Annotated in this window: 45 protein-coding genes, 1 tRNA gene and 1 pseudogene (1 of these 47 running past the window's edge); 32 read left to right on the forward strand and 15 right to left on the reverse strand. The window is 67.4% G+C overall.

Annotated features, from left to right (window positions below; all coding sequences use genetic code 11):
• Positions 1 to 96 (reverse strand): annotated as a pseudogene (locus AC1DSO_RS04535) (hypothetical protein); the annotation flags it as partial.
• A gap of 344 nt (positions 97 to 440) precedes the next feature.
• Between AC1DSO_RS04535 and AC1DSO_RS04540 the strand changes: the two are divergent.
• The 13 genes from AC1DSO_RS04540 (at position 441) to AC1DSO_RS04600 (ending at position 13,544) form a co-directional block, all read left to right on the forward strand.
• Positions 441 to 2,423: a methyl-accepting chemotaxis protein gene (locus AC1DSO_RS04540; protein ID WP_477067718.1), complete on the forward strand. Its 1,983-nt coding sequence runs from the start codon at positions 441 to 443 to the stop codon at positions 2,421 to 2,423.
• A complete protein-coding gene (locus AC1DSO_RS04545; protein ID WP_477067719.1) occupies positions 2,424 to 2,711 on the forward strand; it encodes an STAS domain-containing protein in 288 nt (95 codons plus the stop codon).
• A complete protein-coding gene (locus AC1DSO_RS04550; RefSeq protein ID WP_010918320.1) occupies positions 2,708 to 3,073 on the forward strand; it encodes a response regulator in 366 nt (121 codons plus the stop codon). The genes AC1DSO_RS04545 and AC1DSO_RS04550 overlap by 4 nt, the downstream gene beginning before the upstream one ends.
• Before the next feature lie 78 nt (positions 3,074 to 3,151).
• Positions 3,152 to 5,398 (forward strand): chemotaxis protein CheA, encoded by a 2,247-nt coding sequence (locus AC1DSO_RS04555; RefSeq protein WP_477067720.1) that lies wholly within the window; start codon positions 3,152 to 3,154, stop codon positions 5,396 to 5,398.
• Positions 5,399 to 5,401: 3 nt separating this feature from the next.
• A complete protein-coding gene (locus AC1DSO_RS04560) occupies positions 5,402 to 5,869 on the forward strand; it encodes a chemotaxis protein CheW (protein WP_477067721.1) in 468 nt (155 codons plus the stop codon).
• Positions 5,869 to 6,750: a CheR family methyltransferase gene (locus AC1DSO_RS04565; protein ID WP_477067722.1), complete on the forward strand. Its 882-nt coding sequence runs from the start codon at positions 5,869 to 5,871 to the stop codon at positions 6,748 to 6,750. Before AC1DSO_RS04560 ends, AC1DSO_RS04565 begins: the two co-directional genes overlap by 1 nt.
• A complete protein-coding gene (locus AC1DSO_RS04570) occupies positions 6,750 to 7,778 on the forward strand; it encodes a protein-glutamate methylesterase/protein-glutamine glutaminase (RefSeq protein ID WP_477067723.1) in 1,029 nt (342 codons plus the stop codon). The genes AC1DSO_RS04565 and AC1DSO_RS04570 overlap by 1 nt, the downstream gene beginning before the upstream one ends.
• Before the next feature lie 3 nt (positions 7,779 to 7,781).
• Positions 7,782 to 8,171: a response regulator gene (locus tag AC1DSO_RS04575; protein WP_047403396.1), complete on the forward strand. Its 390-nt coding sequence runs from the start codon at positions 7,782 to 7,784 to the stop codon at positions 8,169 to 8,171.
• Positions 8,168 to 8,734, forward strand: coding sequence for a chemotaxis protein CheD (locus AC1DSO_RS04580; RefSeq protein ID WP_047403398.1), 567 nt, complete (start codon positions 8,168 to 8,170; stop codon positions 8,732 to 8,734). The genes AC1DSO_RS04575 and AC1DSO_RS04580 overlap by 4 nt, the downstream gene beginning before the upstream one ends.
• Positions 8,735 to 8,739: 5 nt before the next feature.
• Positions 8,740 to 9,123 carry a chemotaxis protein CheU gene (locus AC1DSO_RS04585; protein ID WP_477067724.1) on the forward strand — a complete coding sequence of 128 codons (384 nt, stop codon included), beginning with the start codon at positions 8,740 to 8,742 and terminating at the stop codon, positions 9,121 to 9,123.
• Between the two features lie 7 nt (positions 9,124 to 9,130).
• On the forward strand, positions 9,131 to 9,733 hold the full coding sequence (locus AC1DSO_RS04590) for a response regulator (protein WP_477067725.1): 603 nt from the start codon (positions 9,131 to 9,133) through the stop codon (positions 9,731 to 9,733).
• Complete coding sequence (locus AC1DSO_RS04595; RefSeq protein WP_477067726.1) at positions 9,730 to 10,200, forward strand: chemotaxis protein CheE; 471 nt, start codon at positions 9,730 to 9,732, stop codon at positions 10,198 to 10,200. The genes AC1DSO_RS04590 and AC1DSO_RS04595 overlap by 4 nt, the downstream gene beginning before the upstream one ends.
• 293 nt (positions 10,201 to 10,493) lie before the next feature.
• Positions 10,494 to 13,544, forward strand: a complete 3,051-nt coding sequence (locus AC1DSO_RS04600) for a TonB-dependent receptor (protein WP_477067727.1) — start codon at positions 10,494 to 10,496, stop codon at positions 13,542 to 13,544.
• An 88-nt stretch (positions 13,545 to 13,632) separates the two neighbouring features.
• Here the strand turns inward: AC1DSO_RS04600 and nagA are convergent, their stop codons facing one another.
• The 3 genes from nagA to AC1DSO_RS04615 are packed head-to-tail and all read right to left on the reverse strand — an operon-like array spanning position 13,633 to position 16,637.
• Positions 13,633 to 14,769: an N-acetylglucosamine-6-phosphate deacetylase gene (gene nagA, locus AC1DSO_RS04605; protein WP_477067728.1), complete on the reverse strand. Its 1,137-nt coding sequence runs from the start codon at positions 14,767 to 14,769 to the stop codon at positions 13,633 to 13,635.
• Positions 14,769 to 15,851: an SIS domain-containing protein gene (locus AC1DSO_RS04610; protein WP_477067729.1), complete on the reverse strand. Its 1,083-nt coding sequence runs from the start codon at positions 15,849 to 15,851 to the stop codon at positions 14,769 to 14,771. Before AC1DSO_RS04610 ends, nagA begins: the two co-directional genes overlap by 1 nt.
• Positions 15,852 to 15,893: 42 nt before the next feature.
• Positions 15,894 to 16,637 carry a GntR family transcriptional regulator gene (locus AC1DSO_RS04615; RefSeq protein WP_477067730.1) on the reverse strand — a complete coding sequence of 248 codons (744 nt, stop codon included), beginning with the start codon at positions 16,635 to 16,637 and terminating at the stop codon, positions 15,894 to 15,896.
• Positions 16,638 to 16,909: 272 nt separating this feature from the next.
• Here AC1DSO_RS04615 and AC1DSO_RS04620 point away from each other — a divergent pair, with 272 nt between their 5' ends.
• From AC1DSO_RS04620 to AC1DSO_RS04655, 8 genes are all read left to right on the forward strand, one after another.
• Positions 16,910 to 19,681: a TonB-dependent receptor gene (locus AC1DSO_RS04620; protein ID WP_477067731.1), complete on the forward strand. Its 2,772-nt coding sequence runs from the start codon at positions 16,910 to 16,912 to the stop codon at positions 19,679 to 19,681.
• Between the two features lie 280 nt (positions 19,682 to 19,961).
• The gene (locus tag AC1DSO_RS04625; protein WP_477067732.1) at positions 19,962 to 22,253 is read left to right on the forward strand and encodes a beta-N-acetylhexosaminidase; all 2,292 of its coding nucleotides are present in this window, start codon (positions 19,962 to 19,964) and stop codon (positions 22,251 to 22,253) included.
• 26 nt (positions 22,254 to 22,279) lie between these two features.
• Positions 22,280 to 24,796 carry a phosphoenolpyruvate--protein phosphotransferase gene (gene ptsP, locus AC1DSO_RS04630; RefSeq protein ID WP_477067733.1) on the forward strand — a complete coding sequence of 839 codons (2,517 nt, stop codon included), beginning with the start codon at positions 22,280 to 22,282 and terminating at the stop codon, positions 24,794 to 24,796.
• A gap of 5 nt (positions 24,797 to 24,801) precedes the next feature.
• Positions 24,802 to 26,562: an N-acetylglucosamine-specific PTS transporter subunit IIBC gene (gene nagE / locus AC1DSO_RS04635; protein WP_477067734.1), complete on the forward strand. Its 1,761-nt coding sequence runs from the start codon at positions 24,802 to 24,804 to the stop codon at positions 26,560 to 26,562.
• A gap of 11 nt (positions 26,563 to 26,573) precedes the next feature.
• Complete coding sequence (locus AC1DSO_RS04640; RefSeq protein ID WP_477067735.1) at positions 26,574 to 28,166, forward strand: tryptophan halogenase family protein; 1,593 nt, start codon at positions 26,574 to 26,576, stop codon at positions 28,164 to 28,166.
• Positions 28,163 to 28,879, forward strand: coding sequence for a DUF6445 family protein (locus tag AC1DSO_RS04645; protein WP_477067736.1), 717 nt, complete (start codon positions 28,163 to 28,165; stop codon positions 28,877 to 28,879). Before AC1DSO_RS04640 ends, AC1DSO_RS04645 begins: the two co-directional genes overlap by 4 nt.
• 147 nt (positions 28,880 to 29,026) lie before the next feature.
• A complete protein-coding gene (locus AC1DSO_RS04650) occupies positions 29,027 to 32,215 on the forward strand; it encodes a PAS domain S-box protein (RefSeq protein WP_477067737.1) in 3,189 nt (1,062 codons plus the stop codon).
• 11 nt (positions 32,216 to 32,226) lie between these two features.
• On the forward strand, positions 32,227 to 32,649 hold the full coding sequence (locus tag AC1DSO_RS04655) for a response regulator transcription factor (RefSeq protein ID WP_477067738.1): 423 nt from the start codon (positions 32,227 to 32,229) through the stop codon (positions 32,647 to 32,649).
• On the opposite strand, the gene AC1DSO_RS04660 is transcribed toward AC1DSO_RS04655, so the two are convergent.
• Positions 32,650 to 33,477 carry a DNA adenine methylase gene (locus tag AC1DSO_RS04660; protein WP_477067739.1) on the reverse strand — a complete coding sequence of 276 codons (828 nt, stop codon included), beginning with the start codon at positions 33,475 to 33,477 and terminating at the stop codon, positions 32,650 to 32,652.
• Positions 33,478 to 33,751: 274 nt separating this feature from the next.
• Here AC1DSO_RS04660 and AC1DSO_RS04665 point away from each other — a divergent pair, with 274 nt between their 5' ends.
• Positions 33,752 to 34,117 (forward strand): hypothetical protein, encoded by a 366-nt coding sequence (locus tag AC1DSO_RS04665; RefSeq protein WP_477067740.1) that lies wholly within the window; start codon positions 33,752 to 33,754, stop codon positions 34,115 to 34,117.
• A 24-nt stretch (positions 34,118 to 34,141) separates the two neighbouring features.
• On the opposite strand, the gene AC1DSO_RS04670 is transcribed toward AC1DSO_RS04665, so the two are convergent.
• Positions 34,142 to 34,753: a hypothetical protein gene (locus AC1DSO_RS04670; protein ID WP_477067741.1), complete on the reverse strand. Its 612-nt coding sequence runs from the start codon at positions 34,751 to 34,753 to the stop codon at positions 34,142 to 34,144.
• A gap of 243 nt (positions 34,754 to 34,996) precedes the next feature.
• Between AC1DSO_RS04670 and AC1DSO_RS04675 the strand changes: the two genes are divergently transcribed.
• Positions 34,997 to 37,906, forward strand: coding sequence for a TonB-dependent receptor (locus tag AC1DSO_RS04675; RefSeq protein WP_477067742.1), 2,910 nt, complete (start codon positions 34,997 to 34,999; stop codon positions 37,904 to 37,906).
• Here the strand turns inward: AC1DSO_RS04675 and AC1DSO_RS04680 are convergent.
• Positions 37,903 to 38,100 carry a hypothetical protein gene (locus AC1DSO_RS04680; protein WP_477067743.1) on the reverse strand — a complete coding sequence of 66 codons (198 nt, stop codon included), beginning with the start codon at positions 38,098 to 38,100 and terminating at the stop codon, positions 37,903 to 37,905. The genes AC1DSO_RS04675 and AC1DSO_RS04680 overlap by 4 nt on opposite strands.
• Here AC1DSO_RS04680 and AC1DSO_RS04685 point away from each other — a divergent pair.
• The 4 genes from AC1DSO_RS04685 to AC1DSO_RS04700 all read left to right on the forward strand — a co-directional run bounded on the left by AC1DSO_RS04685 (position 38,099) and on the right by AC1DSO_RS04700 (position 44,440).
• Positions 38,099 to 39,373 (forward strand): BNR repeat-containing protein, encoded by a 1,275-nt coding sequence (locus AC1DSO_RS04685; RefSeq protein ID WP_477067744.1) that lies wholly within the window; start codon positions 38,099 to 38,101, stop codon positions 39,371 to 39,373. The two genes, AC1DSO_RS04680 and AC1DSO_RS04685, sit on opposite strands and share 2 nt — an antisense overlap.
• A gap of 251 nt (positions 39,374 to 39,624) precedes the next feature.
• Complete coding sequence (locus AC1DSO_RS04690) at positions 39,625 to 40,209, forward strand: RNA polymerase sigma factor (protein WP_477067745.1); 585 nt, start codon at positions 39,625 to 39,627, stop codon at positions 40,207 to 40,209.
• Positions 40,209 to 41,201 (forward strand): FecR family protein, encoded by a 993-nt coding sequence (locus AC1DSO_RS04695; RefSeq protein WP_477067746.1) that lies wholly within the window; start codon positions 40,209 to 40,211, stop codon positions 41,199 to 41,201. Before AC1DSO_RS04690 ends, AC1DSO_RS04695 begins: the two co-directional genes overlap by 1 nt.
• Positions 41,202 to 41,272: 71 nt before the next feature.
• Complete coding sequence (locus tag AC1DSO_RS04700; protein WP_477067747.1) at positions 41,273 to 44,440, forward strand: TonB-dependent receptor; 3,168 nt, start codon at positions 41,273 to 41,275, stop codon at positions 44,438 to 44,440.
• 201 nt (positions 44,441 to 44,641) lie between these two features.
• On the opposite strand, the gene AC1DSO_RS04705 is transcribed toward AC1DSO_RS04700, so the two are convergent.
• From AC1DSO_RS04705 to AC1DSO_RS04725, 5 genes are all read right to left on the reverse strand, one after another.
• A tRNA-Ser gene (locus AC1DSO_RS04705) sits at positions 44,642 to 44,731 on the reverse strand.
• A 116-nt stretch (positions 44,732 to 44,847) separates the two neighbouring features.
• Positions 44,848 to 45,267: a PaaI family thioesterase gene (locus tag AC1DSO_RS04710; RefSeq protein WP_477067748.1), complete on the reverse strand. Its 420-nt coding sequence runs from the start codon at positions 45,265 to 45,267 to the stop codon at positions 44,848 to 44,850.
• 89 nt (positions 45,268 to 45,356) lie between these two features.
• Positions 45,357 to 46,199 carry an MBL fold metallo-hydrolase gene (locus AC1DSO_RS04715; RefSeq protein WP_477067749.1) on the reverse strand — a complete coding sequence of 281 codons (843 nt, stop codon included), beginning with the start codon at positions 46,197 to 46,199 and terminating at the stop codon, positions 45,357 to 45,359.
• Between the two features lie 90 nt (positions 46,200 to 46,289).
• On the reverse strand, positions 46,290 to 46,997 hold the full coding sequence (locus tag AC1DSO_RS04720; protein WP_477067750.1) for a hypothetical protein: 708 nt from the start codon (positions 46,995 to 46,997) through the stop codon (positions 46,290 to 46,292).
• Positions 46,998 to 47,096: 99 nt separating this feature from the next.
• Positions 47,097 to 48,149, reverse strand: coding sequence for an RluA family pseudouridine synthase (locus tag AC1DSO_RS04725; protein WP_477067794.1), 1,053 nt, complete (start codon positions 48,147 to 48,149; stop codon positions 47,097 to 47,099).
• Between the two features lie 105 nt (positions 48,150 to 48,254).
• Between AC1DSO_RS04725 and AC1DSO_RS04730 the strand changes: the two genes are divergently transcribed.
• Together AC1DSO_RS04730 and AC1DSO_RS04735 are read left to right on the forward strand one after the other, a co-directional pair.
• Complete coding sequence (locus tag AC1DSO_RS04730) at positions 48,255 to 50,744, forward strand: TonB-dependent receptor (RefSeq protein WP_477067751.1); 2,490 nt, start codon at positions 48,255 to 48,257, stop codon at positions 50,742 to 50,744.
• A gap of 127 nt (positions 50,745 to 50,871) precedes the next feature.
• Complete coding sequence (locus AC1DSO_RS04735) at positions 50,872 to 52,587, forward strand: alkaline phosphatase D family protein (protein ID WP_477067752.1); 1,716 nt, start codon at positions 50,872 to 50,874, stop codon at positions 52,585 to 52,587.
• A gap of 120 nt (positions 52,588 to 52,707) precedes the next feature.
• Here the strand turns inward: AC1DSO_RS04735 and AC1DSO_RS04740 are convergent, their stop codons facing one another.
• Positions 52,708 to 53,334: a LysE family translocator gene (locus AC1DSO_RS04740; protein WP_477067753.1), complete on the reverse strand. Its 627-nt coding sequence runs from the start codon at positions 53,332 to 53,334 to the stop codon at positions 52,708 to 52,710.
• The gene (gene hisI / locus AC1DSO_RS04745; RefSeq protein WP_477067754.1) at positions 53,321 to 53,740 is read right to left on the reverse strand and encodes a phosphoribosyl-AMP cyclohydrolase; all 420 of its coding nucleotides are present in this window, start codon (positions 53,738 to 53,740) and stop codon (positions 53,321 to 53,323) included. The genes AC1DSO_RS04740 and hisI overlap by 14 nt, the downstream gene beginning before the upstream one ends.
• A 142-nt stretch (positions 53,741 to 53,882) precedes the next feature.
• Between hisI and AC1DSO_RS04750 the strand changes: the two genes are divergently transcribed.
• Positions 53,883 to 54,767 (forward strand): DUF817 domain-containing protein, encoded by an 885-nt coding sequence (locus AC1DSO_RS04750; RefSeq protein WP_477067755.1) that lies wholly within the window; start codon positions 53,883 to 53,885, stop codon positions 54,765 to 54,767.
• Between the two features lie 122 nt (positions 54,768 to 54,889).
• Here the strand turns inward: AC1DSO_RS04750 and folE are convergent, their stop codons facing one another.
• Positions 54,890 to 55,525 (reverse strand): GTP cyclohydrolase I FolE, encoded by a 636-nt coding sequence (gene folE, locus AC1DSO_RS04755; RefSeq protein ID WP_477067756.1) that lies wholly within the window; start codon positions 55,523 to 55,525, stop codon positions 54,890 to 54,892.
• A gap of 197 nt (positions 55,526 to 55,722) precedes the next feature.
• On the opposite strand from folE, the gene cysS reads away from it, so the two are divergent.
• Complete coding sequence (cysS, locus tag AC1DSO_RS04760; protein ID WP_477067757.1) at positions 55,723 to 57,114, forward strand: cysteine--tRNA ligase; 1,392 nt, start codon at positions 55,723 to 55,725, stop codon at positions 57,112 to 57,114.
• Positions 57,115 to 57,319: 205 nt separating this feature from the next.
• Positions 57,320 to 57,671, forward strand: the 5' portion of a protein-coding gene (locus tag AC1DSO_RS04765; protein WP_477067758.1) for an SRPBCC family protein. It continues 110 nt past the right edge of the window; 352 of the gene's 462 nt are visible here — the first part of the coding sequence; it begins with the start codon at positions 57,320 to 57,322; the stop codon falls past the right edge of the window.

Here is a 57,671-nt window from a genome sequence, read left to right on the forward strand (position 1 = left end):
GCCCATTTGGTCTTCGAAACCGCCGGCGGCCGACGCGGCCTGAGCGACGAAAAAGCTGCCAGCGATTCCCGCGGCAATAGCGATCGGATATTTCATCCCGCTGCTCCTAGTAATGAATTCACGTCCTGTGGACGACGCGCCAACCGGACGCAGGAGCAAAATCGCAGGTGTAAGTTAAGATATTCTGAGTCGGGCCAGAATATTCGAGGTTTACTGTCAGGTAACCATGCTCGGCTCTTTCGGAGACTCTCGTTCTCCAGGGGCCTCTCTATAGAATCGGAGGGCGGGAGCCTGCGACCAAATGACCACCTTGGCGCGACCTGGAGATATTATATCGAATTCCCCTTAACCAAGTCAGAGTCTGTTAGGACTCTATCGCGATTATCCCACTTCAGTTTGGCGATCCGTGACTCGGAGCGCTGGTTGGAGGGGACCTCGCGATGAAACGTATTCGTCTCGTCGATTTACCATTGATCATCAAGATCGGCTTCGCGCCGGCTTTCGCGCTGCTCATGCTGGCCGTGATGGCCGGTGGCGCCATCGTCGTTCAGAAGAGCCAGTCGGCCGCTCTGAAGCAGGTGGTCGAAACCGACATGCGCCAGAACATGGAGATCCAGAAGATCTCCAAGCGCATCTCGAACATCAACGGCGAGCTGTTCGTCGTGATGACCCACAAGGCTGGCAACATCGAGGTCGACAAGAACGACGCTCGCATGACCGCCGTCCTGGCCGAGACCGACTCGGTCAAGAAGGAGCTGGCCGCGCTGAAGGGCAAGCTGCCCCCCGCCGAACAGCCCAAGATCGCGGAGCTGATCAAGTCGCTCGAGGAATGCCGTAGCGCCATCGACACGGTCAGCGGCATGATCGGCGTGGACTTCGGCATGGCCGCGGGCTTCATCGCGCCGTTCGAGGAACAGTACGCGAAGATGACCGGCCAGCTCGACCAGGTCGTCGCCGCCGCCAACAAGCGCGTCGAGGCCGAGACCGCCAAGCGTCAGGCCGAGGCCACCGCCGCGATGAGCGTCACGATCGTGATGTCGCTGGTGACCCTGGGCGCCGTCGGCGCCCTGGCGTTCCTGACCGTCATGACCACCCGCAAGTCGATCGGCGACATCGCCGGCGCCACCGAGAAGCTCTCGAAGGGCGACAACGGCATCGACCTCGAAAAGCTGGAACGCGGCGACGAGCTGGGCGCGATCGTCCGCTCGCTCAAGGTCTTCCGGGACAATCAACTTCATCTCGACACCCTGCGCGCGGAGCAGGAAAAGTCGGCCGCCCTCACGGCCGATGAACGCCGCGCCAAGGAAGCCGCCGCCGCAGCGGCCGCCCAGGAAAGCGCCCTCGTGGTCACCAGCCTGGCCGAAGGCCTGGAAAAGCTGGCCTCAGGCGACCTGACCTTCCGTGTCAGCGCCGACTTCCCGGGCGAGTACCGCAAGCTGAAAGACGACTTCAACGGCGCCATGGGCTCGTTGCAGGAGACGATGAAGGTCATCGCCGCCTCGACCGACGGCCTGCGCACCGGCGCCGACGAGATCGCCCACGCCTCGGACGATCTGTCGCGCCGCACCGAGCAGCAAGCCGCCAGCCTGGAAGAAACCGCCGCCGCCCTGGACGAGCTGACCGCCACCGTGCGCCGCACGGCCTCGGGCGCCCGTCAGGCCTCCGACGTGGTTTCGACCACCCGTGGCGAAGCGACGCATTCCGGTCAGGTCGTGCATCAAGCAGTGTCGGCCATGGGCGAGATTGAAAGCTCGTCCAAGCAGATCAGCCAGATCATCGGCGTGATCGACGAAATCGCCTTCCAGACCAACCTTCTGGCCCTGAACGCCGGCGTCGAAGCCGCGCGAGCTGGCGAAGCCGGCCGCGGTTTCGCGGTCGTCGCCCAGGAAGTCCGGGCCCTGGCCCAACGTTCCGCCGAGGCGGCCAAGGAGATCAAGGCTCTGATCTCCTCGTCGACCCAGCAGGTCAGCCAAGGCGTCAGCCTGGTCGGCCAGACGGGCGAGGCCCTGCAGCGGATTGTGGCGAAGGTCGGCGAGATCGACGCGCTGGTCACCGAGATCGCGGCTTCGGCCGCGGAGCAGGCGACCGGTCTGAACGAAGTGAACACCGCCGTGAACCAGATGGAYCAGGTCACGCAGCAGAACGCCGCCATGGTCGAGCAATCGACCGCCGCGACGCACTCGCTGAAGGGCGAAACCGCCGAACTGGTCCGCCTCATGGCCCGCTTCCAAGTCGGCGCTGGGCATGGGGGAATGTCTTCGTCCTACAGCCGGCCGGCCGTCGCCGATCCGGTTCAACACGCCCCGGTGCGCAACCCGGTGGCCGAGCAACAGGCTCGCCTGAACACCTTCGCCCGTCCGGGCCGGAGCGGTTCGGCGGCGGTCGCCCAGGCCCCTGCTACGGATGGTTGGGAGGAATTCTAAATGGCCGCTGCGATCGCGCTGCCCGAGACCCTGGACCTGAAGGCCGCGGCGCCGCTGAAAGCCGCCCTCCTGGAACGTCGCGGTGCGGCGATCACGGTGGAGGCCGACCAGGTGCGCCGCCTCGGCGGGTTGTGCCTGCAGGTCCTGCTGGCGGGCCGCAAGGCCTGGGACCAGGACGGTCAATCCTTTTCCATCAAGGGGCCTTCGGAGGCCTTCGTTGAAACCACCCGTCTTTTCGGCGCCGAAGGGGCGCTCCTCTCGGCGGCTATCCAAGGAGCTGAATCGTGACGCGTACGGTTCTAACGGTCGATGACTCCCGGACGATGCGAGACATGCTGCGCATGGCCCTCGCCGGCGCCGGCTTTAACGTGGTCGAGGCTGTCGACGGCGAGCATGGTCTGGAGGTCCTCTCCGCCCATCGCCCCGATGTCATCATCACGGACATCAACATGCCCAAGCTTGACGGCTTTGGCTTCATCGAGGCGGTGCGGGTCGACGACGACTATCGCGCCATCCCGATCCTGGTCCTGACCACGGAAAGCGACCCGGCCAAGAAGCAGCGGGCCCGCGAGGCCGGCGCGACGGGCTGGATCGTCAAGCCGTTCAACCCGGAAAAGCTGGTCGACGCGATCCGTCGCGTCGCCGCCTGACCCGGACGGCCTGATCCAGGTTCAGTACCGAGTTTCTTTGAGCACCCGTTGCTAGACGCGAATTAGGACGTACGGGATATGGACGAGCTAGAGGCCATCAAGGTCACCTTCTTCCAGGAATGCGAGGAGCTCCTCGCCGACCTCGAGGGCGGTCTCCTGGCCATGGAAGAGGGAGCCGGCGACCTCGAGACGGTCAACGCCGTGTTCCGCGCCGTCCACTCGATCAAGGGCGGCGCCGGCGCCTTCGGCCTCGAGCCGCTGGTGCGCTTCGCCCACGTGTTCGAGACCCTGCTGGACGCCGTGCGCTCGGGCGCCGTGCCCAACACGGTCGAGCTGGCCGCCGTCCTGCTGCGCGCTTCCGACATCCTGGCCGACCACGTCAGCGCCGCTCGCGGCCTCGGCGACGTCGACATGGGGGCCTCGGCCGCCATGGCCGCCGAGCTGGAAACCTGGACCGACCCGAACGCCTCTCCGGCCGCCGCCACGCCAGTCGTGGTCGAGGACGCCGCTCCCGCCCCCGTCGTCGACGCCGACGACGCTATTGACGACGACGGTCTCGGCTTCGTGTTCGTGCCCCAGACCATTTCGGTCGAGGCGCAGGCCGCCGACACCGACCTGATCCCCGCCAACGTCTGGACGGTGTCGATCCGTCCGAAGTCGGACCTGTACCGCAAGGCCAACGAGACGGCGCTGCTGCTGCGCGAGCTCAACCGCCTGGGTCCGATCACCGCGACTCTGGACGACAGCGCCATGCCGCCGTTGGAAGAGCTGGATCCGGAAGCCGCCTACGTCACCTGGAGCGTGCGCCTGGAGACCGAGGAGGACGAGACCGCGATCCGCGAGGTCTTCGAATTCGTCGATGGCGACTGCGAACTGCAAATCACCCGTGGCGAGGCGCCCGTCGAGGCCGTCCTGACCTCGCTTCTGGCCGTGGCCGAAGCGCCCGCGATCGTCGGGCCGTCGGCCGAGCCGGCTCCGGTCGAGATCGCCGCGCTCGCGCCGGTCGCCGAAATCACGCCCGTCGCCTCAACCCCCGCACCGGCCGCCAAACCCGCCGCCCCGGCCGCGCCGACCCCTAAGGCCACCCAGGTCGAAGTCCCGGGTCCAGGCCAGTCGGTCATCCGCGTCGATCCCGAGCGCATCGACCGACTGATCGATCTGGTCGGCGAGCTGGTCATCAACCAAGCCATGCTGGCCCAGCGGGTCGGCGAATACGGCATCGCCCCGTCCTCCAACCTGGCCATGGGTCTCGACGAGCTGGAACAGCTCACCCGCGAGATCCAGGACAGCGTCATGGCCATCCGCGCCCAGCCGGTGAAGTCGGTGTTCCAGCGCATGCCGCGCCTGGTCCGCGAAGTCGCCAACATGACGGGCAAGCAAGCCCGCCTGGTGATGGACGGCGAGAATACCGAAGTCGACAAGACGGTCATCGAGCGTCTGTCCGACCCGATCACCCACATGCTGCGCAACGCCATCGACCACGGGCTGGAAAACCCCGAGGAGCGCAAGGCGGCCGGCAAGAATCCCGAAGGCGTCGTGCGCCTGGCCGCCCTGCACCGCAGCGGCCGGATCGTCATCGAGGTCTCGGACGACGGCAAGGGCATCAACCGCGAGCGGGTCCTCTCGATCGCGGTCAAGAAGGGCCTGATCGCCCCCGACCTGYAGCTGACCGACGAAGAGATCGACAACCTGATCTTCCTCCCGGGCTTCTCGACCGCCGACAAGATCTCGGACGTGTCGGGCCGCGGCGTCGGCATGGACGTGGTCAAGCGCTCGGTCCAGGCCCTGGGCGGCCGGATCTCGATCACCTCGCGTCCGGGCCAAGGCTCGACCTTCACCCTCAGCCTGCCGCTGACCCTGGCCGTCCTGGACGGCATGGTGGTCGACGTCGCTGGCGAGACCCTGGTCGTGCCGCTGGCCGCCATCGTCGAAAGCCTGCGCCCGAAGCCGGAAGAGGTCCGTCCGCTGGGTCCCGTCGGCTCGGTGCTGGCCGTCCGCGACAGCTTCGTGCCGCTGATCGACGTCGGTCGGACCCTGGGCTATCGCGACACCAGCCCGCACCCGTGCGAGGGCGTCGTGCTGCTGGTCGAGGGCGAGGACGGCTCGCGCGCCGCCCTGGTGGCCGACGCCATCCATGGCCAGCGCCAGGTCGTCATCAAGTCGCTGGAACAGAACTACCAGCAGGTCGAGGGCGTCGCCGCCGCGACCATCCTGGGTGACGGCCGCGTGGCCCTGATCCTCGACGTCGACGCCACCATCAATCTTCGTCGCCGCGAAGGCGGCGCGCCTCGCCCCACCGAACCCACCCTCATCGCCGCGGAGTAAGTCATGACCGATCATGCCACCGCCACCGGGATCGACCGTCGAGAGCTGATTTCGTTCCACGTGGGCGATCAGGAATACTGCGTGGACATCATGGCCGTCCGCGAGATTCGCGGCTGGAGCCCGGCGACCGTGCTGCCGCAATCGCCAGGCTTCATGCGCGGCGTCATCAACCTGCGCGGCGCGGTGCTGCCGATCATGGACCTGGCCTGCCGCCTGGGCATGCCGGTGATCGAGCCGACCGTCCGCAGCGTCTTCATCGTGGTCAAGGCGGGCGACCGCACCGTCGGCCTGCTGGTCGACGCGGTGTCGGACATCCTGTCGATCAACGACGACATGATCCAGCCGACCCCCGACGTCGCCTGCGACGCCGTCCGCAACTTCGTGCGCGGCATCGTCTCGATCGAAGGCCGCATGATCAGCGAAATCTCGCTGGATCGCATCCTTCCTGAACGCGAGGCATTGGCCGCCTGATGACGACCGCATTCGCCTCTCCCACGGACCGCCGCGAAGCCCTCGTCGATGGCGAGTTCGCGTTCACGACCCAAGACTTCAAGCGCATCGCCGCGCTGCTGTACGACCTGGCCGGCATCAGCCTGCCCGACAGCAAGGCGACGCTGGTCTATTCCCGCCTGGCCAAGCGCCTGCGCGCCCTGGGCCTGCGCTCGTTCACCGAGTACTGCGCCTTCGTCGCCAGCGACAAGGGCCACGACGAGAGCCAGGAGATGCTCCGGGCGCTGACCACCAACGTCACGCGCTTCTTCCGCGAGCCGCACCACTTCGACGACCTGCGCGCCAACATCCTGGAGCCGGTCGCCGACAAGGTGCGGGCGGGCGGCCGCCTGCGCCTGTGGTCCGCCGCCAGCTCTTCGGGCCAGGAGCCGTACTCGATGGCCTTCACGGTGCTGTCGGTCTGGCCAAACGCCGCGGACCTGGACATCCGGATCCTGGGCACGGACATCGACACCAACGTGCTCGCGACCGGCCGCGCCGCCGTCTACGAGGAAAGCCTGCTGGAAGGCATCCCCGCCGCGGCCCGCAACCAGTACTTCGAACGCGACCCGTCCGACCGCCGCGCCTTCCGCGTCTGCGAAACCGCGCGCAGCCTGGTCGCGTTCCGGGAACTAAATCTCAACGGTCCGTCCTGGCCTATGAAAGGCCCGTTCGACGCCATCTTCTGCCGGAATGTCGTGATCTATTTCGATGAACCCACCCAAGAACGCGTTTGGAGCCGCTTCGCGCCGCTCATCGCGCCCGGCGGCCGCCTGTATGTCGGCCACTCCGAGCGCGTCGGCGCGTCCGTGACCGCGTTCGAGAGCTGCGGCCTGACCGCCTACCGAAAGGCCGGTCGCTAATGCCCAAAATTCGCGTTCTCGTCGTCGACGACTCCGCCACCATGCGGAGCCTGATCACGGCGGCCCTCAATCGTGACCCGGAAATCGAGGTGGTCGGCGGCGCCGGCGACCCGTTCGAGGCGCGGGGCATGATCAAGGCCCTGAACCCCGACGTCGTCACGCTCGACATCGAGATGCCGAACATGAACGGCATTGAGTTCCTCGAGAAGATCATGCGCCTGCGGCCGATGCCGGTGGTCATGGTCTCGACCCTGACCCAGTCCGGCGCTGAGATGACGCTGCGGGCCCTGGAACTGGGCGCGATTGACTGCGTGGGCAAGCCCGCCGACGCCACCGGCACTCAGGAAGCCCTGTCCGAGATTGTCGCCAAGGTGAAGATCGCGGCGCGCGCCTCGGTCCGCACCAAGGCCGATTCCGCGCCGGCCGGCCCGCGCCGCAAGGACTACATGCCCTCGGGCGACATCGTGGCGATCGGCTCGTCGACCGGCGGGGTGGAAGCCCTGCTGTCGATCCTGCAGATGTTCCCCGACACTTGCCCGCCGACCGTCATCACCCAGCACATGCCGGCCACCTTCACCGCCAGCTTCGCCGCGCGCCTGGATCGCGCCAGCGGGGCCAAGGTGCAGGAAGCCACGGACGGCGCCCTGCTGGAGCCGGGCAAGGTCTATGTCGCCCCCGGCGGAGCCACGCACCTGGAGGTCGTCCGCTCGGCCGGCCTGCGTTGCCGCCTGGTGGCCGGCGATCCTGTCAGCGGCCACCGCCCGTCGGTGGACGTCCTGTTCAACTCGGTGGCCAACGCCGTCGGCGACAAGGCGGTCGGGGCGATCCTGACCGGCATGGGCCGCGACGGAGCCCAGGGCCTTCTGGCCATGCGAAAGGCCGGCGGTAAGACGCTGGGCCAGGACGAGGCAAGCTGCGTCGTCTACGGCATGCCTCGGTCCGCTTTTGAAATCGGCGCGGTGGAGAAGCAGGTTTCCCTGTCCTCCATGGGCCAGTCCATTCTCGATCTGGCCTCCGCGAGGCGATGAACCATGCCGCAAGCTAGCACCATTTCCGTTCTCGTCGTCGACGACCAGCTGACCATGCGGGCGCTGATCCGCAATGCGCTCCAGCAGATCGGCTTCAAGGATATCCGTGAGGCGCCCGATGGCGAGGAGGCACTGAAGAACCTCCTGGCCAAGCCGGCCAACCTCGTCATCTCGGACTTCAACATGCCGAAGATGGATGGCCTGGCGCTGCTCCGCGCGGTGCGCTCGCACCCGCCGATCCGCCAGACCGCCTTCGTCATGCTGACGGGCCGCGCCGACCGCGAACTGGTCCAGCGCGCCGTGCAGTTCGGCGTCAACAACTACTGCGTCAAGCCGTTCACGGTTCAGGGCCTGCGGGAGAAGATCGAACAGGTGTTCGGGCAGCTGACATGACGCCATTCTCCCATCAAGACGACCCGGAAAGGGCGATCAAGGTTCACGTGACCCAGGGCGAAAGCCATGTGACGGGCGATCCGCAGGTGGTGATGACCACCGTGCTGGGCTCGTGCATCGCCGCGTGCATCCGCGATCCCCAGGCCGGCGTCGGCGGCATGAACCACTTCCTGCTCCCGGACTCGGGCGACAACCGTCGTGACGGCGACGCCGTCCGCTATGGCGCCTACGCCATGGAACTGCTGATCAACGACCTGCTGAAGAAGGGCGCCCGCCGCGAGCGGCTGGAAGCCAAGATCTTCGGCGGAGCCAAGCTGTTCGACGGCCTTTCGGACGTCGGCGCCAGCAACTCCGCCTTCGCCGAGCGTTTCCTGCGCGACGAAGGCATCCCGATCGTCTCGTCCAGCACCGGCGGGGTCTCGGCCCGTCGCGTCGAGTTCTGGCCGGCCTCGGGCCGCGTGCGCCAGCGCCTGGTCGCCGTGGACAACGCTCCGCAGGACGTCCGTCGTCCTACTCCCGCCCCGATGCCCGCCGCTTCCAACGGCGACGTGGACCTGTTCTGACGCCCATGAACGCTTCGCCGCAGCCATCGACGCCGATCGCCCTGCCGGAGGAACACCTCCTGGTCGGCGAGCTGTCGCGTCGCCTGGCCGCGGAGCTGGCCTCGGCCGCGGCGCTCTGCCAGGACTGCGAACACATCGTCGGCGACCTCGCCCAGGGCGGCGCGGCCCTGGCCAACCTAACCCGGCTGCAGGCCCTGGACGAACTGAGCCAGCGCCTGCACGGCCTGTCGGCGGTGCTGCAGCGGATCAGCCAGCACGCCTCGGGCGAATGGAGCATGTCTATCGAGCCCCTGCTGGAAGGCTTGGGCTTGGCCGACCTGGTCGTGCGATTGCGGGCCGAGGGGACCCCCGGCGTGAAAGCCGAGGCCGGCGAGTTGGATTTCTTCTAGCGGGCCAATGACGGACGCGCTCCTCCCCTCGACGCGGATCAATCTCGAGCGGGCCACGGTGCTGGTCCTGGATGACAACGGACCTTCGCTGGACATTTTGTCGCAGGTGGTCTCGGGCTTCGGGGTCAAGCAACTGCATCGGGCCGAGAGCGTCATGGACGCCCAGGTCCTGGTCAGCACCAAAACCTTCGACCTGATCATCAGCGACGTACAGATGCCCGTCACCGATGGCATCGCGTTCATCGAGTGGCTGCGGCGCGACGGCGGCGAGAACAACCGCTACGTCCCGGTCATCCTGGTCACTGGCCACACCCGCACCTCGCAGATCTTCAAGCTGCGGGACGCCGGATCCAACTATGTGGTGGCCAAGCCGATCACCCCCAAGGTGCTGCTGGAGCGCGTCTTCTGGGTGGCGCGCGAGGAGCGCGTCTTCGTCGAGTGCGACAGCTATGTCGGGCCCGACCGGCGCTTCAAGCACCAAGGCCCCCCGCCGGGGACGGACGGCCGGCGGAGAGACGACCTCCCGGCGGAGGTGGGCGACGCGCACATGCCCAACCTGTCCGACGACGAAATCAGCAACATGATGCGCCCGGCCAAGGTGCAGATATGACCGTCCGCAAGTTCCGCCCTCCCAACCGTCTCGCCAGCATGATCAAGGATCGCGGCGGAGTGCTGGCCAAGGACGCCATCGCCGCCGCCGAGGCGGGCGTCGAAACCCTGCGGGACGCCTCGATGGCGGCCCTGGACGAGGCCCTGGGCGAGATTGCGCGCCGGTTCGGCAGGGACGCGGCGGATCGCGCCTCCCAACCGTATGAAGTCTTGTATTTGCTGGCTTCGAAGGTCATCGACGTCAGCGCCTTCGTGGCGGACACCGGCGTCGACAAGGCGGCGATGTCGTTGTGCGGCCTGGCCGACAGCTGCGCGGAAGCCAAGGCCTGGCGATGGGACGCCGTGGATGTCCACCTCAACGCGCTGAAGTTGCTCCGCGCCATGGGCGCCCAACTGCCGGTCGAGCAGCGTGAGGCGATGCTTCAGGGCCTCTACCGGGTCAGCCACTACCGGCCGGAAGAGGGCTGAGCGGCCCTTCACGACCCCTTCGCGTCATCCCTGTGACAGAACGCCACCATGTGTCGCAAAGGCAACGGCGCTAGGGGTGTCGTGGGTTGTGACCGCTTTGTGGCCTTGTCGGCGCTCGCGGGCTTTGTTAGCACTCTGATACCGGTGTCAAAAACATAGTTTGCTTCTGACACCGGTGGCAAAAATGAAGACTTGAAGGCCGGGGGCGGTTTCGCGGGAAGGACGCGGGATCGATACGAAGGCCAAGGCGGCGGTTACGCCGTCGTCCAATGGTCGATACGGGAGGAGGTTCTATGTCCAAGAATTCGATGGGGCGCGTGCGCGCTCTGCACTACGGCGTGTCCGGTGGCGCCCTGGCCCTGGCGATGGCGTTCGCCGGCGCCGCGTCGGCCCAGACCGCTCCGGCGGCCGCCACCGCTCCGGCCGATGAGGTCGAAGCCGTCGTCGTCACTGGCTTCCGCGCCTCGCTGGCCAACGCCCTGGACGTCAAGCGTCGTGAAAACGACCTCGTCGACGTCATCAAGGCGCAAGACATCGCCGACTTTCCCGACCTGAACCTGGCCGAGTCGCTGCAGCGCGTGCCGGGCGTGTCGATCGACCGTGACGGCGGCGAAGGCCGCACGATCACCGTCCGCGGCCTGAGCGCCGACTTCACCATCGTTCGCCTGAACGGCCTGGAAGCCCTGGCCACCACCGGCGGCAAGGACGGTTCGGGCGGCGCCAACCGCAGCCGCCAGTTCGACTTCTCGATCTTCGCCTCGGAGCTGTTCAACAGCATCACCGTGCGCAAGTCGACCTCGGCCATCAACGAGGAAGGCTCGCTGGGCGCCATCGTCGACATGCAGGCCGCGCGCCCGTTCGACTTCAGCAAGTTCACGATGAGCGCGTCCGGCAAGATCGGCTGGAACGACCTCTCGCGAAAGAGCGACCCGCGCTACACCTTCCTGGTCAGCAACCGCTGGGATACCGGCATCGGCGAAATCGGCGCCTTGGTGTCGGTCGCCTACGCCACCCGCGCCCAGCGCGAGGAAGGCTCCTCGACCGGCCGTTGGGAAAACCCGTCGGTCGCCAGCAACTCGGCGACGGCATTCCCGTGTTTCGGCGCGGCCTACAATCCGTCGAGCCCTGGCGCCGCGCAGGGCGGCGCGACCGCCGCGACCTCGCCAGCTTGTAACACGATCGGCGTCGTCACCGGCGGTACGTCCCCCGTCGCGCCGGGCGCGAATGCCGGCACGGCCAATGCGCTCTGGCACCCGCGGATCCCGCGCTATGGCCGCCTGGACTACGACCAAAAGCGCCTGGGCGTGACCGGTTCGCTGCAATGGCGTCCGACCGACCGTTCGACCCTGACCCTCGACGCGATGCTGGCCAAGTTCACCAACAACCGCGACGAGACCTATCTGGAAATCATCTCGTTCAGCCGCAGCGGCGCGGGCGTGCCCCAGACGGACGTCGTCAACTTCACGGCCGACAGCAAGGGCACCCTGATCAAGGGCTCGTTCGACGACGTCGACGCCCGGGTCGAATATCGCCACGACGACCTGAAGACCGAGTTCAACCAGTTCTCGCTGACCTACGACACCAAGTTCGGTGAAGCCGGTCACCTGAACGTGGTCTACGGCCAGTCGCGCTCGATCCAGGACAACCCGGTCCAGACCACGTTCTCGTTCGATCGCTATGACAGCGACGGCTACAGCTACGACTATTCGCAGAACGACAAGCTGCCGAACTTCAACTACGGCTTCGATCCGACGAATCCGGCCGCCTACCAGTACAGCGCCAGCAACACCTTCGGCGACGCTTCGCTGCTGCGCCTGCGTCCCAGCAAGGCCGTCAACACCTTCAAGACGTTCCGCGCCGACGTCGACTACGAGATCATCGAAGGCTTCAAGCTGCGCTACGGCGGCAACTACAAGAAGTACGGCTTCAATTCGTGGGAACAGCGCCTGAACTCGCGCGTCCTGACGGGCAACTCGGCCACGACCTTCACCAATGAAGCCGGCTTCGGCCTGCCGACGGGCGTTTCGGTCGCCGATGTTTCGCGCGTGATCAGCGGCTTCGGTCGCGGCCTCGACCTGCCCGCGGGCGTGCCGACCTCGTGGCTGGCGCCGGATCTCGAGAAGCTGAAGACCAAGCTCGGCTATGACTGTAACTGCGTCAACGCCAACGGCGACTTCCGCCTGAGCGTCCTGAACCAACTGGGCGCGATGCGGAATATCACCGAGAAGGACACGGCCTTCTACATCCAGGGCGACTTCGACTACGACCTCTTCAACATCCCGGTGCGCGGCAATGTCGGCGTCCGTTATGTGAAGACCGAGCAGGACGCCACGGGCCACTACAGCACCGGCAACACGCCGCAGACCGTCACCACTTTGGGCGGGACCTACGCCGAACGCGTGCCGATCGACGCCTCTCAGACGACGTCGCGGCAGTACCACAACACGCTGCCGTCCTTGAATGTCTCGGCCCAGCCGTTCGACAACTTCTACGTCCGCTTCGCCGCCGCCAAGGCGATGACGCGGCCGCAGCTGCAGAACCTGACCCCGGGCTATACCGCCATCAGCCAGTCCGCCCAGACCGTCACGCGCGGCAATCCCGACCTGAACCCGATGCTGTCCAACAACCTGGACCTCAGCTTCGAGTGGTATCCGGATAAGGAAACCCTGCTCTCGGTCGGCTTCTTCCAGAAGGACATCAAGTCCTACATCCAGACCTCGGCGATCAACATGCCTTGGGCGGAGACGGGGCTGCCCGACAATCTGCTGTCGAACGGCAACACGGCCAATACCGAGTTCACGGTCACGACCCAGATCAACACCCCCGGCGGCAAGCTGAAGGGCTACGAGATCTCGCTGCAGCGTCCGTTCTCGTTCCTGCCGTCGCCGTTCGACGGCTTCGGCGGCATTGTGAACTACACGCACGTCGAGAGCGACATCCAGTACGTGATCAGGAACCCCACGTACAACGCGGCGCACGTCCAGACGGCTCCGGCCGTGCTGCTGACCCAGCCGTTGGTGAACCTGTCGCCCGAGGCCTACAACGCGACGCTCTACTACGAAAAGGGTCCGTTCAAGGCCCGCGTCTCGGCCTCGTACCGCGACCCGTACCTGATCCAGGTGGCCCCGTCGGCGACCAACAACAACGATGTTCGGATCAAGGAAAAGACCATGAACATCGACACCCAGGTCAGCTACAACTTCAGCAACTTCACCGTCACCCTGGAAGGCATCAACCTGACCGACCAGGAAGACAGCAAGCTGGACGACTCGACCCGCATGATCTCGGAAGAGTACGTGCACTACGGCCGTCAGTTCTATCTGGGCCTGAAGTGGAAGTTCTAAGCTTCCAGCGGGCCTCCGCCTAAGACAGAGGGCGCTGACCGCGAGGTCAGCGCCCTTTTTCTTGGCTGTTCGATGGGAACGGAGAAGGCTAGGCCTCGACCCCGTCGATCCAGGTCGCCGAGACGTTCAGCTGATCGTCCAACAGGCAGAAGTCCGCGGCCAGGCCCGTAGCAATCCGGCCGCGCTGAGCGTCCAGCCCCAGGAAGGCGGCGGGAGCGGCCGAGGCCATCATAACCGCCTCGTCCAGCGATAGGTTCATCATCGCGATGGCGTTGCGCACGGCGGCGGCCATGTCGAGGTCCGAGCCGGCGAGGGTGCCATGGTCGTCGACACAGACGCCATCGACCACGCGGATGTGGCGGCCCTGCAGGTCGAAGCTCTTGTCGACCATGCCCACGGTCGGCATGGCGTCGGTCACCAGCATGAAGCGGTCCAGCGGCCGGGTGCGCAGGGCGATCCGCAGGGTGGCCGGATCCACGTGACGGCCATCGACGATAAGGCCGCACCAGGCGGTCAGGCTCTCCAGCGCCGCCCCCACCGCGCCTGGCTCGCGGCTGGTCAGCGGCGACATGGCGTTGAACAGGTGAGTGAAGCCGGTCAGGCCGTGGTCCAGGGCCTGGCGCATGGTCTTGTAGAGGGCGTTGGTGTGGCCGGCGGCGACCACCACGCCGGCGTCGGCCAGGTGTTGGATCATGTCCGGCGTCGTGCGCTCGGGAGCCAGGGTGACCAGGGTCTTGCCGACCTTCAGCGAGGTCAGCAGCGCCAGGGCTTCGTCGTCGATGACGCGGAACTTGTCGGCGTCGTGGATGCCCTTGCGCTTGGGATTGAGGAACGGGCCCTCGATGTGCACGCCCAGCACGCCGGGCACGCCCTGTTCGATGGCCGCCTCGGTGGCGCGCATGGCCTGGTCGACGACCGAGAGATCGTCACTGATCAGGGTCGGCAGGAAACCGGTCGTGCCATAGGGCCGGTGAGCCGCGCCGATGGCGGCGATCGCCTCGACGGTCGGGGAGTCGTTGAACAGCACCCCACCGCCGCCATTGACCTGGGTGTCGATATAGCCGGGGACCAGCAGGCCGCCGGCCAGGTCACGACGATCGGCGCCGGCCGGGACCTCGCGCGCGTCGACGACGCCGGCGATCTTCCCGCCCTCGATCAGAACGGCTCGGCCATCGACGACGCCGGCTTCCGTCAGGACGCGGCCATTTACAAGAGCAGCCAGCATCAGACGGTTTCGGTGACCTTGTTGAGGTGGGGCGGGCTGTCGGGATCGTAGCCGCGCGCGACCGAAAGCGCATTGGCCATCCGGTAGAAGCTCTGGATCATCAGAATCGGCTCGAGCACCGGATGGGTCGCCAAGGTCGGAAGCGCCCCGGCGACTTCGCCGTCCGCGCCCGGCGCGGCCAGCAGCACGTCGGCGCCGCGTCCGCGCAGGCCGGCGGCCATGTCATCGACGCTGGAACGGCTCTCGTCGTTCTGGGCGAAGACCAAGGCCGGGAAGCCCTCCTTCACCAGCGCCATCGGACCGTGCAGCACCTCGGCGGCGCTGAAGGCCTCGGCGTGCAGGCCACAGGTCTCCTTGAACTTGAGGGCGGCTTCCAGCGCGACGGCGAAGCCGACGCCGCGACCCAGGACATAGAGGTTGCGAGCCAGCTTCAGGCGCTCGACGGCCGGCGACCAGTCCAGGGTCCAGGCTTCGGCCAACGCCGTCGGCAGGGTCGCCAGGGCCTTGGTCAGCGCCTCGTCTTCCGTCCAGGCCGCGATCAGTTGGGTGATGGCGACGAGCGCGGCGATGTAGGACTTGGTGGCCGCGACGCTGAGCTCGGGGCCGGCGTGCAGCGGGATCACCTCGTCGGCCAGTTCGGCCAGCGGCGAGTCGACGACATTGACCAGGGCCACGGCATAGGCGCCGGCGGCCTTGGCCGCCTTCACCGAGGCCAGCAGGTCAGGGCTCTTGCCCGACTGCGAGATCGCCAGGACCAGCGCGCCTTCGAGATTGGGCGAGGCGTCATAGACCGAGCTGACCGACAGGCCGGCCGACGAGGTCAGCACCCCGGCCTTGGTCTCGATCAGGTAACGGGCGAAGGTGGCGGCGTGGTCGCTGCTGCCGCGGGCGCAGGTCACCACCACGCGCGGCGGGTTGGCGCGCAGGCGCTGGGCCAGGGCTTCGATCTTGCGGGCGTTGGCGCTCAGCTGGGCGGCGGCGACGGCCGAGGCCTGGCCGGCCTCCAGGAACATGCGCGTGGATTCGGGCGACAACCGCGTCTGCGCGGGGATTTCAGGACGGGTCAAGACGGTCGCCTCCAAGCTCTACTCCCAGGACTTCACTACGTTCAGGGCCCAACACATTCAGGAGAGGGCGTTCAGTTCGGCGACGAAGTCGTAGGCGTCGCCGCGATAGTAGGACTGGGTGACTTCCACCGCCCGACCGTCGCGCAGAAAGCCGCGCCGCTCGATCAGCAGGCCGGCGTCCTTGACAGGAACGCCCAGCAGGTCGGCCTGCTCCGCGCCGAACAGCACCGCCCGCAGCCGCTGCAGGGCGCGCACCGGCCGATGCCCGGTCTTTTCCAGCGCCTCGTACAGCGAGGTCTCGACGACCTCGGTGGAGGGCAGGGCGAAGGCGGCGATGGTGGTGTATTCCACGGCCATCGGGGCGCCGTCGGCGTAGCGGATCCGGGCGAAGCGGAAGACCGGCGTGCCTGGCGACAGGCCCAGGGTCAGGGATTCCTCCGGCGTCACCTGGCCCTCGGCGCGGCTGATCCACTCGCTGCGCGGCACGCGACCGCGCGAGATCATGTCCTCAGTGAACGACGACAGCTTGGAGAAGCTCTTCTCCACCCGCGCGGCGACGAAGGTGCCCGCGCCCTGGCGGCGCGTCAGCAGGCCTTCGCCGACCAGCCCGTCCAACGCCTTGCGCACCGTGATGCGCGAGATGCTGAACTCTTCGGCCAGGTCGCGCTCGGCCGGCAGGGCGTCGTCGGGCGCCAACACCTTCTTCTGGATGGCCTCGCGCAAGGCGCGCTGCAGCTGCTTGTAGAGCGGGGCATGGTCGCCGGCGGCGTCGARCCGTCCGATCCGTTCAGCAAACGTCATGTCACAGCCCTCCCTACGTCACCGCGGTCCGCGCAAATTGGCGGCGCCCGTTGCTGGTCTCGATAGCATAGGACCATTTTCATACCAATAAGAACGTGGTCTGCAATTGGTTTCTTTTTGGCCTTGTCAGCTGCAAAATTTCCGTCACAGTCGCCCCTCGAGGCCCGAGAATTTCCGGCATCCGCGTCTTTTTGCGGAATGATTGGTATCCAATTGGTCTTGATAGTTCGGCTCCRGGTCCAAACTGGCCGAGCAACACGGGGAGAAGAATTATGAAGCGTTTCCACAAGGTCCTCCTGTCGACGTCAGCCTCGGTGCTGGCCGTCGCCCTGGCCGCTCCGGCCATGGCGCAGGATAGCTCCACCCAGGTCGATGAAGTCGTCGTCACCGGCATCCGCGCTTCGCTGCAAGCCTCTGTTCAGGCCAAGCGCAACGCCAACGCCGTGATCGACGTCATCACCGCCGAAGATATCGGCAAGTTCCCTGACAAGAACGTCGCCGAGTCTCTACAGCGGGTTCCCGGCGTCACCATCCAGCGTGAATTCGGCGAAGGCGAGCGGATCTCGATCCGCGGCACAGCGCCCACCCTCAACCGCACTCTGCTGAACGGCCACGCGGTCGCCACGGCCGACTGGTTCATTCTCGACCAGTTCAAGGCCAGCCGCAGCTTCAACTACCTGATGCTGCCGTCGGAAATCGTCGGCAAGGTCGAGGTCTTCAAGAGCCCGGTCGCCAATATCGACGAAGGCGGCGTCGGCGGCACGGTCAATGTCCACACCCGCAACCCGCTGGACCTGGCCCCGCTGTCGATCTCCGGCTCGGTCCAGGCGTTCCACGACGAAAAGTCGGGCAATACCGACCCGACCGCGTCGGCCATGCTGAGCTGGCATAACGCCGACAAGACCTTGGGTGTCCTGGTGGGCGGCATCTACGACAAGCGCCGCATCCGCCGCGACGGCATAGAGGTCCTGGGCTACAGCGCGGTCAGCAACGCCTCGGGCACGGGCAGCAACATCACCGGCATCCCGGCCGGCCAGACCCTGCTGGCGCCCAGCCTGATCGGCTCGTCGCTGTTTACCCAGACCCGCGAACGCAAGGGCGCGAACTTCGCGATCCAGTACGCGCCGACCGACAAGCTCGACGTCAATATCACCGGCCTCTATTCCAAGATGGACGCCGACAACTTCAACCAGAACTACATGGCGTGGATCAGCCAGAAGATCGGCGCCCTGGGCACGCCCGGTTCGCAGTTCACGGTGACCAAGGCCGACAACGGCACCGCCGTGGCCGGCACGTTCAACGCGGTCGGCGGCAATGGCGTGGTGTTCGACGCCATCGACCGCCTGGCCCACACCAATGTCGGCTCGCTCGACTTCGAGACCACCTATCGCCCGAGCGACGAGTGGAAGTTCCACGCCCGCGTCGGCTACACCAAGGCCAAGGGCTCTACCGACCTGCAGCCGTTCTGGGAAACCAACGCCCCGACCGGCCTGACCTATGACGTCTCGGGCGGCGTGCCCAAGGTCAGCTTCACCAACATCAACCCGACCACGGCCGACGACGAGATGCCGCTGGGCTGGGTCTCGGCCAACACCACGGTCAATGACGACGACGAGTTCTACACCTTCGTCGACGGCGAGCGCTTCGTGGACGCCGGCGCCTTCAAATCGATCGCGTTCGGCCTGAAGTACACCGACCACGACCGCGACGTGAACCAGACCTACGGCCAGCGTCGCTCGCTGTTCGGCGCCACGGCCTGCGGCGGTCATTCCTGCTCGCTGGCCGACGTCCAGGGCGGCGTCACGCCCAGCGACTATCTGGACGGCATCAAGACCGCGGGCGTGCTCAGCTCGTACCTGACGGCCGACAAGAACAAGATCGAGAAGATCTACGCCAACCTGGGCAAGGCGACGATCTACGATCCGAACAATCCCAATGTCGGCGGCTGTATCGGCCTGGCCAACTGCGATCACTTCGGCCCGCTGGAAAGCTTCACGTTCAACGAGAAGACCTACGGCGGCTACGTGATGGGCAACCTGCAGGGCGAGGGCTGGCGGGGTAACGTCGGCGTCCGCGTGGTCAACACCAAGATCGAGACCAACGCCTGGCGCGTCGGCGTCTCGGCGGGCACGCCGGGCGCGATCAACAACCCGTTTGGCCTGATGGCCCCGACCCAGGGGACCAAGGAGTACACGGACGTCCTGCCGTCGGCGAACTTCTCGTTCGACGTCAAGGACGACCTGGTGCTGCGCCTGGCCGCCGCCCGCGTGATGGCCCGTCCGGACTACGCCCAGATGGCCGGCTTCACCTCGCTGACCGAGTCCCTGCTGACTGCCAGCGGCGGCAACCCGAAGCTCGATCCGTATCGCGCCAACCAGTACGACGCGACGCTGGAATGGTACTTCGCGCCGCAATCGATCCTGTCGGTCGACTTCTTCTACAAGGACATCTCGACCTTCATCATCCAGGGCGCGACCGTCGAGAAGCTACCGCTGCAAGCGGCCGCCAACGACCCGCGCGTGCTGAACACCGCCAACAACTGCGTGCTGCAATCGGCCGGCCTCTACAGCTGTAACTACAGCGTTGGCCGCCCGGTGAACGTGACCGGCGGCAAGACCCAGGGCGTCGAGTTCAACTTCCAGATGCCCATCTGGAACGGCTTCGGCGTGCTGGCCAACTACACCTATACCGACGCCAGCTCGATCACCGACGTGCCGGTGCCGTCCAGCTCCAAGCACATCGCCAACCTCAGCGGCTACTACGAGAACGAGCGCTTCAGCGCCCGCCTGTCCTACAACTACCGGTCCAAGTTCTTCGTCGACTACGACGCCGAGCGCGGCTACCGCCAGCTGTGGTCGGACTCGCTGAAGTCGCTGGACGCCTCGGCTAGCGTGAACCTCACCGAGAACCTCTCGCTGAACATCGACGCGATCAACCTGACCGACGAGAAGCAGACCGACTTCTACGACAACGACAAGAACCGTCCGGCCCGTATCTACAAGAACGGCCGCATGGTGTTCGGCGGTGTCCGCTTCAAATTCTAGGCCCAACTCCGGGGCCTCTCCGGAGGCCCCGGTTCCTTATTTGCGTCGCGCGTGGCTCGGTTCAGTATCCCATCATGATCTCCCAAGCCCCGCCGATCGCGATTGATCCCCTCCTGACTGCAAGCATGGAGCTGGGGCGGGGCGGCCCGAGGCTTTTGATCCGTGAAAGCGGATCAAAAGCCTCAGCTTCTAGGAGACGGAGCATGGCGTTCGCCATGCTCTGGGCTGTCCCGCCCGCTTTTTCACCGCCTGCCTGCCAGTCCAAAGACCGCGAGGCCACGTGATCCTGACCCCGCTCCGCACCGCCGCCGTTTCGGCGGTCGTCCTGGCCGCCGCGCTCGGCGCCTCGACCGCCGGCGCCCGCGAAGCTGCCGCTCTCACTCTGACGCCGGCGCCGGCCAAGGTCGTGCGCGCCGAAGGGGCCTTCAAGCTTTCCGCCGCCACTCGCATCCACGTCGCCAAGGGCGATGTCGAGGCCAAGGGCGTGGCGATCCAACTCGCCGACCTGATCGCCCGCTCGCGCGGCTTCAAGCCGATAGTGATCGAGGGCATCCCCGCCACCGGCGCGGCGGCCATCGTCCTGACCCGCGAGGGGCCGGCCGGCGAGGCCTACAAGCTCGACATCGGACCGCATAGCGTCACCATCGCCGCCGCCAAGCGGGCCGGCCTGTTCTACGGCGCCATGTCGCTGTGGCAGCTGGCGACGCCGGACTCGGCCAAGGGCCCGGTCGCCATCCCCGCGGCCGCGATCGAGGACGCGCCGCGCTTCGCCTGGCGCGGCCTGATGGTCGACAGCGCCCGGCACTTCCAGTCGATCGACACCCTGAAGTCGGTGCTGGACGCCATGGCGGCCCACAAGCTCAACACCTTCCACTGGCACCTGGTCGACGACCAGGGCTGGCGGCTGGAGATCAAGAAGTATCCGAAACTGACGGAGGTCGCGGCTTGGCGCCTCGACCCGGGCGCAGCCAGCAAGGGCCCGAAATACGGCGGCTTCTACACCCAGGATCAGGTCCGCGACCTCGTCGCCTACGCCGCCGCGCGCAACATCACCATCGTGCCGGAGATCGAGACCCCAGGTCACGCCCTGGCGCCGATCGTGGCCTATCCGCAACTGGGCACGGCCCCGCCCGACGCCAGCAAGATGGGCGATTGGGGCGTCTTCCCCTGGCTCTACAACACCGACGACGCCACCTTCGCCTTCCTCGACGACGTGCTGAACGAGGTCATGGACCTGTTTCCGTCGACCTTCATCCACGTCGGCGGCGACGAGGCGATCAAGGACCAGTGGAAGGCCAGTCCCAAAATCCAGGCCAAGATCAAGGACCTGGGCCTCAAGGACGAGCACGCGCTGCAGAGCTGGTTCATCCAGCGGGTCGGCCAGAGCCTCGACAAGCGCGGCCGCCGCCTGATCGGCTGGGACGAGATCCTCGAAGGGGGCCTGGCGCCCAACGCCTCGGTGATGTCGTGGCGCGGCATCGACGGCGCGATCGCCGCCGCCAAGCAGGGCCACGACACGGTGCTGTCGCCGCAGCCGATGCTGTATCTCGACAACGGCCAGAGCCTCTCGCCCGACGAACCGACCGGGCGCCTGCGGGTGGCCAGCCTCAAGGACGTCTACGGCTTCGATCCGGCCCCGGCCCAGCTGTCGCCCGAAGAGCGCAAGCACATCCTCGGCGTTCAGGCCAATGTCTGGACCGAGCATATGCAGACCGACGAGCGCATGCGGCTGATGGCCTTCCCGCGCGCCGTCGCCCTGGCCGAGCGCGGCTGGACGCCGGAAACCGGCGTGAACTGGGACGACTTCGCCCGCCGGCTGCCGGCCGAGATGGCGCGGCTGAAGGTCCTGGGTGTGGCCGCCAACAGCGTGCCGTTCGAGCCGCAACCGGCCCTGTCGGAAGGCGAGGGCGGCAAGATCAAGCTGGCCTTCTCGAACGGGCTCGGCATTGGCGACATCCGCTACACCACCGACGGCAAGGCGCCGACGGCGGCGTCCAGCGCCTATGCCGGCGCTCTGGACTTGCCGATCGGGACGGTCGTGAAGGCCCGCGCCTTCGTCGACGGCCAAGCCCTGGGCCGCGAGCGGACGGTGGCCCTCGACCCGGCCGCCCTGCTGACCCGAAGCAGCGGCCAGCTGAAGGGCTGCACCGACAAGGTCACCCTGCGGATGATCGACGACGCCCCGGCGGCCTTCGACAAGCGCGCCATGTTCACGGTCGATATCCTTGAGCCCTGCTGGATCTGGCAAGGCGCCGACCTCTCGAAGGGCGCATTGCTGACGGCCCGCGTCGGCCAGCTGCCGTTCAACTTCCAGGTTGGCAAGGACCGCGACAAGATCCCGCTCCGCGCCCCGGCCACGCCCGAGGGCGAACTGGAAGTACGCCTGGGCTGCGACGGCGAGCGCATCGCCGCCATTCCCTTGGGCAAGGCCGCGCGAAATCCGCAAGTCTCGACGATCACCGGCCGTCTGCCCGCCCGTCCGGGTAAGGTCGATCTTTGCCTCAGTTTCACGGCCAAGAGCGTCGACCCCTACTGGGTGATCGACCGCGTGACCCTGAAGCCCGCCCCCTAGTTCTCGAACAAGAGTCGTAAAAGCCCGTGCCCAACCTCGTTCTCTCCGCGCCGATGAAGGGCTGGATCGCGCCGCTCGACGAGACGCCCGACGCCGTGTTCGCCGAGCGCATGCTGGGCGACGGCCTGGCGATCGATCCGCTGGGCTCGACCTTGCACGCGCCGTGCGACGCCACGGTGGTCACCGTCCATCGTGCCCGCCACGCGGTGACTCTGCGCGCGGCCAACGGGGCCGAGATCCTGATGCACGTGGGACTCGAGACCGTGGCCTTGAACGGCGAGGGCTTCACCGTCTTCGTCAAGGAAGGCCAGGTGGTGAAGGCCGGCGACAAGCTGCTGGGCTTCGACCTCGATTTGCTGGCGCAGCGCGCCCGCAGTCTGATCACCCCGGTGGTGGTGACCAATCTCGACGCCTTTCAGATCGTCCGCCGCGACCAGGACCGCGAACTCGCGGTCGGCGACTTCCTGATGGAGCTGTCGCCAATCCAGGGCGCGGCTTCCGCCAGCCCGGAGAGCGCCGGCGAGGCAGCGCGCGAGGTCGTCGTGCCGTTGGTCCACGGCATCCACGCCCGCCCCGCCGCCCGCATCGCTGAGACGGCCCGCAAGTTCGTGGCCGAGGTCGCCCTGGTCGCCGTAAACCGCCGCGCCAGCGCCAAGAGCCCGGTCGGGGTGATGTCGCTCGCGATCCGCCACGGCGATACGATCCAGGTCGTGGCTTCCGGCGTGGACGCCGACGCGGCGATCCTGGCCTTGGCCGAACTGATCGAGAGCGGCATGGGCGAGGGCGGTTCGGTTCCGGCTCAAGCCTCCGCGCCGGCCTTGGCGGTCGCCGAAGCCGCGCCCACCGGTCCCGTCGAGCTGCCGCGCGACGGCGTGCTGAAGGGCGTGCTGGCCGCGCCGGGTCTGGCGATCGGCAAGGCCGTGCGGCTGGCCTCGGCCGATATCGTGGTCCGTGAAGCCGGCGAGGGCGTCGCCCACGAGGAGGCCGCCCTGGCCGCCGCGATCGACGCGGTTCGCGCCCGCATCGAAACGGCCGCCGCGAAAGGCGACAAGGCTCGCAAGGCCATCCTCGGCGCGCACCTGGCCTTCCTCGAAGATCCCGAGCTCGCCGCTGGCGCGCGTCGGCTGATCGGCGAGGGCAAGAGCGCGGGTTTCGCTTGGCGCAAGGCCGTCGGCGGCTATGTCGACGCCCTGCGCGGCCTGGGCGATCGCCGTCTGGCCGAGCGCGTCGACGACCTGGTGGATCTCGAGCGCCAGGTGCTACGCGCCCTGAGCGGCGAAGAGGAGGGCGAGGCGGTCCTGCCGCCCGGCTCGATCCTGCTGGCCGACGAACTGTTGCCCTCGCAGCTGATGGGCGTGGATCCCGGCGTGGTCGCCGGCTTCTGCACCGCGCGCGGCGGGCCGACCTCGCACGTGGCCATCCTCGCCGCGGCCATGGGCATCCCGGCCCTGGTCGCCGTCGGCGGCGCGGTGCTGAGCGTCGAGGACGGCGCGGCCCTGATCCTGGACGCCGACAGCGGCACGCTGCGCGTCGCGCCGGACGCCCCCGCCCTCGAAGCGGCCCAGACCGCCCTGGCTCAGCGTCAGGAGCGCAAGGCCGCCGCCAAGGCCGCCGCCCATCAGCCGTGTGTGACTAAGGACGGTCACCGTATCGAGGTCTTCGCCAACACCGGCTCGCTGAACGACGCCTTGGCCGCCGTGGCCAACGGAGCCGAGGGCTCGGGCCTGCTGCGCACCGAATTCCTGTTCTTGGACCGCGAGACCCCGCCGGACGAGGACGAGCAGGCCCGCCAGTACCAGGCCATCGCCTCGGCCCTGGACGGTCGGCCGCTGATCATCCGGACCTTGGACGTCGGCGGCGACAAGGCCGCGCCCTATCTGCCGATCCCGGCCGAGGAGAATCCGGCCTTGGGCCTGCGCGGCGTGCGCGTCAGCCTGTGGCGGCCGCACCTGCTGAAGACCCAGCTGCGCGCCATCCTGCGTGTGGCGCCACTAGGCCAGTGTAAGATCATGGTCCCGATGGTCGCCAGCCTCGACGAGCTGCGCGCCGTCCGCGCCGTGCTGGACGAGGCCAAGCGCGAGCTGGGCGTCGTCGAGCCGATCGAGTTGGGCGTGATGATCGAGACCCCGGCCGCGGCCATGACCGCCGACCTGCTCGCGGCCGAGGCCGACTTCCTGTCGATCGGCACCAACGACCTGACCCAGTACGTGCTGGCCATGGACCGGGGCAATCCGGAGCTGGCCGCCCGCATCGACGCCCTGCACCCGGCCGTGCTGCGGATGATCGACCAGACCTGCAAGGGCGCGGCCAAGCACCATCGCTGGGTCGGCGTTTGCGGCGGCCTGGCCTCCGACCTCGCCGCGGTGCCGATCCTGCTGGGCCTGGGCGTGACCGAGCTTTCCACCACGGCGTCGATCGCGCCGGAAGTGAAGGCCCGGGTCCGTGGCCTTTCCCTCGACACATGCCGTAGTCTCGCGGCCCAAGCCCTGAACCAGACCTCGCCAGAGGCGGTCCGGGCCCTCTCGAAGTCCTTCGGAGCCTGATCCTGATGAAGTCTCCGCTCGAAATCCTGCAGCCGCTGGGCCGGGCCCTGATGCTGCCGATCGCGGTGCTGCCGGTGGCCGGCCTGCTGCTGCGCCTGGGTCAGCCCGACCTGCTCAACATCGGCTTCGTCGCCGCCGCCGGCGACGCGATCTTCTCCAACCTCGGCCTACTGTTCGCCATCGGCGTGGCGGTCGGCCTGGCCAGGGAGAACAACGGCGCGGCCGGCCTCGCCGGCGTCGTCTGCTTCCTGATCGCCAGCGAGGGCGCCAAGACCCTGCTGCATGTCCCGGCCGAGGTCACGGCGGGGCTGATCACGGCGCATGCCGATCTTGCCGGAGCGGCCTACAAGGCCAAGGCTCTCGCCAAGCTCAGCGTGCCGATCGGCATCATCTCGGGGGTGATCGCCGGGCTGTTCTACAACCGCTTCTCTGAGTTCAAGCTGCCGGAGTACCTGGCCTTCTTCAGCGGCCGCCGCTTCGTGCCGATCATCTCGGGCCTGGCGGGCCTGCTGATGGCCGTGCTGCTGGGCTTCGGCTACGACGCCATCAACGGTTCGGTCGATGCGGCCAGCCGGGCCATCGTTGGCTCGGGCGAGCTGGGCCTGCTGGTCTACGGCTTCCTGAACCGGATCCTGATCGTCACCGGTCTGCACCACATCCTCAACAACATCGCCTGGTTCGTGGTCGGCGACTTCCACGGGACGACCGGCGACCTGCGCCGCTTCTTCGCCGACGACCCCAACGCCGGGGCGTTCATGAGCGGCTTCTTCCCGGTCATGATGTTCGGCCTGCCGGCCGCCTGTCTGGCCATGTACCACACCGCGCGCCCGGAGAAGAAAAAGGCCGTCGGCGGCATGCTGTTCTCACTGGCCCTGACCTCGTTCCTGACGGGCGTCACCGAGCCGATCGAGTTCTCGTTCATGTTCCTGGCCCCGATGCTCTACGCCGTGCACGCGGTGCTGACCGGTTTCGCCATGGCGCTGATGAACGCCCTGCACATCAAGCTGGGCTTCACCTTCTCGGCCGGCCTGTTCGACTATGTGCTGAACTTCGGCAAGGCCACCCATCCGCTGTGGCTGCTGCCGTTGGGAGCGGTCTATGCGGGAGTCTATTATGGCCTGTTCCGCTTCTTCATTCAGAAGTTCGACCTGAAGACGCCGGGCCGCGAGGCCGACGACGTCGCCACCGCTGAGAGCGTCGAGACGGGCGGCGGACGCGGGGCCGACTTCGTAGCCGCGCTCGGCGGGGCCGCCAACCTGGCCAGCGTCGACGCCTGCACCACGCGCCTGCGCCTGATCGTCATCGACCAGGGCGCGGTCAACGAGCCCGCTCTGAAGGCGCTTGGCGCGCGCGGGATCGTCAAGCCGTCCGACAAGGCGCTGCAGGTCGTGCTGGGCCCGATCGCCGATGGTGTCGCCGGCGAGATCCGAGCCGCCCTAAACCAAGGCGCCGGGCGAGCGCCCGCGCCAGCGGCTAAGCCGGTCGCCGCCAAGCCCGCGCCGTCCGGGCTGCCCACCGTCGAGGACGACCGCAAGGCCGAGGCCCTGGTCGGCGCCCTGGGTGGCGCGGCCAACCTCAAGAGCGTCGGGACCTGCTCCAGCCGTCTACGCCTGGTCCTCGCCGACCAGACCCGTATCGACGAGGCGGCCCTGAAAGCGCTGGGCGCGCGCGGCGTTGTCCGGGTCGGCGACCAGGTCGTGCACGTGGTGCTCGGCCCCGACGCCGAGCGTGTGGGCGAGGCGGTGCGCTGCCACCTGCCGGCCTGACGGAGCACCTCGTGGATAGGCCGATCGACGACATCCTGATCGTGGGCGGCGGCACGGCCGGGTGGATGACGGCCGCCTACCTGGCGCGGCGGCTGGGGACCACGCGGCCGGACGGGGTGCGCATCACCCTGATCGAGTCCAGCGAGATCGGCATCATCGGGGTGGGCGAGGGCACGTTCCCGACCATCCAGAACACCATGCGCACGATCGGGATCGACGAGGCCCAGTTCATGCGTGGGGCCGGGGCGGCCTTCAAGCAGGGCATCAAGTTCGTCGACTGGAAGACCGCGCCGAAGGACGGGATCCACAGCCACTACTACCACCCGTTCGCCCAGCCCCGCTTGCTGAACGGTGGCCTGGACCTGGCGCCCTATTGGCTGATGGGCGGGGCCGGCGACATCCCGTTCTCGGACGCCGTCACCCTACAGGACAAGGTCTGCGACGCCGGCCGGGCGCCCAAGCGGATCGACGACCCGCAGTACGGCGGCCCGATGGCCTATGCCTACCATTTCGACGCGGGGAAGCTGGCCAACCTGCTGCGCGACGTCGGCAAGGCCACGGGCGTCAAGCATCTGCTGGGCAACGTCACGACGGTCAACAAGGGCGAGGACGGTTCGATCGCGTCGATCAGCACCGCTGAGCACGGCGACCTGACCGCCGACCTCTATATCGACTGCACAGGTTTCGCCGGCGCCCTGATCGGCAAGGCGATGGGCTCGGAGTGGATCGACAAGGGCGACACCCTGTTCGTCGACCGGGCCCTGGCCCTGCAGATCCCCTATGACCGGCCGGACGCCCCGGTCGCGACTACCACCATCTCCACCGCCCACGAGGCCGGCTGGACCTGGGACATCGGCCTGCCCGAGCGTCGCGGCACGGGCTATGTCTTCTCCAGCCGCCATACGACTGAGGACCGCGCCGAAGAGATCCTACGCGGCTATGTCGGCAAGGCGGGCGACGGCCTGACGCCGCGCCTGCTGAAGCTGAAGGTCGGCCATCGCCAGGCGCACTGGGTCAAGAACTGCGTAGCCGTCGGCCTGTCGGGCGGCTTCCTGGAGCCGCTGGAATCGACCGGCATCGTGCTGATCGAGGCCGCCGCCTACATGCTGGCCCGCAACCTGCCGCGCCGAGGCGGGCTCGACGCCGCCGCGCGTCAGTTCAACCAGGCCATGACCGACCGCTACCTGCGAGCCATCGACTTCATCAAGCTGCACTACTGCATCAGCCAGCGCACCGACACCGCGTTCTGGACCGACAACTGCGACCCCGCCTCGATCCCGGAGAGCCTGCAGGATCACCTGGCGATGTGGATGCACCGACCGCCCAACGTGTTCGACTTCCCCAGCCTCCACGAGAGCTTCAAGTACTTCAACTATCAGTACATTCTGTACGGGATGGGCTATCCGGCGACGATCGATCCGGCCGCCCACGTCCACGGCGACCTGGCCCGCGCCGACTTCATCCGCGTGCAGGAGGCGGGCAAGCGCGCCGCGTCCAGCCTGCCCGATCACCGCGCCCTGCTGAACGCGGTCTATGCCCACGGCTTCTCCAGCAAGGCGCCCGACCAGGCCATGGCCGAGGCGGCCGAGACCGTACGACGGTGAGCGACCTGGTCTTCGAAGCGCGACCGGATCCGCGCGTCGAGGTTCTGAGGGTCGGGACTGCGAACACGCCGGTGCTGATCCTTGACGGCCTGCTGACGGGCGGCCCAGCCCTGGTCGACCACGTCGTCGAGGTCGCGGTGCTGGCCCCGGTCAAGGCGGGCGCGAACTTCTATCCCGGCGTCCGCGCGCCGGCGCCGGCGGTCTACGTCCAAGCCCTGGTCAGGGCCCTGCGTCCCCACATGGCGCGGGTGTTCGGCGCGCCGGATGGCGGGCGGGCCGGAGTGACCTGCGCCCTTTCCATGGCCGTGACGCCGGCCAGCGAGGCGACCGTGGTTCAGCGCCTGCCGCACATCGACACCGCCGAGCCCAACCAGCTGGCCATCCTGCACTATCTGTGCGGCCCCGAGCACGGCGGCACCGCCTTCTATCGCCATCGCGAGACCGGGCTGGAGACGGTCGATTCCGATCAGTCGAAGCCCTATTTCGCCGCCCTGCGCCGCCAGATCGAGCGCGTCCCGATCGCTCCAGGCTACATCACGCGCTCCGACGCCCTGTTCGAGCGGATCGGCGCCGTCGAGGCCGTCTTCGATCGGATTATCGTCTATCCCAGCCGCCTGCTGCACGCCGGGATCCTGCCGGATACGCCGATCAGCCTCGATCCGCGCGTGGGGCGGCTGACGGTCAACAGCTTCTATCGGTACGAACCGGACTAGCCGTCCCGTTCGGGCGTGCGTCGATCGAACGCAGGGTCCGGGCCGGGCGCGCGGGGGTTGCACGGATCATGGATAACCCACCCTTCACCCTTTTGCGCCACCGATGGACGGTCCGCATTTTCCGCGCGGTGAAGCCGAAAGTCCGTCATGGCCGTCGAGATCGCCGAAGACGACGTCGCGACCCTGCGCGCGCGCCTCGACCGCATGACCCGGCTGGCCTCGGCCCAGAAGGCGCTGTCGGAGGCCGATCCCGACCTCGACGGCTTCATGGCGGCGATCGTCGTGCATCTGGCCGCGCTGACCGGCGCCAAGGGCGCGATGGTCATGCTGGTGGAGGGCGATGAGCTCGTCTGTCGCGCCGCCAGCGACAGGTCCCTGATCGGCGACCGCCAGAAGCGGACCGAGGGGCTGTTGGGACAGAACGCGGCCGCCTCTGGGGACGGCGCGACGGCGTGCGCTCCGCTGACGCACGCGACCGAGGTCCTGGGTGTGCTGAAGGTGTTCTCCAAGCGCCACGGCGCCTTCGACGACGACGACCTCGACATCCTGCGCATCCTGGCCTCGATGCTGGGCGCCCAGATGTCGCGCCAGCTGGAGTTCGACCAGCGCGAGAAGCTGCTGGCCGAGAAGACCGAGGCGCTGGAACGCGCGGCCTGGGAGACTCAGCAGCGCGGCCGGCTGGAGTCGATCCTTCGCGCCAACGAGGCGCGGCTCGACAACATCATCGCCCATGCCCATCAGGCGATCGTCACGATGGACGGCAAGGGGCTGATCACGGGCTGGAACGAGCATGCCGAGAAGATCTTCGGCTGGAGCGCCGTCGACGTCTTCGAGCGCTCGATCGGCGAGGTGATCATTCCTCCAGACCAGCGCGCGGCGCGGGCGGCGGGCCTCAAGCGCTTCATGGAGACCGGCGAGAGCGACATGATCGGCCGGCGGGTCGAGGTCCCGGCTCTGCGGCGCGACGGGACGGTCTTCCCGATCGAACTGGCGATCAGCGCCTGTCGGACCGAGGACGGCTGGCAGTTCACGGCGCTGATGCACGATATTTCCGAGCGGCGGGCCCAGGAGGAGCTGTTCGAGAACGCCTTCCATCACGCGCCGATCGGCATGGCGCTGGTCGATCTGAACGGCCGCCTGGTCAAGCTGAACGACAACTTCTGCCAGATCGTCGGCTATCCGCTGGACGAGGCGCGGGCGTTGGATTTTCAGACCATCACCCATCCCGACGATCTGCAGGCGGACCTCGAGTTCCTGCGGCAGCTGCTGGCCGGGGAGATCCCGCGCTACCAGATGGAGAAGCGCTATATCCGCAAGGACGGCGCGACGATCTGGGTGCGGCTTTCGGTGTCGCTGGTGCGCGGCGCGGACGGCGCGCCCCGGCACTTCATCGCTCAGATCCAGGACCAGACCGCCCGCCGAGCGATCGAGAACCGCTACCGGCTGATGGCCGAGAACACGACCGACGTCATCGTCACCAGCGATCTGCGGGGGCGGTCGACGTTCGTTTCGCCAGCCTGCGAGGCGGTGATCGGCTACACGCCGGAAGAGCGGCTGGGCGACACCCCTCTGGCGATCACCCATCCCGAGGACGCCGCATCGCTGCACGCGGCCTTCGCGGGACTGGTCACCGGCCAACCGGCGGGCCGCGTGCGCTGGCGGGTGCGCCACAAGCGCACCGACGATTGGATCTGGGTCGAGTCGAACCCCGTGCTGATCCGCGACGAGGTCAGCGGCGAGCCGACCGGCTTCCTGGACGTGATCCGCGATGTCACCGCCCAGAAGCTACAGGAAGACGCCTTGGCCCAGGCGCACCTCGACGCCGAGGCGGCCATGCGCTCCAAGGCTGACTTCCTGGCCAATATGAGCCACGAGCTGCGCACGCCGCTGAACAGCATCATCGGCTTCACTCGCCTGCTGACCGAGAGCCGGGGCCTGGCGCCCGAGGACCAGCGTCGCATCGAGCTGGTGCATGGCGCCGGCCAAGCCCTGCACGCGGTGATCGACAACGTGCTCGACTTCTCCAAGCTGGAGGCGGCGGCCCTGGAGCTGCACGCGGCCCCGTTCGATCCGATCGAGCTGCTGCGCCAGACCGTGGCCCTGCTGGAGCCTCAGGCGGCGGCCAAGGACCTGCGTCTGAAGACCATGATCGACGCCGACGCGCCGGTCAGCGTGGTCGGCGACGCCGGCCGTCTGCGCCAGGTGCTGCTGAACCTCCTGTCCAACGCCGTGAAGTTCACCGGGAAGGGCGGCGTCACCGCCAGCCTGACGCGGGTGGGCGGCGACGACGCCGCCCCGCGCCTGCGGATCGAGATCGTCGACACCGGCGCGGGCATCGCGGAAGGCAAGCTGGAGGGCCTGTTCAACCGCTTCGTCCAGGCCGGCTCGTCGGTGTCGGCCCACTACGGCGGCACCGGCCTGGGCCTGGCCATCTCGCGCCAGCTGATCACCCTGATGGGCGGCGAAATCGGCGTCGAGAGCACGGTCGGCAAGGGCTCGACCTTCTGGTTCGAGGTGGCCCTGCCGCTGGGCGCCAGCGAGGGCGGCGGCGTCAAGCGCGGGCCCGAGGCCGAGCCGCTGCGCCTGACCGGCCGCCGCATCCTGGTCGTCGACGACGTCGAGCTGAACCGCGAGCTGATGCTGGCCCTGCTCAGCAAGTACGGCTGCGAGATCGGCCTGGCCGAGAACGGCGCCCAGGCGATCGAGGCGCTGGGGGCGGGACCGTATGAACTGGTCCTGATGGACTGCCAGATGCCGGTGATGGACGGCTTCGCCGCCACCCGGGCGATCCGCGCCTCGGGCGAGGCGTTCGCCGAGATCCCGATCGTGGCCCTGACCGCCAGCGCCCAGCCCGAACACCTGGCCCGCTGCGAGGCGGCCGGCATGAACGACCACCTGACCAAGCCGCTGAATCCGGGCGCGCTGGAACGGGTGCTGGACATGATCTTCCGCGCCGCTCCGGCCGCCCAGACGGCGGCCGACGCCGACGTGGAGGCGCGCCAGTATCTGGTGGAGTCGATGGGCGCGTCCGCCGTGCGCGCGCTGTTGGCCATCCTGCTGGCCCAGCTGGAGAGCCGCTTCGCCCAGGACGACGCCGATGCCGTGCGCGAGGACGCCCACGCTCTGGCCGGCTCGGCGGGCATGATGGGTTTCCTGGATCTCTCCCGGACCTGCCGCGACCTGGAGGCCGCGATCGAGGGCGGCGGCGACCATCGCGAGGCTCTGGATTTGACACGCGGCCTCGTCGCGCGGACCATCGCGGTCGCTCGGCGCTGGGAGGTGGATCTCGCCGCTACCGATGCACCGGTGCGGCAGGCCGCCCAGCGGCTGCACTAAGGAGGCTCGTCGTGGCCGCGTCCGCCGCCGTCCTGGTCATCGATGACGACGCCGTGGTGCGCCAGTTCGCCGAGCTGGTGCTGGCCCAGGCCGGCTACAACGTCGCGTCGGCGGCGACCGCCGAACTGGGCATGAAGGCGCTGCAGGCCTCGCGCTGGGATCTCGTGCTGTTGGACATCAACATGCCGGGGATGACCGGCCTCGACCTCCTGCGCCTGCGCAGGCACCAGCGGCTCAAGGCGGCGGTGATGATGATGACCGCGCGCGACGACGCCGCCACCGTGCGCCAGGCGATGGAGACCGGCGCCGATGGCTATATGGTCAAGCCGTTCGGCCCTCGTGACCTGCTCAAGCGCGTCGAGGCCATGCTGAACCCCGAGAAGTTCCGCGCCGCGCCCAAGGACAGCGGCCGTCCGCCGCTCGAGCTGGACTAGCTACCAGCTCAGATAGAGCGCCTCGGACACTGTCTCGACGGGGCCGTTCAGCACCTTGGCCACCGCCGAATAGCCGCTGACCAGGGCCATCCTGCGCCGATAGAGCGCCTCGGGCACCTCGGCTCGGTAGATCGTTTCACCGCGGCGGCCGTCGAACGACAGGGCCCAGCGCACGCCGCGCCGGTTCAGGTCGTCCAGCGCCGTGAACAGCGCCGCCTCGTCGATCCCGCCGATATAGCGCTGCTTGTTTCCGGCATAGGGCGGGTCGAGATAGACGAAGTCGCCGGCCCGCGTCTGAGCCAGGGTCTCGCGATAGTCGCGCGCGACGAACTCCACCCCCCGCAGGCGCGTCGACCAGATCTCGACCGCCCTGGCGAAGCTTCCCGGCAACATGCCCTTGCGCGACAGGTGGAACGAGTTGTTGAAATCGCCGTCGCGGCTGAAGCGGACGAAGCCGTTGACGCAGGTCCGCATCAGGAAGTTCAGGTCCTCCGGACGCTTCTCGGCGTTGAAGCGGTCGCGGACGGCGTAGAAATAGCCGGGCAGGTCGTCCTGCAGCCGCCTCCACTGGTCGGCATAGTCGGCGACTAGGGCTTGCGGCTCGGCTTGGGCCATCTTCCAGAAGCCGATCAGCGGCGCATAGAGGTCGCTGGCCACCGCCCCTTCTTGGGCCAGATGATAAAGCACCGCCCCGCCACCCAGGAACGGCTCGACATAGCGCGCATGCGGCGGGGCCAGGCGGACGATCTCGGCCGCTTGGCTGCGCTTGCTGCCCGTCCATTTCAGGATTGACGGGACCTCGCCCGGGGCGGGGCGCTTTTCCTTCACCGGACGGTCTCGGCGGTCCTGGCGGCGAGCATCATGGCTGACCTGTGATGATTAGCGGCGGCGCCGCGAATCGCGGCTCGCGGTCAGTCTATCGAAGGCGCCGCATACCCGTCCGGATCCGCGCGAGTGACAGAGTCTCATGCGCCGCCAAGATCGTATTGGCAGGTGTAGATACAATTTATCATTTTAATATCCAAGATGAATTGGAACTGTTATTTCAGATCCGCTTTCGGGTTTTTCTTCTGAAGCCAAGATTCTTCATCGGGGGTGAACTTTGATTCGCTACGATCTTGATGAATCGCGGAAAGTCTTGAATCTTGACCTGAGAATGGTTCGCAGAGCCAATATCGCGATGGCTTGGACGATCGATCTGGTCCAGCGTGATGCCCGGGTTTGCCAGTGGGACTGGATCATCGATTTCCGCGACGCCTTCGACGACGACGCCGAGGTGTCCCATCTCTCGCGGCTGGCGGCCGTGTTCCCTCCGGTCAACGAGCCGGCCTGGAGCTTTCTGATCAGCCGCGATCCGTATCTCTATCTGTTGGCGCAGGCGATGGACGGGCTGTTTCCGAACCGCAAGCATCTGGTCGTCACGACGCCGGATGAGGCCGATCTAGCCTTGAGGCGCGTGCGTGGATGACCGCCTGAGCGCGGCGTCGCCAGATCACCGCGCCACGACCCCCCGTCCTTCGAAAGGATCGACGGGCTGGATGGTGCCGCTGGCGTCATCGTAGGCCAGGAGCGCGACACCGGCGAGGGGCCGCACGCCAGCCAGGATTTCCAGGTCCTCGGGCTCGAGTGCGCCGGCGTGATAGGCCTGAGCGAAGGCGAGATACGCGCTGAGCGCGGCGTCCAGGCCCGCGGGCGACGGATCGGCCGGGATCAGCATCTTGAAGCGGCTATCGGCGTCGCGCTCCGTCCACACCGAAAGGACGGGAGAATACCGATCCTCGACCGCGGCTGAATCTCGCGCTGGCGCGCGCCGGAACGGCAACGCCATCAAGCGCCGACCAAGCTCACGAAGGGCGGAGTCGAGCACCGGAGCATGGGCCGGGCCCAAGGCCCTGAGCGGGTCGTGGAAATAGGCCTTGGTCAGGAAAAGACCAACGCCGCTGAACGCCAGAAGCGTCATCGACCCCGACGCCCGTGTTCCCATTCGCGCTTCGCGGCGAAACTCCAGGCCATCGACCGCCACGGCCGCCTGGAAGGCTTCGAGGATATCGAGCGGGACCGGGCCCTCGTGAGCCAGGATCAGGTGTGGTGTCGGTGAGTCCATGCGCCCTCCRTGGATCAGACTTAGGAGAAACCTGGGCCAGACCAAGGCGCGAGAGGCTGTCGGCGACGCGATCCGAGGGCTTGTCCCGCGATACTTCAGATCCAGCGCGCCGGGCGGCCTCGAACCATCATTCCAAAAAAATCGGCGGAAAAAATCTGGCCGCTCGTTTCGGTGTCGGGGGGCGGGTCCTGGCTTGCTCCAGCAAACAACAATGCTGAACGGCAAACCGAGGAAACGAACCAGATGACTCTCAAGATCGGTCGAACGACGTGGACGCTGATGCTCGCGTCGACGAGCTTCATCGCGCTATCGGCCTCGGCCCAGGCGCAGGCCACGGCCGGCGCCGCGAAGGACTCCGAGACGGTGACCGAAGTCGTCGTGACGGGCTTCAAGAAGAGCTACGCCGACGCCGTGCGGATGAAGCGCGACAGCGCCGGCATCACCGACTCCATCTCGTCCGACGGCCTGGGCCGTTTCCCCGATCTCAATGTCGGCGAGGCTATCCAGCGTCTGCCCGGCATCCAGATCAATCGCGAGGCCGAGTCCCGCAACGCCACGATCAATCTTCGGGGTCTGCCCGGCACCTACGCCCGCACGACCATCAACGGCCAGGCGTTCGCCGAGCCGATCCTGGACTCGTCCACGCCGCTGGGCGCGTTCAATTCCGACATCTTCTCGGCCATCTCGATCATCAAGTCGCCGTCGGCGGCCGATCAGTCCGGCGGCATGAGCGGGATCATCGACCTGCAGATCGGCCCGGCCCTTGGCCGCCGCGACGGCGGCACGATCAAGCTGGCCTATGAAGCCAACGAGCTGGGCGATCTCAACAGCCCGGCCATGACGCTGGGCTACAACAAGCACATCACCTCGGACTTGGCCGTCTTCGGCGTGGTCGCCTACAAGAAGGAGAAGTTCCGCCGGGATTCCATCAACTTCGTCCAATATACCCAGCTGAACGCGCTGACGACGCCGAACACCAATCTCGCCGCCTACTACGCGCCGACCCCGGCGGGGGGCGCGGCCTGTCCTTCGGGCCAGCAGTGCCGCCCGTGGGGCACCGGCGCCAAGGCCACCAACGGCGTGCTCTTCCCCTCCGACAACCGCCAGATCGTCAAATACAACGAAGGCGACCTGTGGACCGCCGCCGGCGGCCTCGAATACCGCGTCAACGAGGCGCTGAAGGTCGGGCTGAGCGGCTTCTACACGCGGCGAAACCTCGACAAGAACTATACCGATCTGCTCGAGGTGGACGCCCGCCCGACCACGACGGCCGTCAACCCGACCGGGTCGGTGTTCACGCTGGCGGACGGCTTCAACTACATCAACGCCTTCGACTATTCGAACGCCCAGGTGAACCGCTCCTTCCGCTCGGAGCCGACGGTCCAGAAGACCTGGGACGTCAGCGCCAACGCCGAGTACCGCACCGACGCCTGGCGCCTGACCGGCACGCTGGTGACGTCCAAGGCCTCGAACAACCTGGTCCAGACCCAGATCGACGTCCGCAACCTGGCCAAGGCCGCCGGCAACGGCGTGTCGGGCAGTTTCTTTTCCGGCAACGGCGACATCGGCAAATACCTGATGTCGCTCAACCCGGGCGGCGCGCCCACGGTCACGGCGGGTCCCTATGTCTGGCAAGGCGCGGGCAACAGCCCTACGGCGCAGAACGCGGCCGGCGACCAGCTGATCGTGGCCGGCAGCCTGGGCTATCTGACCAACGAGCTCAACTCGGCTCAGGGCGACATCGAGCGGTTCATCGAAAAGGGACCACTGAGCAGCATCGTCGCCGGCGTAAGGGCCGAACGCGCCGAGTTCAGGTCGCGGGGCTACCGGACCAGCGCCAAGGGCGTCCAGGGCCAGAACGTCGACAGCAGCTTCCTGAAGCTCAGCCCCTACGCCGATGATTTCTTCGGCGGCTCGGGCGGCGCCTATGCGCGCAACTGGTACAGCATCGACTACGCCCGCGCGGTCTCGCGCCTGCAGCCGGTGACGACGACGGCGGGCGATCTGGTTACGCCGTCGGGCTGGATCAACGATCCGACCAACGGCTCGTATTCGGCGTTCAACTTCTCGGTCAAGAACGACATCACCTCGACCTATCTGATGGGCAAGGTCGACGCCGAGGTTCTCGGCGTTCGGGTGCGCGGCAATTTTGGGGCGCGCTACGAGTCCACCGATCAGACCATCAACGCCCTGAACAAGACGTTCGACGCCGCCGGCGCCGTCACCTACACGCCGACGATCTATCGGCAGAAGTACGACAATCTGCTGCCGTCGGTGATGCTGGCGGCGGACCTGACCGACACGCTGGTGCTGCGTGGGGCGTCATACAAGACCTTCGTCCGGCCCCAGCCGCGCAACCTCAGCCCGACGACCTCGCTGACCAAGACCGGCAACGGCTTCCAGCTGGCCTATGGCGGCTATGACCTGAAGCCCTACACGGCCGTCTCGCACGACATCTCGCTGGAATGGTACAATCGCGCCAACAGCCTGGTGTCGGTCGACGTCTATCACAAGACGATCAACGACCTGGTGATCGCCGAGAACCGCCTCAGCCGTCTGTGCCCGGCCGACGCGACCGCCTATGGCCTGGGTCATCTGTCGCTGAACGGCACGACCTGTCAGAGCGACATCCTGGTCAACGGCCAACCGGCCGTGGTCCAGATCAGCGGCAACTACAACCAGGACAAGCCGATCAAGGTCGACGGCGTCGAGATCAGCATCCAGCAGAACTTCGATTTCCTGCCGGGCTTCTGGAAGAACTTCGGCGGCGTCTTCAACTACTCCTACGCCAAGATTTCGGGGACCTATGCCGACGGGACCAAGGCGATCCTGCCCGGCGTTTCGAAGAACGCCTTCAACGTCATCGGCTTCTACGAGACCGCGAAGTACGGCGCGCGCATCGTCTACAACTATCGTGACGAGTACATCCTGTCCGGCGGCAACACCTTCACCGGCGGGGCCAGCCGCGTGAAGGCGCGTGGGCAGCTGGACGCGTCGCTGTCCTACACGCTCAACGACCGGTTCGCGTTGTCGTTCGACGCCTACAACATGACCGACCAGCGCCGCACCCAGTACCAGAATGTCGAGACCATGCCGCGCGCCAATGACTATGACGGCAGGACCTACACCTTGACCCTGCGCGGCTCGTTCTAGGCAAACTGCGCCAGGCGGGTCGTCCCGCCCGCCTGGCGATTTTTTGCCCGCCCTTCGCCTGCTTGTCGCACCAGATCAGGACGCCCTTCCGCGATGAACCGTTTCGTATCGAGCTTGCTTTTCGCCTCGGCGCTCTGGTGTGGCGCGGCACAGGCCCAAACCTTCACGCCATCGCCCGGAGCCTCGCCGACCATGAGCGCGCAGGTCGTCTCCACCGAGGCGATCGACCGGGTCTGGTCGGGGCACAGCGTGCGGTTCGCCCTGGTGACCACCAAGGCCGACATCGTGATCGGCTACTATGACGCCAATCGCCAGCTGACCGTGGCGCGTCGGCGCAAGACGGGCGGCGGGTGGACCTACCAGAAGCTGGACACCTGGAACGACTGGGACAGCCACAACTACATCGCCATCGCCGAGGACGCCGCCGGCCGCCTGCACGTGGCGGCCAACATGCATTCCAGCCCGATGACCATGTTCGTCTCGGACCCGTCCGGGGATGTGCRCACGCTCAAGCGCGTCGCCGAACTGGTCGACGTCAAGCTGGAGCGCTCGGCGACCTATCCGATCTTTCTGCGCGATCGGGCCGGCCGCCTGATCTTCAAGTACCGCAACGGCTCCAGCGGTAACGGCGACGAAATCTACGATGTGCTCGACGCCGAGACGGGGAAATGGGCGCGCCTGACGGCCGCGCCGCTCGTCGACGGGGAAGGCCAGCGCAACGCCTATTTCATGGGGCCGGTGATCGGGCCGGACAACGGGTTCCACATCGCCTGGGTGTGGCGCGAAACGCCGATGGCCGAGACGAACCACGATCTCAGCTACGCCAAGAGCCCGGATCTGATCCACTGGTTCAAGGCGGACGGGACGCCGCTGCCGCTGCCGATCAAGCTGAAGGACGCCGAGATCGTCGATCCCGTCCCCGAGCGGGGCGGCATGATCAACAACAACACGCTGCTGGGCTTCGACGAGCAGGGGCGGGTGACGATCACCTATCACAAGTTCGATTCCGCCGGGAACACGCAGATCTACCTGGCGCGCTACCTGGGCAAGGCCTCGAAAACAGGCTGGGAACGGGCCCAGATCAGCCAGTGGAAGAACTACCGCTGGGACTTTTCGGGCGGCGGGTCACTGAAGTCGGAGATCTTCGTCGGCGGCGCCCAGCCGATCGGCGATGGGCTGCTGAAGGTTCCGGTGATCCGGCTTGGCCAGTCGATCGACTTCATCGTGCGGTCCTCGGACCTGTCCCTGGTCGAGGCGCGGCCGGTCGTATCGCTCGCCGACCAGCTCAAGGCGGTGGTCAAGACGCCCGATGACATGCAGGTCAACATCGTCAACGCGCAGGGTGATCAGGGTGAGGTCTACGCCTTGGTCTGGAATGCTCGCCCGCCACACCGAGACATGGCCGCGCCCGACATTCCCGATCCGACCACCCTGCTGTTCATGACCTTGCGGTCCCAGGAGCGGTGAACACCCGCGCGGGAAAGATCTTCCGGGGCGTTCTACCTGCCCGGCGCGCTATTCGATTGACGACTCCGCCCGCCTTAAAGATGATGTCAGTATATGACCTTCCGTTCCAAATAATGGAACGCATAGGTTGTTTGGGTCCACGCCAGGTTGGCCGTCGGCCCCGCCGGGACGTCGCATGGCCCTCAAGCCCTTGGAATAGGGCCGGGCTTCGGGAGGGACGAACATGGATGCTGGGCGCCTTGGAATGTCCCATGCGCGGAGCTGATCCGGAGATCGTCGCCTGGGTCAGCTCGCACGTGGTCCCGTTCGAAGCGGACCTGCGTCGGAAGCTGCGGTACATCTGCGGCGCCGCGGACGAAGTCGACGACCTGGTCCAGGACATCTACTATCGTTTCCTCAAGATGCGGTCCGTCGACCACATCGACGACCCGCGAAACTACGTCTTCCAGATGGCCCGTAATCTCGTCGTCGACCACCTGCGCCGCAAGCGAGTGGTCAATATCGAAGCGGCCCAGAGTCTGGACGAACTGGCCGTCTTCGACGGCGCTCCGTCCCCGGAGCGGGTGACGATGGCGCGCGCCGAGTTGAAATGGGTGCTGGGCGTCATCGCCAGGTTGCCGGAGCGCTGCCGCGACGTCTTCCAGATGCGCAAGGTCTATGGCTTGTCGCAGGCCGAAACCGCGCGGCAACTGGGTCTCAGCGAGAACGTGGTCGAGAAGGAGACCATGCGCGGCATGCACATCATTTCCGACACGGTCGCGCGGGTCAGCGTCTCGGGCGATCGCGAGGCTCAGCGCTCCGGTCGGTCCCGCATTCCGGCGCGGCTCGGTCGCTGATGTCGCCGATCGACAAGGAAGCCTCCGATTGGGTCGTGCGCCAGTCATCGGGTCCGCTGGACGAAGAGGCGCAGCGCGCTTTCGAGACCTGGTACGACACCGGGCCGCGACAGCAAGGGGCCTATCTACGAGCCCAGGCGATCTGGCGCAGCCTGGACAAGGCGACCGTCCAGGCCAATCTGCGACCCGAGTCGCCCCGCCGGACCGCGAGGGCGAGCGCCGCTCAGCGGCCGTCCCGCCGCGTCGTCCTCGGCGCCGGTGTCGCGGCCAGCGCGGCGGCGGGGTTGACCGTCATGGTGTTGGGGCCGCGCCTCGCGGGCGACAAAACCCTAACGACAACCTTGGGCGAGGTCCGCAAGGTCCCGCTCGAAGACAGGTCCATCGCCAGCCTGAACAGCGACAGCCGCCTCGAAGTAAGCATGACGCCCAAGCTGCGCCGCGTCGTCCTCGTCAGCGGCGAAGCCCTGTTCGAAGTCGCCAAGAACCCCGAGAGACCGTTCGTCGTCGAGGCCGGCGAGGTCTCCGTCAGGGCCGTCGGGACCGCATTCAGCGTCCGGCGGCGGACGACAGGGGCCGACGTCCTGGTGACCGAGGGCGTGGTCGAGGCCTGGAACGCCGGCGGGGCGGGCGGCGCCAGGCGCATCTCGGCCGGCCAGCAGGCGTTCGTGCCTTATCGCGCCGAGCCGATCTCGGTGCGCGCCGCGCCGCAAGAGGTCGAGCGCAGACTGGCCTGGCGCGAGGGCAACATCATCCTGAACAATCAGACGCTGGCCGAGGCCGCGTTGGAGTTCAACCGCTACAACAGGCTGAAGATCGTCATCGCCGATCCCGCGCTGGGCGCGCAGCGCCTGGTCGGCCAGTATCGCGCCGACCAGCCGGAGCAGTTCGTCGACGCCGTCCAGGCGCTGATGAATGTCCCCGTGAGCCGGACGGGCGAGCGCCTAACGGTGGGTGGGAAAAGGCCGGCCAATACGCCATCGGACCGAAGCTAGTCCGAAGGCCAAGAACAGGCTCGCGATCGCATACGGGATCGAAGAAGCCGAGAGGGAAGGGTGAGCGCTGGATGGCGTCGTCGACCAGTCGCGGTCGAGGAGGGGAACGGCTGTCGCTGACGGTCGCGACGTGCCTCCTGCTGGCCGCCGGTCACGTCCAGGCGCAGGCGCGGTTGAAGCGCTTCGATATCGCCGCCGGGCCGGCGGTGGAGACTTTGCAGGCCTTCTTCCGTCAGTCAGGCCTGCAGGTGCTGGCCAATGGCGCGGACCTCAAGGGCGTCACGACCCAGGCGCTGGTCGGCGCGCTCGACACCGAGGCGGCGCTGCGAACCTTGTTGGAGGGCACCGGTCTGGTGGCGCAGCTTCGCCCCAACGGCGCGGTCCTGATCGTCAAGCGCGCCGCGCCCAGGCCCGTCGACCCTGTTGCGACGGCCGAGGGGGCGACGGTCGTGACGTCGGTCGTCGTCACCGGTTTCCGCCAGAGCTATGCCGACGCCATCCGCATGAAGCGTTCAAATCCCGGAATCACAGACTCCATCTCGTCGGATGGTCTGGGGCGTTTTCCCGACCTCAATGTCGGCGAGGCGATCCAACGGATCACCGGCGTACAGATCAATCGAGAAGCCGAGTCCCGCAACGCCACGATCAACCTGCGCGGCCTGCCGGGGACGTTCGCGCGCACGACCATCAACGGCCAGGCCTTCGCCGAGCCGATGCTGGATTCCTCGACGCCGCTGGGGGCGTTCAACTCCGACATCTTCTCGGCCATCACCATCAACAAGTCGCCGTCGGCCTCGGACCAGTCGGGCGGGCTGAGCGGCAATATCGACCTCAAGATCCAGTCGGCCCTCAGCCGCCGCGACGGCGCGGCCTACAAGATCTCCTATGAACAGGACAGCCTGGGCGATCTGGCCACGCCCGCTATGACGCTGTCGGCCGCCCATCATTTCCGGCCCAACCTGGCCGCGTTCGGCGTCGTGGCCTTCAAGAAGGAGCGCTTCCGCCGGGATTCGATCAACTTCAACCAGTACACGCCGCTCAATGACCTGACTCCGGGCTTCAACGCCCTGTACGCGGACTATTTCGCGCCTTTGGCGGCGGATGGGGGCTGCGCGCGAGGCGAGGCCTGCAGCGCCTCGGGCACGGGGCGGCGGGCCCGCACYGGCGTGCTGTTTCCCTCCGACGTGCGCCAAGTGGTCAAGTTGAACGAAGGCAAACTCCTGACCGCGACGACCGGCGTCGAATACGCTCCCTCGACCCATCTCAAGTTCAGCCTCGAGGGGTTCTTCACGCGCCGCGCCCTGGCCAAGAACTTCACCGAGATGAACGAGGTCGACATGCGCCCGGCGACCACGCGCGTCGCGCCGACGGGCGCCGTGCAGCGGCTGTCGGATGGTCTGGCCTACGTCAGCGCCRTGGACTTCTCGAACGTCCAGATCAACACCTCCCTCCGCTCGGAGCCGATCGTCCAGAAGTCCTGGAGCCTGAACGGCCGAACGCAGTGGACGGCGGGGCCCTGGAGCGCGACCGGAGCGCTGATCAGCTCGCGCGGGGTCTATGACTACACCCAGACCCAGATCGACTGGCGCAACGTCTCGAAGGCTAGCGGCAATGGCGTTTCTGGATCCTTCGTCTCCGGCGGCGGCGATATCCGGCGATACATCCTGACCCTGGCGCCGCGAGCCGCGCCGCCGGTGACGCCCGGACCGTGGACCTGGTTGTCGACGGCCAATCCAGCGTTCCAGCAGAACAGCGTCGGGGATCAGCTCGTGGTCGCCGGATCCTCCGGCTATACGCGGAATGCGATCGACGCGGCCCAGCTCGACATCGATCGATCTGTTTCCGCGGGCCCGCTTTCGTCCGTCTCGGGCGGCATGAGGCTGGAGCGCACGCGTTTTGCTTCGCGCGGCTACCGGACTAGCGCCAAGGGCGTGCGGACCCAGAACATCGACGCCAGCTTTCTCAAGAACAGCGCCTATGCGGCCGACTTCTTCGGCGGCGCGGCGCCGGGCTATCTGAACCCCTTCACCAGCATCGACTACGACTACGCCGTCGCGCGCCTGCAGCCGGTCAGCCCGCAGTCTGGCGACCTGCTGACGACGACCGGCTGGATCAACGACCCAGCGAGCGACTCGTACTCGGCGAACAATTTCCGGGTTTCCGGCCTGACAAGCGCCGCCTATGTCCAAGGACGGTTCGATCGACACATGCTGGGTCTGCCGATCCGGGGCAATGTGGGCTTGCGCTACGAGCACACCCAGCAGGACATCGTCACGCTCAATCGCAACACCGACCTGTCTGGCGACGTCCGCTATGAGCCGGCGCGGTTCGAGAGCGACTACGGCCAGTGGTCGCCGTCGCTGCTGGTCGCCGCCGATCTGAGCGACACGCTGATCCTGCGGCTGGCGTCCTACAAGACCTTCGTGCGCCCCCAACCGCGCAACCTCAGCCCGGCCAGCGCGGTGATCGCCACGGACCAAGGGTTCGCCATCACCTATGGCGGCTATGACCTGACGCCCTTCACAGCCTGGTCTCACGACGTTTCGCTGGAGTGGTACAACCGCTCGGGCGGGATGGTGTCCCTGGACGCCTATCGCAAGGACATCCGCAACCTGGCGACGGTCGAGAACCGCCTTGAAAAGCTGTGCCCCGCCGACGCCACGGCCTTCGGCCTGGGCCACCTGACGATCCATGGCGATCAGTGTCTCAGCGACATCCTGGTGGGCGGAAAGCCGGCGGTGATCACCGCCACCGGCAACTTCAACCAGGAGCGGCCGTTGCGGGTGACGGGCCTGGAATTCAGCCTGCAACAGAACCTGGATTTCCTGTCCGGCTTCTGGCGGAACTTTGGGGGCGTCATCAACTATTCGCTGACCCGGCTTGAGGGCCGAAATCCCGACGGATCGCCCGCCATCCTGCCCGGCGTTTCAGCGCGCAGCTACAACGTCATCGGCTACTATGAGACCAAGCGCCTGGGCGTGCGCGTCGTCTACAACTATCGGGACGAGTACATTCTGTCGGGATTGAATTCGTTCACGGGCGGGACAAGCAGGGTCAAGGCGCGCGGCCAGATCGACTCGTCGATCGCCTTCGCCGTGAACGAGCGGCTGAATCTGACCGTCGACGTCTACAACCTGACCAACGCCCGGCGCATCCAATACCAGAACATCGAGCAGGTTCCGCGCGCCAACGACTACGATGGTCGCGCCGTGACGGTTTCRATCCGAGGCGTCTTTTAGATCGCGCACCGGCTGAGCGTTAAGGTCGGTTCCAGATTGGTCCACAGCCTGTGGCGGCAAGCGAGGCTCTGCTGGATTTCGGAGCACGTGCTTTTGAAGCCGGGTTTTGCCACGGGCGGGACAACCCGCGCCCGCTAGCCCATCGGTGGCGCGGGATTTACCGGATGCCCTGGGACGTCTTGGCGCTGATTGGGGGGTGGCTGGCGGAGAGGGTGGGATTCGAACCCACGGTGCCCTTCCAGGCACGCCGCATTTCGAGTGCGGTACATTCGACCACTCTGCCACCTCTCCAGGCCGCCGTTCGGGGAGGCTTTTGCAAGCCGCCCGAGGTCGAGGGCGCGATACCTAGCGGCGTCGCCGTCGGGAAGCAAGCCCCCCGGAGACGCTTTCTCCAAGCTTTTTGGCCTTCAGCCTTTTGGCCGCAGAATCATCTGGGTGCAGCGGAAAAGCGCGATGGTCTTGCCGGTCGTCTCGTGGGTCACGACGGCGTCCCAGACCTGGGTGTTGCGGCCGCCGTGGACCAGATTGGCCTCGACCGCCACGCCGCCCTCGCGGGCCGTGCCCAGGAAGTTCGACTTCAGCTCGATGGTGGTGAAGCTGGTTGCCCCTTCCGGCAACGAGACCATGCAGCCGTAACCGCTGGCCGAGTCGGCCAAGGCGATGACGCTGGCGGCGTGCAGGAAACCGTTGGGGGCCATGTGGCGCTTGTCGACCTCGAAGCGGCCTTTCACATAGCCCGGGCGCGCTTCGATCCATTGCAGGCCCAGGAGGTCCGGAAGAAAGCCGACCTGGCCCGCCGTCAGGGCGGCGCTGAAATCCTCGGCCATGGCCGTCGTCTCCATATGCTTCGCGTGCGAACCATATGCGCGGCGCCAGCGCGGCAAGCAAGTGGGTTTCCAAAAAGAACGGTAAGAGCCTAGAGCGTGGAGAGGTCGACGGCCGGGAAACGCGGACCAGTCTCGGCTTCTGGCGGCAAGCGGCCGGCGCGGACGGCCACGCGCAGGGCGGCCGGGGCCAGCACCGGGTCGGGCAGGAAGGCGTCGGCGGCGGTGCGCAGGGCGATGAAGTCCAGCCGGTCGATCTTGTCGTTCAGCTGGATGTTGGCGGCCTTCTCCTCGGCCACGGTCGACTCGCGCGGCTCGGCCGCGCTGAGGCCGGGCAGGACGCGGGTCTTGGGCGGCAGCTGAAGGAACTTGCGGGCGTCGTCCCAGGCCTTGCCGGGGTCAGCGCCGGGGACGTCGCAACGGCCCGCGCCCTCGTCCGGCGCCAGCAGCAGGTCGCCGGTGAAGACGACGTCGCCCATCCGGTAGGCGACCGCCCCGGGCAGGCGGCCGGTCAGGGCGATGGCGGTGATCTCCAGCCCGCCCATCGGCAGGGCCTCGCCGTCCTTGGCCAGTTTGTCGAAGTCCCAGCCGTCCAGGTCGACGCCGCTTTCGCCCAGTTTGGGAGCCAGGCGCTTGAGGCTCTGGACCACGCCGGCGCCGATGCAGATCGAGGCCCCGGTCTCGTACTTCAGGTGGCCGGCGGCCGAGAGATGGCCGGTGTGCAGGCCGGTTTCGAGGATCCAGGTCGGACCCAAATCCTTGGCGCGGATGTCGGCGATGATCTTGTCGACGAAGCTGGTGTCGACGGCCTCGGTGGCCAGGTCGAAGTCCAGCACCGGGTCGACGATGGCGCAGAGGAAGGTAGCCGGATCGACGATCAGGTAGGTCACCGTCCCGGTCGAGGGATGGCGATAAGCAGTGATTTCCGGCTGCATTAATAAGCCTCAGACGCCCGAGGCGCGCACCATGGCGCGCAAGCCGTTAAACATCAGCGAACGGCGGCGCCGGAAAACAGATTCTCGCGATCAGCGAGCCGGGCTGGCGGCCGCGCACGGATGGGCGCCGTCGCGCATGCCTTCGACCCACAGCGGTTCGACATAGCGGCCGTCGGCGCGGAAGCCGGGCGCGCAGCCGTCGGGCGTGGTGTCGCCGCGGCCGGGGCCGCCGGACATCACCGACAGCGCGACGGACTGGCGCTCGCCGCCGCGCGCGCGCAGGCCTCGGCCGTAGCCATAGCCGCCATAGCCGCCGTAACCGTCATAATAGCCGCCCGGGCCATAGCCATATGGGTCGGCGATATAGCCGCCGTTCTTGCCGAACTTGGTCTGGGAGACGGCGATGCCGACCGTGGTGGTTTCTCCCACCGGGAACAGGGCGCTGGCATAGGTGCTGCGATAGCCGCCGGTGCCGACCGAGACGCCCATCGAGCCGTGGACCTTGCGCTTGCCGTTCTCGTCCCGATCGGCCGGGACCAGGCCGCGCGGGCCGTCGTCGTACTGAGGGGTCGGGTTGGCGGCAAGGAAGGCGGCGACCTGTTCCTGCGTGGTCAGCGGCCGCACGGCGGTCGCGGCGACCGGCGCGGGGGTCTGGGCCGCGGCGGCGGCCAGGGCGGCGGCGGTCGGCTTGGCTTGCGCGGTGGCGATGACTTCGTCGTCGGGCGCGGCGGTCGCCAAGGCGGGATCGGCCAGGATGGCTGCGGCGCCGAGGGCGATAATCGCGAGATAGGGCCGCATGGTACGCTCCACGATGACAGGACCGACACCCTAGAGCGCCAAGCCAGCGCAATTAGGGCGCTTTTGTTGCCGGGGCGCAAGCTTCGCCTATTTCCGGCGTCAGAGGGTTTTCAGCCCGTCCTCCAGCGCCGCCATGTCCGGCGGCAGGGGCGTCTCGAACCGCAGGGCCTGGCCGGTGATCGGATGGACGAAGCCCAGCACCGCCGCGTGCAAGGCTTGGCGTTTCAGGCCCGCCGCCGCGATCTGCTCGCGCACCGCGGTCGCCGGCGGGCTGGCGCCATAGACGCCGTCGCCCAGGCAGGGCGAACCCTTGCTGGCCATGTGGACGCGGATCTGGTGCGTGCGGCCCGTCTCCAGCCGGCAGGCGACGCGGGCGGCCAGCGGCTTGTCGCCCGACCGCTTGCCTTGAGGTCCGAACACTGCCTCGACCGTGTAGTGGGTGATCGCCTCGCGACCGCCGGACTTCAGCACCGCCATCTTCTTGCGGTCGGTCAGCGAGCGGCCCAGGCGGGTCTCGATCGTGCCGGCGACCGGCGATGGCGCGCCGCGGGTCAGGGCGATGTAGAGGCGGTCGATGTCGTGGGTCGAGAACAGCGCCGACAGGCCCTTGTGCGCCGCGTCGGTCTTGGCCGCGACCATGACGCCCGAGGTGTCCTTGTCCAGGCGGTGGACGATACCCGGCCGCGCTACGCCGCCGACACCCGACAGACTGTCGCCGCAGTGGTGCAGCAGGGCGTTGACCAGGGTGCCGGTCAGGCTGCCGGGCGCGGGGTGGGCGGCCATGCCGGCCGGCTTGTCGACCACGATCAGGTGCGCGTCTTCGTAGAGCACGGTCAGCGGGATCGCTTCGGGTTCGGGCTCGGCCGGGGTCGGCGGCGGCACCAGCAGGGTGTAGGTCCCGGTCTTGGCCTTGCGCGACGCGTCGGTGATCGGCTGGCCGTCCAGGGAGAGGCGGCCCTCGCCGATCAGGGCCTGCAGGCGGGCGCGCGACAGGTCGGGAAACAGCGGGGCCAGGACCTTGTCGAGCCGTTGACCGGCCAAGGCCTCGGGCAGGTCGGCGGTCAGCAGGTGACCGCCGCCGCCGTCGGCGCCCGGTTCGAGAGCGCTCTCGTCCAGGACCTCGTCATCCAGCCTGTCGTCCGCCTGGTCCAGCCTGTTTTCCACCGGGGGTTTCATCGCTCCTTCACAGGTCCGTCGCGTCTTCGACACGCGCCGTGCCTACGGCCGAGTTGAGTATCGTTTCGAGGGGGATAGTCGATGCGCGCCTTTCGCACCACCACACTGTTGACCGCCAGCCTGCTGGCCTTGGCCGCCGCCGTCCCGGCTTTCGCCGCCGAAGACGCGCCGGCGCCGGCCAACAACGAGCAGGCCACCAACCTGGGCGAGCTGGTCATCACCGCCCAGAAGCGCGCCCAGGACCCGGTCGAGGTGCCGATCGCGGTGACCGCCTATTCCGGCAAGTTCCTGGAGGCCATCGGGGTCAAGGCGTTCGACGAGCTGTCGGCCTTCACCCCCGGCTTCCTGGTCCAGAACCAGTCGAACAACAATTCCGGCTTCGTGATGCGCGGCATCACCTCGGACTCGGGCTCGGCCACCGACGAGACGCGGGTGTCGATCTATCAGGACGGCGTGCCGATCTCGCGTTCGCGCGGCTCCTACGTCGAGCTGTTCGACATGGAGCGGGTCGAGATCGCCAAGGGCCCGCAATCGACCCTGTTCGGCCGCGGCGCCCTGATCGGCGCGGTGAACCTGGTGCAGAACAAGGCCAATCCGGCCAACTTCGACTGGGCGCTGAAGGCCGAGGGCGGCACGGGCGGCTATCTGGTCGGCGAGACCATGGTCAATTTCGCGTTCGAGAACGGCTCGGCCTTCCGCATCGCGGCCCGCACCCGCCAGGTCGACGGCTATGTGAAGGACGCGGCCGGCGGCGACGCCTACAACTCGACCGACACCAAGGCCGTGCGCCTGGCCTACCACCTGGAGCCGGGGAACCTGACACTGGACCTGATCGGCAACTACCAGGTCGACGACACCAGTGGCACCTCGTTCAAGAGCCACACCTTCAATCCGACCAACCCGATCACCGGCGAGATCCTGGGCGATACCGGCGTCGGCTCGGCCGCGACCCTGTCGCCGGGCGCCGGCTTCGAGGGCGGCAAGCCGCTGGGCCTGGACCGCAAGGTCTACGGCCTCACCGCTCTGGCCGAGTACAAGATCAATGACAGCCTCAGCCTGTCGTCGATCACCGCCACCCGCGCCTTCCACTCGAACGAGGTGTTCGATCCCGACGGCTCGTCCCTGCCGATCCTGACCTTCGCCGAGGACGCGCAAGGTCGCCAGCAGAGCCAGGAACTGCGCCTGAACTACGACGCCGGCGGCCGCTTCAGCGGCTTCGTCGGCGCCAACTACTTCCACGAGACGGGCTCGTGGCGGATCCCGGGCCAGATGGACGAACGCCTGGTCCTGGCCCTGCTGGCCGGCAATACGCCGCTAGGGATCAGCCGCCCGAACCCGCAGCCGCTGGCCGTGCTGACCAACCCGGCCTACCTGGCCCAGGTGCTGCAGCTGGGCTTCGGCATTCCCGCCGCCCTCGCGCCCGGCCTGGTCTCGAACCTGAAGCCGGTGCACCGCGAGGAATTCGCCAACTACGGCGAGAACACCGCCTACGACGTCTATGCCGACGGCACGTTCAAGCTGACCGACAAGTTCGAGATCACCGCCGGCGTCCGCTACACCAGCGAGGACCGCGAGGCGGCCTACCGTTCGGGCGTGCAGAACGGCCGCTCGGTGCTGGGTATCCTGCTGGCCGCCCCGACCCCGACCAACCTGTTCCTGGCCGCCCAGCCCAACGCGGTGAACAATCCGCTGCTCCCGACCGTGGGCCTGATCGCCCAGCCGACCGCCAACAACGGCGACACCTTCTCCCGGTCGATCGACGACAGTGGCGTCACCTGGCGACTGGTCGGCCGCTACGCCCCGTCGGAGACCGTCAGCCTCTACGCGTCGTTCGCGCGCGGTCGTCGCCCGGACGTGATCTCGACCAGCGCCCCGGCGACGCCGCTGGGCCAGCCGCGCTTCAACGTCGTCGATTCCGAGGTGGTCGACTCCTACGAGGCCGGCGCCAAGGGCAAGCTGATGGGCGGTCGCCTCTACCTGTCGGGTTCGGTGTTCCGCTACGACTACGACAACTTCGCCACCAGCTTCCGCCAGGGCGCGCAGGTGGTGACCCTGAATGCCGGCAAGGCCAAGGCCTATGGCTTCGAGGGCGAGGCCCGCGTCCAGGCCGGCGACTTCTGGACCCTGTTCGGGACCTACGCCTACAACCACGCCCGGTTGGAGACCGGCCTGCGCGAGGGCAACCATTTCCGTCTGTCGCCGGACCAGACCTTCTCGGTCGGCGCCGCGTTCAGCCGCGAGGCGCTGGGCGGCAAGCTGACCTTCACCCCGACCTACACCTGGCGCTCGAAGATGTTCTTCGACGACGACAACGATCGCACCGACCTGCAGTCGGCGGGCCTGTTCCCCGACAGAGCGGTCGACGAGTTCCAGAACGCCTACGGCCTGCTGAACGTCCGCCTGGGCTTTGGCGCTGTCGACGACCGCTGGAAGGTCGAGGCCTTCGTCGAGAACCTCGGCGACGAGCGTTACCTGAAGGACGCCGGAAACACCGGCGACAGCTTCGGCATCCCGACCTTCATCGCCGGCAAGCCCCGCTTCATGGGCGTGGGCGTGACGTTCCGTCGTTAAAAACTGTCATCCCGGCCAAGCGCGCAGCGCGCCGAGCCGGGACCGCCGCAAGCTTCGAGCTTGCCGCGGTCCCGGCTCTCCGCTTCGCTACGGCCGGGATGACAGGCCATTGTCGAGGAGAGCTGGGATGAACATCGACCGCCGCAAGGTTCTGGGCCTGCTAGGCCTGTCGGGCGCCGCCGCCAGCGAAGCCGCCGCCGCCCCGATCAACTGGTACAAGGGTCCGGTCGCCTTCGAGCACGGGGTGGCCAGCGGCGACCCCGAGGCTCATTCGGTGATCTTCTGGACCCGGGTGACGCCCAAGCAGGCCACGACCGGCGACATCGACCTGGATCTCGAGGTCGCGGCCGATCCGGACTTCAAGACGCTGATCAACACCAGCATGGGCCTGCGCGCCCGCGCCAGCCGCGACTGGACGGTCAAGCACGACATGGACGGCAACGGGCTGAAGCCGGGGACCGAGTACTGGTACCGCTTCAAGGCCCGCAACCAGGAGGGCGGCGTCGTGACCTCGCCGGTCGGACGCACGCGGACCCTGCCGGCCGGCGCGACCAAGGATGTCGTCCTGGCCGTGGTCTCCTGCAGCCTCTACCCGAACGGCTATTTCAACGCCTACGACGCTATCGCCAAGCTGCCGCGCGTCGACGCGGTCGTGCACCTGGGCGACTACATCTACGAGTACGGCGGCGCGCCCGGCGACTACGGCATGAACTCGCCGGTGGCCAAGTCGCGGATGCCCGATCCGCCCCACGAGATCCTGACGCTGGCCGACTATCGCCGCCGTCATGCCCAGTGCAAGGCCGACCCCGCCACCCAGGCCGCCCACGCCCGCGCGCCGTGGATCGTGGTCTGGGACGACCACGAGACCGCCGACAACAGCTGGATCGGCGGGGCCGAGAACCACGATCCCAAGACGGAAGGCGACTGGGCGACGCGCAAGGCCGCCGCCCTGAAGGCCTATTACGAGTGGATGCCGATCGCCGACACCGGGCCGGGCAGCCTGCCCGAGGCTGCCTGGCGCGGCTTCCAGTTCGGCGACGTCGCCAGCCTGCTGATGGTCGAGACCCGGCTGTCGGCTCGCACGCACGAGCTGGACTACGACGTCGACATGCCGATGGTCGACGGCAAGCCCGACGTCGCCGCCTTCACCACCAAGTGGAAGGACAGCGCGCACCGGATGATGGGCGAGGGCCAGGAGCAGTGGCTGGCCTCGCAAGTCGGCGCCTCGGTCAAGGCCAATACCGCCTGGCAGGTGCTGGGCAACCAGGTGGTCATGGCCCGCGTCGCCCCGCCGGACCTGAAGGCGACCATGGGCGAGGAGAAGTTCGCCGCCCTGCTGGCCAAGCTGCCCGAATATGTCCGCAAGCGCGTCGCCCAGACGGTGTCGATGTCGGCCTATGACATCCCCTCGAACCTGGACGCCTGGGACGGCTATCCGGCCGATCGCCAGCGGGTCTACGACATTCTCACGGCGGCCAAGGCCCGCCCGATCGTGCTGGCCGGCGACAGCCACATGTTCTGGGCCAACGAGCTGTGGGACGACGCGGGCAAGACCCGCGTGGCGGCCGAGTTCGGCGCGACCTCGGTCACCTCGCCGGGCTATGGCGACGTCCTGCCCGACGTACCGCTGGGCGAGGCCTTCGTGCAGCGGAACAAGGAAGTGAAATACGTCCACCCCAGCGCCAAGGGCTTCCTGCTGCTGACCCTCGAGCACGGCAAGGCGACGGGCGAGCTGATGGCGGTGTCGACGATTTTCGAGCCGAAATACGAGACCAGCGTGTTGAAGCGCTTTGCGGTGACGCCGGCCAGCGGCGGCGGGGTCGAGGCGCTAAAGGAGATTTGAACGGCCGGTGCCGCGCCCCCCCACCTGACCGCTTCGCGGTCGTCCGCCCCCGAAGGCGGGCGGAAGGCGATCCTTCTTCCCCCTCCGGGGGAGGAGCGCGAAGCGCGGAGGGGGCAAGTCTTACCGCCGCTCCAGCGCCAACTTCAATCCGAACGCCACGAACACCCCGCCGGTGATCCGGTCCAGCCAGCGCACCACCACGGCCTCGCGCAGCAGGCCGGCGATCGGCACGGTCGCGGCGATCAGGGCGGCGAACCAGAGCAGGCCCTCGACCACGTGGATCGATGTCAGCAGCAGGCCGAACCGCGCCGGATCGACGCCGGCCGGCATGAACTGGGGCAGGAACGACACGTAGAAGATCCCGACCTTGGGATTGAGCAGGTTGGTCAGCAGGCCCCGCCGCATCGCCGCGATCGGGCCGGCGTCGACGGCGTTCATCTCGCCCGGCTCGAACTGGTCGCGCGGCTTGAGGATCATCCGGATACCGGTCCAGGCGAGATAGGCCGCGCCCGCCCATTTCAGCACCGTGTAGGCCAGCTCGGACGCGGTCAGCAGCGCGCCGACGCCGAACGCGGCCGCCGCGCCCCAGACCAGGCAGCCCAGGCCGATGCCGATCGCCGCCCCGGCGGCTCGGCGCGGACCCTCGGCGGCGGCGGTGCGGATGACGAGGGCGGTGTCGAGACCCGGCGTCAGGGTCAGCAGGCCGGCGGCCAGGGTGAAGGCGACCAGGGCCTCAGGCGTGGTCATGATCCAGCGCGTCCCGCTCCACGAGCTGTCCGTCCTCCAGCACCCTGTAGAAGCACGAGCGAAAGCCGACGTGGCACGCGCCGCCGTCGCCGCGTGGCCGCACCTTCAGCAGCACCGCGTCCTGGTCGCAGTCGACCCGCAGCTCGACGACGTCCTGCAATTGGCCGCTGGTCTCGCCCTTCTTCCAGAGTTCGTTGCGCGAGCGGCTGAAGTAGTGGGCGATGCTGGTCTCGACCGTCAGCTTCAGGGCCTCGTCGTTCATCCAGGCCAGCATCAGGATCTCGCCGGTGTCGGCGTGCTGGGCCACCGCCACGACCAGGCCGTCGGCGTTGAAGCGCGGCGCGAGGGCGGATCCGCGCTCCAGGTCGAGCTTGCTGTGGGCTTCGGGGAACAGGGACGTGCTCATGAGGCCACATATGGCGCAGCGAAACAGCCTGCGCTAGCTTCCCCGACCACAGAGCCTGCCTGAGCAGGCTCTGTTCTTTGCATAGAGCGCGTCTGGCGGCGAAACCGCGTACACTTTCGCCTGACGCGCTCTAGGGGACGCGATGAATCTGAAAGACCGCATCAAGGCCGCCGTCGCGGCGCTGGACGACCGGGCTCGCCCCTGGGCGCGGCGCTCGCGCTGGAACGGCTACGCCTACGAGTTCCTGCTGTTCGGGCTGAAGCAGGCCTGGGCGTGCCTGTTCGGCGGGCTGATGCTGGCCCTGCTGGTCGGCACCAAGCTCTTGTGGCCCGAGCATGCGGCCATGGCCCGCTACGATTTCCTGGTTCTCGCCTCTGTCGCCATCCAGGCCGCCCTGTTGGCCCTGAAGCTGGAGCGCTGGGACGAGGCGCTGGTGATCTTCATCTTCCACGTCGTCGGCACGGTCATGGAGCTGTTCAAGACCGCCCACGGCTCGTGGATCTACCCCGAGCCCAGCTTGCTACGGATCGGCCAGGTGCCGCTGTTCACCGGCTTCATGTACGCCTGCGTCGGCAGCTACATCGCCCGGGCCTGGCGGCTGTTCGACATCACCTTCCAGCGCTATCCGCCGTTTTGGAGCACCCACATCCTGGCGGTGCTGATCTACGCCAACTTCTTCACCCACCACTATGTGACCGACATCCGCGTGGGCCTGTTCGCCCTGTCGGCCATCCTGTTCGGACGTAGCTGGTTTGTGTTCACGCCGGACCAGACGGCGCGGCGGATGCCGATGCTGATGGGCTTCGTGCTGGTGTCACTGTTCATCTGGTTCGCCGAGAACCTGGGCACCTTCGCCGGCGCCTGGATCTATCCCAGCCAGCGCGACGGCTGGACGATGGTGCCGATCGAGAAGATGGGCGCCTGGTACCTGCTGATGCTGATCAGCTTCGTGCTGGTGACGCTGACGCACCGGCCAGTGGATGCCTGCGTGGCGAAGCTCCGCGAAGGGATCCGGGCGGCGGCTTAGGTCAGGTCACTTGCCCCCTCCGCGCTTCGCGCTCCTCCCCCGAAGGGGGAAGAAGGATCGCGGCGGCTTCTTCCCCCTCCGGGGGAGGAGGGCCGCAGGCCCGGAGGGGGCAAGTATCCGAATTACTTCCGCACCAGATCCATGAACCGCTGCTGCAGGACCTTGTCGGTCTTGAACACGCCGCGGAACTGGGTGGTGATGGTCGAGACGTCGTGGTGGCGGACGCCGCGGGTGCTCATGCACTGGTGCTCGGCGTCGATCAGCACGGCCACGCCGGCCGCCGAGAGGTGGTCCTCGATGGCGTCGGCGATCTGCATGGTCATGGTCTCCTGGGTCTGGAGACGCTTGGCGAAGATCTCGACCAGGCGGGCCAGCTTGGACAGGCCGACGACCTTGCCGGTCGGCATGTACGCCACCCAGGCCTTGCCCAGGAACGGCGCCATGTGGTGTTCGCAATGGCTCTGCACGTCGATGCCGCGCAGCATGACCATGTCGTCATAGCCCTGCACGTCCTCGAAGGTGCGCGACAGCTCCTTGGCCGGATCGCCGTGATAGCCGGCGAACCACTCGCCATAGGCCTCGACGACGCGCTCGGGCGTGTCCAGCAGGCCTTCGCGGTCGGGATTGTCGCCGGCCCAGGCCAGCAGGGTCCGCACCGCGGCCATGGCCTCGTCTTTGGTGGGGCGCTGGGCGGGTTCAAGATCAAGACCGGCATCGTCCGTACCGATCAGGGTTCGCTCGCGGGTCAGTGCGTCCATGTTGTGAGGAGGTTCTTCCCGGGCTGAGTTGCGCCGGGGCGCCTGTCGCCCCGGAATGACGCGTGCCACCCGTCGCGCATCTCGCCGTCTGCAGGCCTAGCGACCAAACAGACATGGTGGTGAGCGCGCGTCCTAGCTATATGGGGCCGGCCCCCTCTGGGGGCAACACCTCCGTTACGTCAGGTTGCCGCGACCCAATGACCCTGAAGATCCACGACACCATGACGCGCGAGAAGCGCGACTTCGTTCCGGCCGATCCCAAGCGGGTGACGATGTATGTCTGCGGTCCGACGGTCTACAACCACGCCCACATCGGCAATTTCCGGCCCGTCGTGGTGTTCGACGTGCTGTATCGCGTGCTGCGCCACCTCTATGGCGAGGACGCGGTGGTCTATGCGCGCAACGTCACGGACGTTGACGACAAGATCAACAAGAAGGCCGCCGACGAAGGCGTGGCGATCAAGGTCATCACCGACCGCTACCTCGCCGCCTATCACGAGGATGGCGACGCGCTGGGCGCTCTGCGCCCCGACCTCGAGCCCAAGGCCACCGACCATATCGACGCCATCGTCGAGATGATCGGCAAGCTGGTCGACAACGGCAAGGCCTACGCCGCCGAGGGCCACGTGCTGTTCGACACCCAGAGCTTCCCGGACTACGGCCAGCTGTCGGGCCGCGACCTGGACGAGATGATCGCCGGGGCCCGCGTCGAGGTCGCGCCGTACAAGCGCCATCCGGCCGACTTCGTGCTGTGGAAGCCGTCCAAGGAAAACGAGCCCGAGTGGGAAAGCCCCTGGGGCGCGGGCCGTCCSGGCTGGCACATCGAGTGCTCGGCCATGATCGACAAGGCGCTGGGCAAGACCATCGACATCCACGCCGGCGGCATCGACCTGACCTTCCCGCACCACGAGAACGAAGTGGCCCAGAGCCGCTGCGCCCACGAGCTGCCGGTGCTGGCCAACTACTGGATGCACAACGGCTTCCTCGACATGAGCGGGGAGAAGATGTCCAAGAGCCTGGGCAATGTGATCATCCCGCACGAACTGCTGAAGACAGTTCCGGGCGAGGTGATCCGCTGGGCGCTGCTGTCGGCCCACTACCGCCAGCCGCTGGACTGGACGCCGGACCTGATCGAGCAGTCGCGCAAGTCGCTGGACCGCCTGTACGGCGCCCTGCGTCGCGCCAAGGACGTGCCGATGGACCAGGCCATGGAAGCCCCGGATGAGACGATCTCGGCCCTGATGGATGACCTCAACACGCCGCTGGCGGTTTCGAGCCTCTTCGAGGTTTCGAGCCTGATCGAGAAGGCCGTGACGGCCGGCGACACCGTCGCCATCGCCGCCAACAAGGCCCGCCTGCTGGAGGCCGGCGCCTTGCTGGGCTTCCTGCAGGCTGACCCTGACGCCTGGTTCGAGGGTGACGCCTCCGACGAGCTGAAGGCCCAGGTCGAGGACCTGCTGGCCAAGCGCCTGGCCGCCCGCGCCGCCAAGGACTGGGCCGCCGCCGACGCCATCCGCGCCGAACTGGACGCCCTGGGCGTCGTCGTCATGGACGGTCCGGCCGGCGCGACCTGGCGGATGAAGGACTAAAGGTAGGATCTCGCCACCTCCGCATTAGCGATCCACACTCCGTGTCATCCCGGAAGCCTCGCAGAGGCTGTCCGGGACCCAGGGGCCGGCGCGCTGCGGTCGCCCCTGGGTCCGGCTCTCCGCTACGCTGCGGCCGGGATGACACGTTGAGGGGGTGGATGAGCGAAGTTGAGGCCTCCCGAGCGGTGGTGATAAAGAGCCGAACATGAAGCGCGCCGTCGAACACCGCATCGGGGTCCAGGCCCCCGCCGAGGTCGTCTGGGAGGTCGTTTCCGACTTCTCGACCTGGAAGGACTGGAACCCGCTCTACCGCAAGGCCGAGGGCCAGATGAAGATCGGCACGGCCTTGACGCTCGAGCAGCATCTGCCCGGCGAACCGCCCAAGGTCGTCGCGCCGATCGTCCAGGACTGGGTGCCGTACGAGCAGCTGCATTGGCGCTCGACGCGCCTGGGCGGCTTCGTGACGGCGATCCGCTATCTCGAGATCGAGAACATGGGGCCGAACAACTCGACGTTCTCGAACGGCGAGCTGTTCATGGGCCTGCTGCTGCGGTTCG

This window comes from Caulobacter sp. P4_E5 (genome assembly GCF_056401555.1).

Coding starts and splice junctions, on each gene's coding strand:
- AC1DSO_RS04545 (WP_477067719.1), top strand. CDS start 2,424: ATGGCCGCTGCGATCGCGCTGCCCGAGACCCTGGACCTGAAGGCCGCG.
- AC1DSO_RS04560 (WP_477067721.1), top strand. CDS start 5,402: ATGACCGATCATGCCACCGCCACCGGGATCGACCGTCGAGAGCTGATT.
- AC1DSO_RS04565 (WP_477067722.1), top strand. CDS start 5,869: ATGACGACCGCATTCGCCTCTCCCACGGACCGCCGCGAAGCCCTCGTC.
- AC1DSO_RS04570 (WP_477067723.1), top strand. CDS start 6,750: ATGCCCAAAATTCGCGTTCTCGTCGTCGACGACTCCGCCACCATGCGG.
- AC1DSO_RS04575 (WP_047403396.1), top strand. CDS start 7,782: ATGCCGCAAGCTAGCACCATTTCCGTTCTCGTCGTCGACGACCAGCTG.
- AC1DSO_RS04580 (WP_047403398.1), top strand. CDS start 8,168: ATGACGCCATTCTCCCATCAAGACGACCCGGAAAGGGCGATCAAGGTT.
- AC1DSO_RS04585 (WP_477067724.1), top strand. CDS start 8,740: ATGAACGCTTCGCCGCAGCCATCGACGCCGATCGCCCTGCCGGAGGAA.
- AC1DSO_RS04590 (WP_477067725.1), top strand. CDS start 9,131: ATGACGGACGCGCTCCTCCCCTCGACGCGGATCAATCTCGAGCGGGCC.
- AC1DSO_RS04595 (WP_477067726.1), top strand. CDS start 9,730: ATGACCGTCCGCAAGTTCCGCCCTCCCAACCGTCTCGCCAGCATGATC.
- AC1DSO_RS04600 (WP_477067727.1), top strand. CDS start 10,494: ATGTCCAAGAATTCGATGGGGCGCGTGCGCGCTCTGCACTACGGCGTG.
- nagA (WP_477067728.1), bottom strand. CDS start 14,769: ATGCTGGCTGCTCTTGTAAATGGCCGCGTCCTGACGGAAGCCGGCGTC.
- AC1DSO_RS04620 (WP_477067731.1), top strand. CDS start 16,910: ATGAAGCGTTTCCACAAGGTCCTCCTGTCGACGTCAGCCTCGGTGCTG.
- nagE (WP_477067734.1), top strand. CDS start 24,802: ATGAAGTCTCCGCTCGAAATCCTGCAGCCGCTGGGCCGGGCCCTGATG.
- AC1DSO_RS04650 (WP_477067737.1), top strand. CDS start 29,027: ATGGCCGTCGAGATCGCCGAAGACGACGTCGCGACCCTGCGCGCGCGC.
- AC1DSO_RS04670 (WP_477067741.1), bottom strand. CDS start 34,753: ATGGACTCACCGACACCACACCTGATCCTGGCTCACGAGGGCCCGGTC.
- AC1DSO_RS04675 (WP_477067742.1), top strand. CDS start 34,997: ATGACTCTCAAGATCGGTCGAACGACGTGGACGCTGATGCTCGCGTCG.
- AC1DSO_RS04680 (WP_477067743.1), bottom strand. CDS start 38,100: ATGGTCGGCGAGGCTCCGGGCGATGGCGTGAAGGTTTGGGCCTGTGCC.
- AC1DSO_RS04690 (WP_477067745.1), top strand. CDS start 39,625: ATGCGCGGAGCTGATCCGGAGATCGTCGCCTGGGTCAGCTCGCACGTG.
- AC1DSO_RS04695 (WP_477067746.1), top strand. CDS start 40,209: ATGTCGCCGATCGACAAGGAAGCCTCCGATTGGGTCGTGCGCCAGTCA.
- AC1DSO_RS04710 (WP_477067748.1), bottom strand. CDS start 45,267: ATGGCCGAGGATTTCAGCGCCGCCCTGACGGCGGGCCAGGTCGGCTTT.
- AC1DSO_RS04715 (WP_477067749.1), bottom strand. CDS start 46,199: ATGCAGCCGGAAATCACTGCTTATCGCCATCCCTCGACCGGGACGGTG.
- AC1DSO_RS04720 (WP_477067750.1), bottom strand. CDS start 46,997: ATGCGGCCCTATCTCGCGATTATCGCCCTCGGCGCCGCAGCCATCCTG.
- AC1DSO_RS04730 (WP_477067751.1), top strand. CDS start 48,255: ATGCGCGCCTTTCGCACCACCACACTGTTGACCGCCAGCCTGCTGGCC.
- AC1DSO_RS04735 (WP_477067752.1), top strand. CDS start 50,872: ATGAACATCGACCGCCGCAAGGTTCTGGGCCTGCTAGGCCTGTCGGGC.
- AC1DSO_RS04740 (WP_477067753.1), bottom strand. CDS start 53,334: ATGACCACGCCTGAGGCCCTGGTCGCCTTCACCCTGGCCGCCGGCCTG.
- hisI (WP_477067754.1), bottom strand. CDS start 53,740: ATGAGCACGTCCCTGTTCCCCGAAGCCCACAGCAAGCTCGACCTGGAG.
- AC1DSO_RS04750 (WP_477067755.1), top strand. CDS start 53,883: ATGAATCTGAAAGACCGCATCAAGGCCGCCGTCGCGGCGCTGGACGAC.
- folE (WP_477067756.1), bottom strand. CDS start 55,525: ATGGACGCACTGACCCGCGAGCGAACCCTGATCGGTACGGACGATGCC.